The following is a 57,671-nucleotide window of genomic DNA, read 5'->3' as shown; positions in this document are numbered from 1 at the left end:
AGCAGGCTGCCCTTGATCGGGATGCCGAAGACGAACACCGCCAGCAACACCAGGGTGGCGAAGTTGACCATGCCCAGGGCGATGTAGGGCAACTGCTTGCCGAGCAGGAATTCCAGGCGGGTCACCGGGGTGACGTAGAAGTTGGTGATCGAGCCCAGCTCCTTCTCGCGCACCACGCCGAGGGCGGTGAGCATCGCCGGGATCATCATCAGCAGGATCGGGATCATCGCCGGGACCATGGCCGGCAGGCTCTGCACGTCCGGGTTGTAGCGGTAGCGGATGGCGATGTCGGCCAGGGCGGCGCTGCTCACCCCGGCGCTGCGCGCCAGATCCTGCAGGTAGCTGGTATGCAGGCCCTGCACGTAGCCCTTGATGGTATCGGCGCGCATCGGCATGGCGCCGTCGATCCAGAACGCCACCTGCGGGATGGCGCCGCGCTTGAGGTCGCGGCCGAAGTCGGGCGGGATCTCGATGGCCAGGCTGATGTCGCCGCTGCGCAGGCGCCGGTCCAGCTCGCCGGGGCTTGCCAGCGGCGCCTTCTCGATGAAATAGCGCGAGCCGGCGATGTTCAGCGCGTAGGCCTGGCTGGTGGTGGTCTGGTCGTGGTCGAGCACCGCGTAGGTCAGGTCCTCGACGTCCAGGCTGATGCCGTAGCCCATGATGAACATCAGCAGCACGGTGCCGAGCATGGCCAGGGTGGCGCGGATCGGGTCGCGGCGCAGTTCCATGGATTCGCGGCGGGTGTAGCTGAGCAGGCGGCGCAGGCTGAAGCGCGCGCGCAGCTCGGCGCTGCTGGCGACCTTGGCCGGGCGCTCGCGCTCGGTGGCCGTCGCGGTGTCCTGCGGGCCGCTGGCGGCACCTTCGGCCACGGCATCCTCGAGGTAGGCGATGAAGGTCTCTTCGAGGGTCGCCAGGCCGCGCTTGTCCATCAGCGCCTGCGGCGTGTCGCTGTCCAGCACGCGGCCGGCGTGCATCAGCGAGATGCGGTCGCAGCGCAGCGCCTCGTTCATGAAGTGGGTGGAGATGAAGATGGTCACGCCGTCCTCGCGCGACAGCTGCACCAGCAGTTCCCAGAAACCGTCGCGCGCCACCGGGTCGACGCCGGAGGTGGGCTCGTCGAGGATCAGCATTTCCGGCGCGTGGATCACCGCCACCGCCAGCGACAGGCGCTGGCGCACGCCCAATGGCAGCGCTTCGGGCAGGCTGTCGGCCTCGTCGACCAGCCCGAAGCGTTCGAGCATCTCGCGGATGCGCGGTTCGCGGCGCTCGGCCGGCAGGTGGAACAGCCGGGCGTGCAGGTCGAGGTTCTGCCGCACGGTCAGTTCGCTGTACAGCGAGAAGGCCTGGGACATGTAGCCGACCCGCTGGCGGGTCTGCAGGTCGTGCGGGTCCACCGGCTTGCCGAACAGCAGGGCGTGGCCCTCGCTGGCCGGCAGCAGCCCGGTGAGCATCTTCATGGTGGTGGTCTTGCCGCAGCCGTTGGAGCCGAGGAAACCGAAGATCTCGCCGCGCTCGATGCGCAGGTTGACCCGGTCCACGGCGACGAAGTCGCCGAAGCGCATGGTCAGGTCGTGGGCCTCGATGGCGATGTCGTCGCTGGCCTGGCGTGGCGGGATTGCCAGGGTGCGGTGGCGGCGGCTCTTCTCCTCCGGCAGCAGGCGGATGAACGCCTCTTCCAGGCTGTCGCTGGCGGTGCGCGCCAGCAGCTCGGCCGGCGTGCCGGTGGCGAGGATGCGCCCGGCGTCCATCGCCACCAGGTGATCGAAGCGCTGCGCCTCGTCCATGTAGGCGGTGGCCACCAGCACGCTCATCTGTGGACGATCCTGGCGGATGCGCTCGATCAGCTCCCAGAACTGGCTGCGCGACAGCGGGTCGACGCCGGTGGTCGGTTCGTCGAGGATCAGCAGGTCCGGATCGTGGATCAGCGCGCAGCACAGCCCGAGCTTCTGCTTCATGCCGCCGGACAGCTTGCCGGCCGGCCGTTCGACGAAGGGCGCCAGGCCGGTGCTGCGGGTCAGCTCGGCGATGCGCCAGTGGCGCTCGTCGGCGGCCTGGCCGAACAGGCGGCCGAAGAATTCGAGGTTCTCGAATACCGTCAGCGTCGGGTAGAGGTTCTTGCCCAGGCCCTGCGGCATGTAGGCGATGCGCGGGCACACCGCGCGGCGGTGGTGGCGGTCGCCCATGTCGCCGTCGAGCACCCGCACCTGGCCCTGCTGCAGCTTGCGCGCGCCGGCGATCAGCGCCAGCAGGCTGGACTTGCCGACGCCGTCCGGGCCGATCAGCCCGACCATGCAGCGTGCCGGCAGGTCGACGCTGAGGTCGTCCAGCGCGCGGGTCTTGCCGTATTGCAGGCTGACGCCCTGGACCTGCGCCACCGGCGCGAGCGGCTGGTTCATGGGCTGACGTTGATCTGCAGGTGGGCGGGCCACTCGGCGTCGGCGTCCAGCTTGAGGTAGGCCATGCCGGGCAGGCCGGTCTTGACCTGTTCCATGTGCTTCTTCAGCAGCTCGGGGTCGATCCGTGCCTTGACCCGGAACATCAGCTTCTCGCGCTCGCTCTCGGTCTCCACGGTCTTCGGCGTGAACTGCGCGACGCTGGCGACGTAGCTGACCCGGGCCGGGATCACGTACTGCGGCGCGGCGTCGATCACCACCCGCACCTCGGCGCCCATGGCCACGCGCCCGGCCTGGCGCTCGGGAAGGAAGAAGGTCATGTAGACGTCGGCCAGGTCGACCAGGTTGAGCAGCTTGCCGCCGGCCGCCAGGACTTCGCCCGGCTGCGCCACGCGGTATTGCACACGCGCCACGCGGTCGGTCTTCAGTTCGCTGTCGCTGATGTCGGCCTGCAGGCGCACGACGCTGGCCTGGGCGGCTTCCAGCGCCGATTGTGCCTCGATCACCTGGGATTTCGCCGCGGCGGTGCCGGCCTCGGCGGACAGCACCTGTGCCCGCGAGGCCGCCAGCGCGGCCTGGGCGCTCTGCATCGCGGCGAGGTCGTCGTCCAGTTGTTGGCGCGGCATGGCGTTGCGCGCGACCAGGGTCTCGGTGCGCTGGTGGCGCTTCTGCGCGGCGGTCAGTTCGGCGCGGCGCTGGTGCACCACGGCCTCGGCGGTGGCCTTCTCGCTCTCGCGCTGGGCGACCAGCGCCTGGGCGGTGAGGATGGCGTTCTCGGCCTGGCGCACCTGGGCGCGGGCCTGGTTGAGCTGCGCCTCCAGCACCTCGGTATCCATGCGCGCGATCACCTGGCCGGGCTGGACGAAGTCGCCCTCGTCGACGGCGATCTCGCGGATGCGCCCGCCGAGCTTGGTCGCCACGTCGATCTCGGTGGCCTCGATGCGCCCGTTACCGCTGGCGAAACCGTCGCCCAGCCCGTCGGTACGCAGCTCCGACCAGGCCAGCAGGCCAATGACGACGAGCGCAACGACCACGAGCAGAATCCGGCGGAGGTTTTTCTGTGCTGGCGCTTTCATGAACGTTCCTTATGCGGGCGCGATAGTTCGCATGCTAAGCGATCAGGCTGAAGAGTGTTTAGCCTGCGTCAATTAAAATCCCGATTTCGCACCCCGTTCGTGAGCGTTCGCCGACATAGGCGCCGCGGATAGGCGATTCGCTGTGGTCATGGCGCCAGGCCAGCCTTGCAGGGCGGGGAACACCTGACCTGTAGGAGCCGGGGGGGACGCCGAGTCCTTGCCGGCGATCCACCGTAGCGCCAATGATCGCCGGCAAGCCGGCTCCTACATGATCCCCGCGCCCCGTAACGCCCCGGTAGGAGCGAGCCATGCTCGCGGACGCGGCACTTAGCGGGGCTCGGCTATGCGGACGGCCTGCCGCGTCCAGGCCAGCAGTTGCCGGCTCAGTTCGTCGCTGGCCTGGCCGAAGGCGCTGACCACGTTTTCCAGCTGCGCGTCGCTGCTGGGCTGGCGAATCTCGAAGCGGCGGCTGGCGAGGCTGCGCTGATCGGCGGTGGACACCAGTTGGGCATCCAGCCGAATCACCACCTGCGGTGCCCCTTCGACATACTCGCTCTGGAATGCGCGCAGGTCGCTGAGCAGCGCCAGGTCGGCCTGCAGGCCGGTCTCTTCGCTGCTCACGGCGCTCAGCTGGCCGCTTTGCCGAAAGGCTTCGATCAGCCGATCGCGCAGCAGGGTCGGCGCCGCATCGCCCCAGCGCGCACCTTGGTAGGCGCTGATCTGGTTGCCCGCCGGCACCACGGCGATGCGCGGCCCGGCGAGGATGCGGCTGGCCTGCGGGGTGTGGATGCGCAGCGTCCGCTCCAGCCGGGTCGCGTCGTCGGCGGCCGGCATGTCCCCGGCCGGCAGCAGGAACACGCGGATCGGCTCGACATCGGGCAGCAGGGTGCAGGCCGAGAGCAGGCCCAGCAGGAGCGAAAGGGCGAAAGGACGGATCGGCACACGGCGGCTCATGGGGTGAACTCCTGGATCTTCTCGCGGCCGAGCAGGAAGCCGCTGGGGTTGTCTTCGAGGCGCTGGGTCATGCGGCGCAGGGCACCGAGGGTGCCGCGCAGTTCGTTGATCGCCGGGCCGAGGTCGTTGAAGCCCTGCAGGCCATTGGTCAGTGCACCCTGGTTGTCGGCGAGCAGGTCGTCCAGGCGCGAGGTGGCGCGCTCCAGGCCGGCCATCGACTGGCCGGCGCGGGCCAGCAGCTGGCGGCCTTCGTCGTCGAGCAGGCCGTTGGCGTTGCGCGTCAGGCGGGTGATTTCCTCCAGTGCGGCGTTGGTCTGCCGGCCCAGCTGGGCGAGCTGGGTCAGCGCCTGGCTGAGGTCGCCGCGCTGCTCGGCGAGCACGCTGGTGGCTTGCTCGAGGTTGGCCAGGGTGCGGCCGATGTGCCCGGCGTTGTCTTCGGAAAGCATCAGGTTGGCGCTGCGCAGCAGGTTGTTGATGTTGCTCAGCAGGTCCTCGCCGTTTTCCAGCAGCGCGCTCAGGGGCGAGGGGTCGGCGATGATCAGCGGCAGCTCGCCGTGCTTGCCCACCAGCGGCGGGCTTTGCGGCGTGCCGCTGTGCAGCTGGATGATCATGCTGCCGGTGATGTTGGCCAACGCCAGGCGCGCCCGGGTGTCCTGCTTGATCGGGGTGCCGGTGTACACGCGGATGCGCGCGCGCACCTTGCGCGGGTCGTCCGGCTCGAGCCACAGCTGCTCGACGTCGCCGACCCGGATGCCGCTGTATTCCACCGCACTGCCGCTGGACAGGCCGCTGACCGCGCGGCTGAAGCTGATCTCGTAGTAGTTGTACTCGCGGTCCATGCTGGACTTGCCCAGCCAGAGGGCGAACAGCAGGGCGCCGCCGACCGCGAGTACGGTGAACAGGCCGATCAGCACGTGATGGGCGCGGGTTTCCATGTCAATCCTCCAGCAAGTCGGCGGCCTGTTGCGCCGCCCGGCCGCGCGGGCCGTGGAAATACGCGCGAATCCAGGCGTCGTCGGTGGCTTCCACCACCTCCAGGCGGTCGGCCACCAGCACGTGCCGGCGGGCCAGCACCGCGACCCGGTCGCAGATGGTGTAGAGCGTATCCAGATCGTGGGTGACCAGGAACACGCTGAGGCCCAGCGCGTCGCGCAGGGTCAGGATCAGCTGGTCGAAGGCCGCAGCGCCGATGGGGTCGAGGCCGGCGGTGGGCTCGTCGAGAAACAGCACTTCCGGGTCCAGCGCCAGCGCGCGGGCCAGCGCGGCACGCTTGACCATGCCGCCGGACAGTTCGTCGGGGTACTTGCAGACGGCGTCGGCCGGCAGGCCGGCCAGCGCCAGCTTCAGCCGCGCCAGGTGCTCGGCATCCTTGCGTTCGAGCCCGGCGTGTTCGATCAGCGGCAGGGCGACGTTCTCCTGCAGGTTCAGCGAGGTGAACAGCGCGCCGCGCTGGAACAGCACGCCGAAGCGCCGTTCCACCTGCGAACGGCGCTCGGGCGGCAGCTCCAGCAGGTTCTCGCCGAACACCCGGACGCTGCCGGCGTTGGGCCGGCGCAGGCCGACGATACTGCGCAGCAGCACCGACTTGCCGGTGCCGGAGCCGCCGACCACGCCGAGGATCTCGCCGCGGCGGATATCCAGGTCGAGGTTTTCGTGCACGCTCTGCTGGCCGAAGCGGTTGACCAGCCCGCGCACCTGGATCAGCGCGTCGTCCGTCACCAGCCCATCTCCATGAAGAACAGCGCGGCGATGGCGTCCAGCAGGATCACCATGAAGATCGCCTGCACCACGCTGGAGGTGGTGTGTTCGCCCACCGATTGCGCGCTGCCGCTGACCTTGAAGCCTTCCAGGCAGCCGATCACCGCGATCAGGAAGGCAAACACCGGGGCCTTGCCGAGGCCGACCAGGAAGTGGTTGATGGCAATGTCGCGCTGCATGATGGTGAAGAACATGATCGGCGAGATGTCCAGCGTCAGCGCGCAGACCGCCAGCCCGCCGGCGATGCCGCTGAGCATGCCGATGAAGGTCAGGATCGGCAGGGTGATCAGCATCGCCAGTACCCGCGGCAGCACCAGCAGTTCGATGGGGCTCAGGCCGAGGGTGCGGATCGCATCGATCTCCTCGTTGGACTTCATCGAGCCGATCTGCGCGGCGAAGGCGCTGGCGCTGCGCCCGGCCAGCAGGATCGCCGCCAGCAGCACGCCGAATTCGCGCAGGAAGGAAAAGCCCACCAGGTTGACCGTGTAGATGGTCGCGCCGAAGTCCGCCAGCACCGTGGCGCCGAGGAAGGCCACCACCGCGCCGACCAGGAAGGTCAGCAGGGCGACGATGGGGATCGCGTCGAGACCGGTCTGCTCGATGTGTACGGTCAGCGAGGTCAGCCGCCAGCGTCGTGGGCGCGGTAGCGAAAGCGCGAGGGTCTCCAGGGTCAGGCCAATGAAGCCGAGCAGGGTGCGCTGTTGCCGCCAGAGCGTGGAAACCGCCTGGCCGATATGCGCCAGCACGTCGCAGAAGGCGTAACCCTGTACCGGCTGCGGCGCCTCGGGCCGATTCAGCGCGGCGGCGACGCTACGCAACAGCGCCAGGCGCTCGGCGGGCAACCGTGGCCCCCAGGCCTCGATCGCGGCGATGCGTTCCTGGCCCAGCAGTTCGACCAGCAGCCCGGCGCCTGCGGTATCCAGCGCACCGAGCCGGTCCAGTTCGACCTGGCTGTGCGCGTCGAGCTGCGGCAACAGGCGTTCCACCTCGCGCCGCAACGCGCCGTAGTGGGCAAGCGTCCAGTCGCCGGCGATGCGCACCAGCGGCTGCCGGGCGCTTCGGTCGAGCGTCAGGGAACCGGGAGACGTTGAGGTCATAGCGCTCATTTTCCGCAAACGGTCGCCTTGTTCCGGCAATTGGGATAGTGATTGATGCTAGCAGGGCCCCGCCTGGCTAGACAGCGCACGGAAGATTTCGCCTGTGGCGCAATGATGGCAAGGCGCGCTGCCGATTACGCTGGGGCCTATCCCGATTACGTGCGCGAAGTGCGGAAGTCTGTAGGAGCGGGCCATGCCCGCGAACATTCAGTAAAAGCTTCGCGGGCATGGGCTCGGCTTCTGCACGTATCGTCTTGCCTGTGCGCCTTACAGCGCGCCGTTGCGTTCGAGCCGGTAGCTGCTGATCGCCTCGTACACGGCCTTGCGCAGGCGGTTGATGCCGCCGATGGGGCGATGTGCCGGCAGCGCGTGCCAGGGGTTGAAGGAAAGGTTGTCGCAGGCCAGGTTCTGCTCGGGGCTGTCGAAATCCTGCGGCGGCAGGCGGATGTCGGCGACCGTCTCGAAGGGTGAGATGGCTTCGTCCCACTCGATGCTGGTGTCCTCGATCGGCATGTAGTCCGCGGCGTTCTGCCGCTGCACCTGCAGGGCGAAGCAGGCCGGCGCGCGGTCCAGCGACAGTTGCTGGTAGAGCGCGCTGCGCAGGAAGTTCGGCAGGTCGCGGTTCTGCTCGGGTAGCCGGTAGTCCGGGCACTGTTCCGGCGTCGGGATCACCCGGTACTTGATGTTGTGCGGGCCGAGCTTGTAGGGCGCCACCGAGCTGTAGGTGGTGGCCACCGGGCTCGCAGGGGCCGGGGCCAGTGTCTGCAGCGCGATGAACAGGTGGCGCAGCTCCCAGCTGCGCGGGTCGGCGCTCGGGAAGAACGCCAGCGCCTTCTTGCCCTGCGCCTGGGCGGCGAAGTTGCTGCGGTATTCGGCGACGTCGCGGACGAAGAACACCGGGTGGTTGAACATCACGAAGTCCTGCTCGCCGGCGTGGCGCGGGTCGTGGGTGAGCTTCTCGCCCGGCACGTCGAGCAGCTTGATGGCCATGCCGCGGGCATCGCGGATGCGGTCGAACTGCGGGTAGGCGTTGCCGTTGGACAGGCGTACCCAGGCCTGCCAGGTCTTACCCGGCTCGCCGAACACGCCATGGCGCAGCTCGGGGTCCAGGTCGGCGCGCACGCTGACTTCGGCGCGCACGCAGCCGTGCGCCTTGGCATGGGCGTCGCGCAGCACGCGGGTGTTCTCGCTGTGCTGCTCCACCACGGCGATGGCGTCGGCGATGATCGCCTGGGTGTCGGCCGCCTCGGTCGGTGCGATCTCCTCCTCGGTGGACACCGGGCCGCTGTATTTCGACTGGTAATACAGCGCGCCGATGGCCCAGCCGGCCAGGCCGAGGGCGACGGTGGTGAGCAGCAGGCGGCCCAGCAGCCGACCGAGCCAGAGCCAGATTCTCTTGAGCATGTCGCGATCCTTGTTCAGTTACCGGTCAGGGGCAGGTCGGGCCGGGGTTGTACGGTTGTGTCGGGACGTCTTCCAGGCGCGATTCGAAACGCGGATCGCCCAGCACCTTGAGGTACTCGACCAGCGCCCAGCGCTCGTGCGGCGCCAGCGCCCGGCCGATCACGCCGTTGCCGCGGCAACCGGCGCGGAATTCGTGGCCGCGGTTGCTGTTGCCGGTGATCGTGGTATCGAGCAGGAAGCCGCCGGCGAAGCGTTCGGTGCGGATGCCGGCACGGCGCGGATCGTATTCGCGGCTGCCGACCCAGAACTGCGCCTGGCGCTCGGCGACCGGCGACAGCAGTTCGAACAGATTCGCCACCGAGCCGTTGTGCAGGAACGGCGGCGTTGCCCAGATGCCATCGAGCGGGCGCGCCTTGTAGCCGCGCAGTTCCTGCACGCCGATCGGCAGGCCGAAGCCGTCGAATGCGGCGCGCTCGGCCTGGCCGATACCCGCCTCGCGATAGGCGCGCTCCTCGACGTAGGCGGTGATGTAGGCCAGGCCCTTGGCGCTGGACAGGCGGCTCAGGTCCAGCAGGCCGGCCGGTGCGCCGTAGAGCTGCACGTCCAGCCGGTCGAGCTCGTCCTGGGTCCAGCCCAGGCGGGTCAGGTCGAAACGGTGATCGGCGATATTGTCGGCGGTGGTCGGGTCGGTGCCGACCACCGCGGTGGGGATCACCTTCATCCGCCATTCGGGATCGCGCTCCGGTGCGAAGCGCTGGTCGACCGGCTTCGGATCGGGGGCGTGGCAGCGGGCACAGTTCTCCCGGTACAGCGCGCGGCCGAGGCTCGCCTGTTCCAGGTCGATCCGGCCCAGGACTTCCTCCGGCCAGCGGGGCGGCGCCAGCTGCATCAGCGTGGTTTCCAGCGTGTGCAGGTCGCGCACCCGCACGCCGGAGGCGTAGCGCTCGGCCTCGGCAACCGGCTGGCCATTCTCGTGCAGCAACTGCAGCGTCGCCCCGACGCCCAGTGCCTCGCCGATATTGCGCGCCATCGGCTGCATGGCCGAGCCGTTCCACTGCACCCAGTCGAATTTCCAGATGTCCCACAGGTGCGGATAGCTCACCGGACCGTTGGCCACGCGATAGTTGGCCGGATCGATGGCATCGCCGAATACGCCGTTGGCGATGCGCCCGAAGGCATCGGTGCGGCCGAATCCCTCTTCGGTCGGGTACAACCCGCGGTGCCAGTCGTTGTAGGCGGTGGCGAGCAGGCGGTCGAGCACCTGCTTGAAGTCATGGCGCAACTGGTCGCGGCCCTGCTCGTAGTCGTCGCCCAGCACCTCGTGGGCGAAGCGGCGGAACTTGAACGGGTTGTAGTAGGTGAAGGCCATGCTCATGCCGAGCGCCTGGCCGAACGCGCCACCGCGCAGGGTCGGCACGGTCGAGGCCAGCGAATGCATGGCCGCGCCGCCATCGATACGCACCGCCTGGCCGTTGTAGCGCAGCTCGCCGGTATGGCAGGCCGCGCAAGTCACGTCCAGATAGGTGCGGCCGGTTTCGTCGTCTTCGTGGCGGGCGAAGCCGACCGGCAGGTTGCCCGGGTTCAGCGCGGTAGGTTGCTGGCCGGGATTGACCAGGAAGCCGAAACGCGCCAGGTACTCGGGCGTGGCGAACCTGTCGCGGCCGAAGGGCAGCTCCAGCGCGAGGAACCAGTCGTATTCCAGCCCTTTTACCTGCGTACCCTGCGGCGTGTAGTAGTAGGCCTGCCGCTGCGCATCGTCCCACTGCTCCAGATAATGCAGCGCCTCGGGTGCCTCGTAGTCCGGCAGGTTCGGATAGGCCACGAAATAAAGCCCCACACCCACCGCCAGCACGGCCAGCAGCAAGAGCCCCCGCAGAGCCTTTTTCAGCAGTCGCATCGGTACATCCTTGTAGCGTTATGGCAGATGCGGCTTTATGGCAGGGTCGAGGGTTAATGGCAATACGCCGCCTTGGGGTGGGAGGCAGGAGCAAGGGCGTCGTCTTCGTTGCAGGTGCCTGGGGCGGTGGGTTGCCTGCCGGAAAGAATTCAGCTCATTCAGATTCGATCCCTGTAAAACTCGGCCTTCTCCTTGTATCGCTTTATAAGACATTACAGGTTGTTTGCTGGCTCCACTCTAGTTCCAATGCTCTCAGCTACCTCAAGAAGGCACGTTTTGAAAATAAAATCATCCCATGCCTTGTCAGCTTCTTTCAGTCTATCAAGTTGTTCGCTACGATGAGTGACGGCACTATCCATAAAGCCTAAAAGAACATTGTATGCTTCTTGAGCATGGGTTTTCTCATGCGCTAATTTAGCCTCTAATGATAATTCAGTATGTTAAGCTCGTGCCCTAATTCCGCTTGAGCAAAGGAAATGGGAAGAGAAAGAAGCATCAAAACCATTCGTTTGCTAATCATTACATACCCCCGATACCGATTGAATCCATTTAGGGGCTATGTTTTTACCAAAAAACTGTCATGCAAACCGCCACAGTGACCAAGCCTTTAGTATTTCAGATGTGATGAGTAGTGCCAGAAATATCAAGCCATAGCCTGGTAGTAGCTGTGCAACAGGCAACAGTATTGAGAAAGAAGGTATAAGAAAAAAAAGACGAAAAGGAGCCTGTATGTAAGCAAGGTATTTCACCCAGCCCTTTTGTAACAGGAGTATCAGGCATGAAAGAATGATCGAAAACTGTAACAGCCACGATAGCAGGGCCGTGACTAGATTAACTCCACCCTGCTGTTCCAGTAGTGCGATACTCGAATTGAGATCGCTGAAATAAGGTATACGCTCACCCAGCCAACTATTGGCGCAATACCAAACAATATAAAAGGCGTCCAGTATACCCCAAAAGAGAAAGATAGCGTTACGTTTGCCGGTTGTAGCTTTTATGTCCATGGGCTTTTTCATAAGGCAACGGCTATGGTTGTTTTTTATCGTTGGCGCCGATGCCTATAAGCTTTAGATAGTTTTGCTCAAAGTAATACTTATTTATCGGCTTGCTTGATTTTTCTTTTGTTTCTAGGTTCTCTATCTGCTCATGACCAGATTTTGAATCATAGTCGTATTCAGCCAAACGATATTCGTTTGGCTGAATCTTTTGAGCTTGATACAAGCAACATCCATCTCTAGAAATGGATAGTATGGTTTTTTCGTGATGCAAAATTCTTGGGCTCACTAAGTTGGATATTTCTGGCGATGCACTAATGAATCTCTTGCGCTCTGATTTATATTCAAAATAGGAAAATGAGCTATTGCCTGATGTCTCTAATTCAAGTATGCGCATATCTGGTTGTCCGTCGAAAGTAAAGTCCTCGAATATTATTAATGGCCGGCTAGTGAGTGGATCAATGCTAAAATATTGTATGATGCCGTTCTTGAAGATTACCTTCAGTTCTCTATTGGTTTCTCCCCCGATAATGATATCGGTGACTAAATCCTTATACGAGTTGCTCAGGGCTTGAGCATGGATTTCATAAGACTTATTCTTGTTTTTCCATTCGCCTTCAATTTTATTTCCTGATATGTTTGCCTTGATGTACGCTTTGCCCCTATCCGTGCTCTCGGTTAAGGATAAAGTCGAGTCTATTATGCTTCCTTGAAAACTAATAGGGGTTTTATATTTCCTGTAAAAATACTCCCCATTTATTTTCTCTCCATCGTTTACCAAGGTCATATGGATTTCTTGATTGGCTAGACTTCCTTTGTACGCTCTTATTTCATGTATTTCGGGGGAAGCCGCTTGGCAGATCAACGGTGTGGCGAGTAGCAAGGAAAATATCGTCTTTTTCATTTCATCGATTCTAATGCAGTGTTGGCTATTTCCAGCATAAGCGAACGATGGCTCATGTTGTTTGGTCCTCGAATGTATGAGCTAGATATCCGGCGCGATTTGATCTAAGTAATCCGAGCGCTGATTGCTCATGCGCGCCACACGCTGATTCAGCGTTACCTCATAAGGAGTCTCGTTTCAGTTAGCCTCGATGGCTAGCAATAGCTCAGCAGATGTCAGGCGTTTCAGCTCATGAGTGACGGGATCCATTTCCACATCTAGTGCCAGTGGCGTAGTGCCATCCGCGTCATGCACAAAATAGGCGTTGCCACTGCTTACTTCATGGCTTTTCACACCTGCGCCAGAAGCGTTCTTCGTAGGGAATCTGTTCCATCAGTTGACCAACGCTTCCTTGATGCTTTCGCTCAGTTTCCTGAAGCGCGGGATGACCTCCTCCGGCGGAGGCGTCAGTTCGGTCAGGTCGTCGGTGCCTTTCTGGAAGGTGAACATCTGCACGGCCAGCAGCGGCGAGCCTGTGCCGCCCCGATGGGCCAGGGCGAACCAGGCGCGTTCCTGTTCTCCCGAGCCGGGTTTGGGGTCGAGGCGCCAGCCCTCCAGGCCGGCCAGGCGCTTGCCCAGGTACAGGCGCTCGATGAACGAGGTTTTCTTCCATCTGCTGGCGTCGTAGCCCGGGCGATAGTCGGTGTCGTAGGTGCCTTCGGTGGGTCTGGTCTGCCAGGGATCGTTGGCGGAGGCGGCGATCAGGGTGAAGATGACGTTGGGCGTGCGGGTGAAGCGCAGGCTGTTCTTGATGCTGTAGGCGGTTTGGCCATCGTCGGCGATAAAGCCGTAGGGAAAGCAGAAGCCGGGGCCTTTGGGCACCTCGTAGAGGTCGCGGGGCTGGAAGCGTTCGACCAGCGCCTTGATGCGCGCGGCGGAGTCGGGGCCGGCCTGGCTGAAGGCGAAGGAGTACACGCGGTTATTGCGCCAGAGTATGGCCCGGCCCGGTGACACATGGTCGCCCAAGAAGTAGGCGTCGGGAATGCCGAGGTCGTATTCATGGACTTGAGTCAATGGAATGCTTCTTTCCACTTCTTCTATGTTTTTTGTAAATCTCTCAACAGCCTCTCTTGTGATTTTTGTGTTCTCTTTTCTGTCCAGCTCTTTTAGTTCTTCAAGTGTTTTTCTTTTTCTGGTTGCTTCTTTTATTAGCTCATCTCTATAAAGCTTGACAGAACCCTTGATATACCTTGCTGCGCCATCGAAGGTGTCACGCTCGACAATATCGCTGACATAGATGGTCAGGCCATCATAGTCATAGTGGGAGTTGTCGCCTTTGGCTCCTACCTTCAAACCAAAGCCATGCCCCCCCCCTTTTGAAATACGATTGGTGTAATCAGAGTGAAACGTGGCCCATTGCATTTCTTCCGGCACTTCGAAGGTCATGCGGCCAAGGCATTCTTGGCGTGGGGCATCGGCCAGCGCCATGCTGGCAGGAACAAGCAAGCCAACGCTCAGGTATTGAAACAAGGTTTTCATGTGCGGCGGCTCTCTTTCTGCTGTTCGCTCTCCACTTGCGCGATGGCCCGGTTGTTGTCTGACTGCTCCAGTATCTGGGCCAGGATGCTCAGGTTGATGCCGGAGTCGTTGTTCTCCCCACGGGTCCAGTGGGTGGGCAGCGCGCAGATAAAGCCCTGCACACCGACCGGCGGGGCGAAGGACTTGACCTCCGCCAGGGTATTGGAGCGCCAGAAGCGTTCTTCGTAGGGCATTGGCTCCATCAGTTCGCCGCCCAGCTCCAGCGCCTCCAGGTCACGATAGGCCCAGGTCGGCCAGGTCGAGGCAGGAAAGCCGGTCTTTTCATATTTCCCCATATTCGGTGTTTTGCGGGGCTGAACCTGGCTGATGTTTTGGGGAATGTAGTCAAAGGAGTCGTTGTAAAGGTCTGTATTAGCTTGTGCACGCTCCTGTATCCCCCGCCAGGTTTCCTCTGCCGCCGGCTGTTCCAGATATTGCGCCAGCCCGGTCGCCGGGCTGACGCCTGACGATCCTGTCATGGCCAGGCCGAAGTGCTTTTTCCAGAGATCGACCCGCAGCTGGTGCACGGCCTGGCCGACGAGCTGCTGCCGCTTGCCGTCGAGCATGACCGGCAGCGGCGTGCTGTCGCGCACGATCACCGCCAGCTCCGAATCGCGTTCGCCCTGCAGGCTGCGGTCGTTGATATTGGCGCTGCCGAGAATGGCCACGCGGTCGTCGGCGATCAGCAGCTTGCTGTGCACGTAGATCTGCTCGGTAACGACGCGCCCCTTGAGGGTTTCCCAGGTGCGCAGGTTGAGTAGGGTCAGATAGCGAGTCCAGTCCTGCTGTTCATAGACGGGGCGATCATTCGAGTCCCGTCGTTCGATGATCTGCAGGGCTTCTTCACGGCTGATATCGCGATCCAGCAATTCGCGCAACGCCATGCGCCGCTGGATGCGGCGGATCAGGCTGTGCTCGCCGAAGACCAGGCTCTGCATGGTCAGGCTGACCTGGTGCATGATGTTCGGGACGTTCAGCGCGCCTTCCGGGTGTACCGGCAGGACCATGTACACATGGAAGGGGCGCTTCTCGTCGATGGCACGGCCGATGCGGTTGGCCAGCGCCTCGCCGATGTCGTTGAGCAGACCGTCCTGCGCCTCTCCCAGTCTGTGGGTGAGCCAGCCCTGGGCGTTGACGCCCCACATAGCCAGCATGTCTTTCAGGAATGCGCGGGCTTCCAGGCCGGGCTCGCGGGCGATGGCGTCGATTTCCTGCCAGTCCAGTTGCCAGATGTCCTCGGCCACCAGGGCTTCACGCATCCGTACGCGGGCAACGAAGTCCTGGCGCAGGCTGGCCGGGTCGCGCAGGCTGGCCATCGGGCCAGAGAGCGGAAGCAAAGGGTTCAGCTCACCGTCACGACCATAGGCACTCTGAAAAAACTGGTTCTCGATATAGATGAAGTGCTGGGCGCTGGAGATGGCCTGGCGCATGGCCTCTTTGCAGTTGGCCTGTACGCGGGTGTCGTCGATGCCGGGCGGCAGCGGCAGGCGGATACCGGCCCGCTGGCGGCCTGCCTGTTCCTGCTGGATCATCCGGCTGGAGGCGCTGCGCAGCACCTGGACACTCATCCCGCCCCGCTGGGCCGCCGGTGCGCTGGGCAGCAGGTCGGGCGAGTCGATCCAGACGGGCCGTGGCGTTGGAAAGCTCAGCCGTGGGCTGTCGCTGACTTTAAGACCGAAGCCAAGCCGGTCAAGGCCAGTAGTGCGCGACAGTTCATCGAGCCAGCGCACCACTGCCTCCAGCAGGTTGCGGACCAGCGTCGTGTCTTGCAGCGGCGGCGTGTCGGCGAGGTAGGCCTGTTGGCCGTTCCAGCGATCGACGAAATTGCGCGCCACATCGTAGACGGAAGGGCCTTCGATACGGCAATGCACGTCTTGCCAGGGCATCCTCGGCTGATAGTCGGCGAGTCGTCCGTTGTCCGGCGATGCCAGTGGCTGGGGCGTTTCGTGCAGATAAGGGTAGGGTGCCAGATGCCGCCCCGAACGCTCCTGCAGCAGATGATAGATGAACCAGAGCATCGAGCCGGCCAGTTGGCTGGTGTCCGCCCGATACTCGCTGGGGATGTCATCGAAGCCCTTACCGCTGAGTACCGATATGACCCTGCCCAGCTCGGTCTGGGTCATCCATTGGCTGATCAGCTCGGTGCTCTTGATGCGCAACGACTCGTACAGCTCCCCCGTCGTGGCCTGAAGCTCTTGCAGCCACGCCTGCAGCCGCTGCCTGAGTTCTTCGGCCATGGGCATGCGGTCGAGGTTTTCGTTTATCAGCAAGGCCAGCGCCCGAATGCTTTGGCCGACCATCCGCCGCTGAGCGACGTCGAGACGCTCGAAACCCTCGTCCAGATTCCCCATGGCACTGTTCTTTGCTCGAATCAGCCATTGCAGAGCCGGAATGGGCGGGCTCCTGAAGAAGTCCGATACGCGGTTCAGGGCGTTCGCCGCCTCGGCTCTGCTGACTGAGGCGGACAGCGTGCCCCCCAGAGGCACCGACGTTTCTGCGATGGGCCTGGACAGATCGAACAATGTCGCCATCATCAGCCCCATCGAGCTGACATGCTTGTCCAGATCCATCCAGCCGAGCTTCGGCAGCCCCGGGTTGTAGGCGTCGTTGCCCTGCCTGGCGCTCGTATCGAGGCTGAAGTCGTTGTCGTCACGCCGACCGTAGGCGAGGTCGATGCCGCCGACGTAGGCAATGCGGTTGTCGATCACCACGGATTTCTGATGGTGGGAGAAGGCGACGCCCAGGCCCTTCATGTCGCTTTGCTGGATGGCTGGCGTGCAGAAGGCACGCGGGCCATCGGTCAAACCGGCATTGAGCTGGAAGATGGCCAGCATGGTCTCGAAGTCATAGGTCCCTAGGCTGGCGGAAGGACTCAGCCAGGGCAGGACGTGAATGCTCAATGCCGGCTGGCGTTCGAGCGCCTGGCGCAGGCATTGCCAGAGGCTGCGCTTGCCGTCGAGCAACACGTCGTAGTTGACCTGCCAGCCGGTGATGAAAATGCACCTTTCGGCTTTGTCTATCGAGGCGGCAACATCCTTGAAATAGTCCACGCCGGTGGTGAAGAAGCGAACCTGATTGCCCGTGCGCTTGGGGGCGAACAGATTGCTTTCATTGAGAAAGAAATCTGGCGCGGAATAGGCCACATAAGCCCGGCCATCCTGGGTGTTGATCTGGTTGAGTTCCTTTGCACGGACGCCGTTGTAGGCAGGGTCGGTTGCCATAGACAATCATTCCTTGGTTTGCAGATGGGTATAGAGGTCGGCGCTGAGCTGGCAGTCTTGCTGGCTACGTTCTTTTTCCAGCGGTGCATTACCGGGGCGGTTGACACAGCTGCTGAAGTCCAGTGCGCTCAGTGCGTACGGCTCGGCGTTCCAGCCCTGTTGCTCCAAATGGATACGCAAGGCTATCCGCTGACCGGGGTAGGTGAGCCAGAGGCTCTGGGGAGTGCTGCCGTAGGTTTTCGACAGCGTTTGCCGTTGGCCTTCATCCAGCGGCACTCGCCCATCGGCATCGGTTTCACCCTGCAGCAGGACATCGCCCTCGTCGCCCATCTCGATGGTCCAGGGCGCATGAGCCAAGGGGAAACCTTCCTCACCCGGCACATCCTGCAAACGAATGTTGAACTGATAATCGCGTTGAAGTATGGGTGCCCCAGACAACGTCCCCACTTGTATCTGCTCCAACACATTCCCCGCCTTGTCGCTATCCGCCGCGCCCGGCAGCACCGGTGGCTTGATGCCGATGCCCGAACCCGTGCCCGGCGAGCCGCCGGCATCGATCCGCGCCAGCGGGCCGCCGAGGGTGATGCCGCCGGCGTCGAGCTTGATAAAGCTGCCGCCCGCCGCGAGGGTGAGTTCGTTGCCGGCCTCGATGACCATCTTTTGGCCGGCCTTGAGATGAATCTCGCGGCCGGCTTTGATCGCCTGGCTATGGCCGAGCCTGATGTGTTGTGCCTGGCCGATGCTGAGGTGATCGTCGGGCTTGATCTCCACCTTGCGATCGGCGGCGACGGTCAGGTGTTCCTCGGCCTGGAATTCGCTGTAGCTGTTGGCTTCCACGCGGTCGTGGCGTTCGTGGCCGACGCGGATCTTCTGGTCGTGCTCGATGTTCTGGTCCCAGTCGCGCTGGGCATGGAGGTAGATCTGCTCGGCGCCTTTGCGGTCCTCGATGCGCAGTTCGTTATAGCCGTCGCCGCCCGGCGAGCTGAGGGTCTTGAACACCGATCGGGTCTTGTGCGCCGGCAGCTCATAGGGTGCGACGTGCTCGGCGTGGTAGAGGCAGCCGGTGACCAGTGGCTGGTCGGGGTCGCCTTCGAGGAAGGTGACCAGCACTTCCATGCCCACCCGCGGGATGGCGACGCCGCCGTAGCGGTCGCCGGCCCAGCTGCTGGAGACGCGCAGCCAGCAGCTGCTCTTGTCGTCGCGTGCGCCTTCGCGATCCCAGTGGAATTGGACCTTCACGCGGCCGTGCGGGTCGCAGTGGATTTCCTCGCCGGCCGGGCCGGTGACCACGGCGGTCTGGCTGCCGAGGATTTTCGGTTTCGGGTGTTTCAGGGGCGGGCGGTAGGGGATGTCCCAGGGTGTGGCGAGGAAGCGGTTGCGGTAGCCCTGCTGGAAGCCGTCGTCTGGCTGGGTATCGCTGGTCGCCGACTCTTCCAGTACCTGCGGCTGGCGGCCCTGGTGGTGGATTTCGGTCAACAACCAGAGGTCGTTCCACTCCCGCCGCGGATGTTCGGAGATTTCCAGTAGATGACCGCTGACCAGCAAAGGCTGGTCGCTGTGGCCTTCGGCCCGTTGGTAGTCGTGACGGTGGCGCTCCAGGCTGCGCTGCGCCAGGTGCCTGCCACGGCTGCGCTCGGTGAAGCGACCGGGGTAGTCGTAGTCTTCCAGGTCCGGCAGCGGGCTGGCATCCGCCGCCTGCTCGCCGCGGTAGGCGGCTTGCATGCGCAGGCGCGGTTGCTCGAAGTCGTAGTCGCGGCGGCTGACGTGGCTGGTGCGGGTTTCCAGGCGCAGGCCGAAGCGCCTGATCACCGGCTCGTCGGCGCTCATGCCGCTGTCCTGCAGGTAGGCGGTGGGCCGGCCGAGCCTGGCGAAGCTGGTCTGGTCGTCGCCGAAGACCAGCACATGACCTTGGCGGTCATGCTCGAAGTGGTAGTGGATGCCTTCTTCCTCGCACAGGCGCTGAAGGAAGTGCAGGTCGCTCTCGTCGTACTGCACGCAGTAGTCGCGCGCCGGATAGAGCACCGGGCCGAGCTGGAAGCGGTGGCCGGTGTCGGCGAGGATGCCGTGCGCCTCGAGGATCCGGGCGATGATCTGCGGCACGCTGAGCTGCTGGAAGATGCGCTGGTTGCTGCGGTGGGCGAGGTAGGCCAGTTGCGGCACCAGGGTCAGGCTGTAGCGGGTCAGGCGCTTGCCGGATTCGCCCTGGGCAGCGCGGTGGATCAGGCCGTGGATGCCGCAGCCGTCGGGGTCGAAGGCGAGAAAGGCCGGCCGGTGCAACAGGGCTTCGAGGTCCAGGTCGGAGCGTTCGCTGACCAGTTCGAGGTCGAAGCGATAGGGCTGGGCGATGGCTTCGTGGCCGTCGAAGGCCAGCACCTGCAGGTCGTGCTCGATGCCCTCGATGGTCAGGCTGAAGCGGGTTTCATTGGCCGCAGTGAACATGGCGATTTCCTTGTGTGCGTGTCATCCGTGGGTGCATCCGAACCAGCGCCGCAGGCGATTCGTGGGGTGACGGCGAAAGGCTTGCAGCAGCCCCGCGACGTCGATCTGCCGTTGCGTTTCGTCGAACGCCAGGGCGGTGCGTAGCGCCGGCCAGCAGTGCGCCGGCAAATGCCGCGGGCACTGAAGCGAGCGGTCCAGCTCCATGGCCTTGGCCTGCCTGGCGCTGAGACGGCGAAACGGATGGCTGCCGCTGGCCAGTTCGTAGAGCACGCAGGCCACTGCGAAGAGGTCGGCGGCGGCCGTCAGCTCGCCGCCGTCGAGCAGCTCCAGCGCCGCATAGCGTGGCGTCCAGGCGGAGAAGCGATTGCGGCACAGGCGCGGCAGGCCGGGCAACAGCCCTTCCATTGGCTGGCCGAGGCCGTAATCGAACAAGCGCAGGCCGTCGTCGGCGAGCATCACGTTGCTCGGCTTGAGGTCGCCGTGCAGCACGCCGAGGCCGTGGGAATAGGCCAGGGCTTCCAGCAGCGCCAGGGCGATCTCGCGCAGTTCGTCCCAGGGCAGGCCCCCGGGGCGTTCGGCGAGCAGTTCGTCGAGCGTCGGCCCCTTGAGCAGTTCCAGGGTGATGAAGGCGCGCTGGCTGGTCGGGTCGACGTCGAACTGGTACAGGCGTACCACGTGGCGATGGCTGAGCCGCGTGGTCAGGGCATATTCGCTGTAGAGCAGGGCGCTGGCGTCGGGGTATTCGGCGAAGTCCTCGCTGAGGGTCTTCAGCGCCACGTGCGGCTGTGGATCGCCGTACTGCTCGCGCAGCAGGTCGCGGGCGCGATAGACCGCGCCCATGCCGCCGACGCCGAGCAGGCGTTCGATCCGGTAGCGGCCGGCGAACACCTCCGGCAGCGCGCCGGGTGCTGCCCGCGGTTCGGCCGGTGGCGGCGCGGCGGCGGTGGCCGCCAGGGCGAAGTAGGTGAGGTCGGAGGCTGGCTGTTGTGGGCTCATCGGCGGATCACCACCGCGCTGAGGTTGTCCCGCGCCGGCCCTTTCAGGGCCTGGCGAAACAGCTGCTCCAGTGTCAGGGAAATGGACGGCAGGCTCAGCGCGGCGCCGAGGGCGTCGGCGGCCATGCTCTGGTACAGGCCGTCGCTGCACAGCAGCAGGGTATCGCCGGGGTAGACCGCGAATTCGAGGATATCCAGCTCCAGGCTGTCGCTGGCGCCGATGGCGCGGGTCAGCGCATGGGCGGCTGGGTGTCGGGCGGCCAGTTCGGGGCTCAGTTGCTGCTGGTCGATCAGCTGCTGCAGCAGCGAATGGTCGCGCGACAGTTGATAGAGCCGGCCGCCGCGCCACAGGTAGCAGCGGCTGTCGCCGGCCCAGACGCAGGCCGCGCGCTCATCGTCCATCAGCAGGGCGACCACGGTGCTGCCGATCACCGGGTCGGGACGCGCGGCGGTCACCGTGAGTTCCTGGCTGAGCCGGCGATTCAGCTCGTGCAGGCAGCGGCGCAGCGCCAGCAGCCGCTGCGGCAGATCGCCCGCGGGGAGCTCGGCCAGTTGCTCGACGATCAGCCGGCTGGCCAGGGCGCCGTTCTGATGCCCGCCCATGCCGTCGGCCACCGCCCACAGGCCGGCCTGCGGCAGGTCGAGAAAGGCATCCTCGTTGCGTGCGCGAACCTTGCCGGTGTCGGTGCGCGCCGTGCTGCGCCAGCGGCTGGCCATGGCGGTCATCACAGCGTCGCCGGCAGCTTGAAGCCGCGCAGCAGCGCGAGATCGAACGGGTTCGGCGAGCGCTGGGCGTGCAGCAGGTAGTTGGCGCGCAGGCCGCCGAGGTCGGCCTTGAGCATCAGCACGTCGCGGCCGCTGTGGTAGTCGACCTGCATCAGGTCGATCAGGCGGAACAGCGACCAGGGGCCGGTATTCTTCTCGATGCCGACGCGGCGACCGCCGAGCTCCTCCACCACCAGGCTGGTACGACCGTCGTCGGCCTCGGCGGGCCAGCGGAAGGCGGTCTGCACGATGGGGCCGTGGCGGTATTCCAGCTGCTGGTTGCCGAAGCGGAAGTCGGCGCGGCCGAGGCTCGAATCCAGCGAATAGGGCTCGAGCTTGAACAGGATCAGCGGCTCGTTGGGGTTCTCGGCGAAGAAGCTGCGGCGAATGGTCTGCGCCCGGCTCATCTGCGCGAGGAACTGCTCCGACAGCGGCAGGCCGCGGCCATCGACGCGGCGCAGCTGGTACTGGCCGGCGCTGCCGCTGACGAAGGGCCTGAGGTAGCGCTCGAAGAAGCTGTCCGCCAGGCCCTGGGCCTTGAAGAACTCGCGGAAGTCGGCAAGGGCGACGTCGCTGGTGCTGTGGGCGCTGAACGGATAGCGTTCGCGCAGCGCGCCGCGGTAGCTGGCATAGAGCTCGTTGCGGTAGCGCTGGTTGAGGTAGTGATAGGCGTCGTTGAGCACCAGCGACCAGCTGTCCTCGGCCAGCAGGCCGAGCCATTGGCCCAGCGGCTGCGGCAGGCGTGCGGCGCTGTTGCGCAGCTGGTTGATGGCATCGCGCTGGCCGCTCATGCGTGCCTTGGCCAGTTCGAAGGCGGCCTGCTCCGGTGCGCTGGCATGGGCGAGCGCGGCCAGTTGCAGCTGCAGGGCATCGAGCGCCTGCAGGCTGGCGGCCAGTTCGGGACCCGCCGCGCCGTTGTCGTCGAGCAACTGGTGCAGCGGTGCGAAGCGCCGCTCCAGGGTCTTGCGCGCGGTGTCCGGCAGGTTCTTGAGCAGCGCCGCCTGGGCTTGCTCGGCCGCGGCGCTGGCCAGCTTGGCTACCTTGCCGAGCTTGCTGCCGGCTGCCTGGGCCGCTTCGGCGGCGTCACCGGCCTGCTCGGAGGCCTCGGCCAGCCCGGCGAAACGCGTGTTCTCGCGCACTTCCAGCAGCAACTGCAGCAGCGGCGAGTTGGCGGCGGTCAGCCCGGCGAGCTGGGCTGCGCCCTGGGCGGCGCTACCCGCCGGGAGGATGTTCAGCTGGGCGATCGCCTCGCTCCAGTGGGCGGCGTAATCGCGGAAGTACAGCTGTTCCATTTCCACCAGCAGACGGCTGAGGTCCTTGGCGCTGAGGCTGTCGCCTTCGCCGAGCACCCAGTTGTCGCGCAGGATTTCGCTGACCAGGTCGGCGCCCTGGGCGACGAACAGCGTCTGGTAGCCGCGCTGGGTATAGAAGCCGGGAATCGCCTGGTCGCCGCCGACGAACAGCCCGGCCTGTGGGCCGAGCCGCTGGTTCAGGCGGTAGTCGGGCAGGTTGCGCGCCTGGTCGCGCAGCATGCGGTACACCACGTTGGCCAGCGATTCGCTGCGCAGCTGGGCGCGCGCCTTGGCCACCAGATTATCGTTCAGCCGGTACGGGGCGAAGGATTCCTCCAGCAGACGCGCGAAGTGGGTGTTCAGCCCCTGCTGGGCGACGGCGTTGCCGCCATGGCGCAGCGACCAGTCGGCGGCCAGCCAGTCCTTGAGGAAGGCCGCATCGCGGCGTTCGGCGAGGTTCAGCATGAGGTAGGCGCGCAGGCTGCCGAGCAGCCGCTCGCGGTCGTTCAGGTTGGCGCGGATCTGTGCCTCCAGCTGGCGGCCGACGCGCGGCAGCAGCAGGGTCTCCAGGTCGCGGCGGTAGGCCTGGTGCAGCGTCGGGTCGACCGCTTCGCCCTGGTACAGACCGCCGCGGCGTAGCCAGGACACCTCATCGCGGGGCGGGAAGACCTGGGTTGCCGCATAGCTGCCATCCAGCACCGCGAGGGTGCGCAGGGCTTCGTCTGCGGCGGCGATGGCCTGGCGCTCGCCGCCGAGGGTCTGGGCGATGTCGCGCAGCCGTTCGAGGCGCTCGTGGTTGCCGGAGAAATTCAGCGCCCAGGCCGCGCCGAACAGCAGCAGGCAGCCAAAGGCACCGGCATAGAGCGCGCGCTGGCCCCAGTCGATGCGGCGTACCTCGCGTCGGTCGAGGCCCGCCAGCTCGGCTTCGGGGAAGATCACCCGGCTGAGCAGCTGGTTGATGAAGCGGGCACGGCCGCTGCGCAAGGTCGGCAGGGCGCCGCTGGCCAGGCCGAGCTGGCGGCCGATGCCGGCGGTGAGCGGGTCGAGTTCCTGCTGCAAGCGTGGTGCGCTGGTCAGGTAGAAGCCGCGCAGCTGGCTGGCGCGCTGGTAGCGGTTGCCGGCGAAGGCCAGTTCGATGAACAGGCTCAGGCGCTCGCCGATCCGTCCCAGTTGATGGGGAAAGTCGAGGATGCGACCGCGGCGCCGGGCATCGCGTTCCTGATGCATGCGCATGATCACCTGGCTGTTCAGGCGGCGCAGCAGTTCCTCGAATTCCTGGCGCACGACCTGCGCGTCGCTGCCGTTCTGTTCCTTGCGGAAGCTGGCGCCGAGCACCTGGTCGCTTTCCTCGCGCGACAGCTGGTCGAAGAATTCGTCGAAGCCGAGCACCTTGTCGGCCTTGCTCAGCACCAGGTAGACCGGCACATCGGCGTTCAGCCGCTGGTGGAGCTCCTGCAGGCGCTGGCGAGTCTGGCGGGCGAGGTTTTCCAGCTCCAGCTCGCTGCCGCCCTGCAGCTGGTCCACTGGCAGGTTCACCAGTACGCCGTTGAGCGGCCGCGCGCGGCGCTTGCGCAGCAGGCCGAGCAGGGTGTTCCAGGCGCTGCCGTCCACCGGTGCGTCGGGCTGGGTCAGGTAGCGGCCGGCGGTGTCGATGAGCACCGCATGGTCGGCGAAATACCAGTCGGCATAACGGGTGCCGGAGACGTCCTTGGTCAGGCGCTGCTGCTCGCTGCGGTTGAGCGGGAAATCCAGCCCGGAGAAATCCAGCAGGCTGGTCTTGCCGCTGCCCTGTGGGCCGAGTAGCAGGTACCAGGGCAGCTCGCTGCGCCATTTCTCGCTGCGCCCGCGGTAGAGACTGGAGGTTCTCAGTGTGCGCAACGCCTGCTTGAAGCGATGGCGCAGCTCCTGCTGCTCCTCGCCGATCAGGCCGTCGCGGCGCAGTTGTTCCTGTACGTCCTGGTCCTGCTCGTCACGCTTCTTGCGGACGCTGGCGCGCCAGCTGACGAAGACCATGGCCAGGCCCCAGCCGAGGAACAGCACGCTGATGCTCAGCAGGCGACTGCTGGGCGTTTCCCAGAACTTGTAGTCGTCGACCGCCAGCAGCGGCCCGGCGAACCACACCAGCACCGCGAGCAGCAACACCAGCAGCAGGCTCCAGACCCAGGTCCGGCGCAGAAAGGCGCCGAGTTTGGCGAAGAAGTTCTTCATTTCATTCCATCCCTGAAAGCGTTGAATCCACGGCGTTCGTCCCCAACGCCCGATAAGGCTGCAGCACCGCCTCCCGTTGCTCGCCCAGCACCCAGGCGAAGCCGCCATAGATCACCCCGAGGCAGGCCAGGGTGAACAGCGCCACCAGCCACCACGGCACGATGCGCACCAGGCGCCGGCGGCTGTCCTTGAGGCCCTCCCAGTGCGGTGACAGCTCGCGCGGGATGTCGCCGCGCATCTGCCGGATCTGCCGGTAGAGGCTGTCGCGTACCGCTTCCAGCTCGAGCATGCCGCGCGGCAGCACGCGGTACTTGCCCTCGAAGCCGAGGGACAGGCAGAGGTACATCAGCTCCAGCATCGGCAGGTGCTTGACCGGGTTGCGCGACAGCCGCTCGAGCAGCTGGAAGAACTTCTCGCCGCCGAAGGTTTCGTTGTGGAAGGAGGACAGCAGGCTCATCTGCGACCATTCGCTCTCGTTGCCCCAGGGCGTGGTCACCACGGCCTCGTCGAGCACGGTGCAGAGCACGTAGCGCGCCGCCATCACCTGGCTGCTCTCGGCGCCGTCGTGCAGGGCGCGGTGCTCGAACAGTTTGATCGCGCTGCCGAGCTGGTTGTGCAGCGCCTGCAGGTCTTCGCTCTCCTGGCTGTGCTTGAAGCGCACCACTTCCGACAGCAGCGGCGAGGCGGCGGCCACCAGCGGGTTGAGGCTGATGTTGAAGGTTTCCGCCGGGCGCAGGCGCGCAGCGTAGATCATCCGCTCTTCCAGCTGCTCGAAACGCGGCGGCGTGTCGAAGTCGGTCAGCGGGCTCTGCGCCGGCGCTTCGCCGGTGCGGTTGACGATGACCGTGCGGTCGTTCTGTTCCATTTCCCTGATCATGTCGCTAGTCCCTGACCGCCCAGAATTTCAGTTCGAGCCCGGCGAAGTCGCCGGACACATGGAAGGCGAAGCCGCCGGAGCGCTCCAGCTGCGCCTGGTCCTCGGAGCTGAGTTCCAGGGCGAAATAGGTCTTGCCGGCGTGGAAGGGAATCTGCCGCGGCGCCACCGGCAGCGGCTTGAGGCGGATGCCCGGCAGGTGCAGGTTGACCAGCTGGCGGATGCGCTCCACCGGGCCGATCTTCAGGTGCGCCGGCAGGCGCGTGCGCAGGGTCTCCGAGTCGCACTGGGCGCTGGCGGCGAGGACGAAGGCGGCCGAGCCGAGCAGCTTGTGGTCGTGCAGCGGCGAGACCTGGATGCCGTACTGACGCTGCTGCAGCAGCAGCTCGATGGCATGCTGCTCGAGCACCATCGACAGCACCTGGCGAATCGCGTCCATCAGCTTGCGGAAGCTCGCGCCCTGGTCGCTGTGCTGGTAGCGGCCGTCCAGGCGCGGGCGCTTGCTCTCGCCGGAGAAGGTCGCCAGTTCGCCGAGCAGGCCGAGCAGGTCGCGATAGATCTGCTCCGGATGCACCTGCTCGACGCCCAGGTAGTGGCGCAGCACCGGTTCGTGGCGGTTGATCAGCTGCAGCATCATGAAGTCGCCGACCTCGGCGCCGCCGACCTTGCCGGTGGCGCTGATGCGCTCGGCGAGGGTGTCGCCGCGGTGGGCGAGCATGCTGATCACTTCCTTCAGGCAGGACAGCAGGTAGCCGGAGGCCTGGAAGTTGACGTAGGTGGGGATGAATTCCGGATCGAGGCTGATCACCCCGTCCGGCGTGGTATCCAGCACCTCGCACAGTTGCAGCTTCACGTAGGCCTGGTCGCTCTGCTGCTCGCCCAGCAGCAGGCGGAAATCCGGCAGCCCGGTGCCGACCTGGCTGGTGCTGCTGTCGCCGGCATTGGAATCGGCGACGTCCAGTTCATGGGCGGTATAGCGCGCCAGCACGTCCTTCTGCTCGGGGCGGCGGGTCTCGATGTGGTTGCCGGTGACCAGCGGCAGCGCCAGGTACACCGGCGTGCTGCCGGTGTTCGGCGGGATGTCCAGCGCCAGTGGCTCGCGCTCGCTGCCCAGCTCGAACAGCGTGCCGTCCGGGAGGATGCCGCTGGCCTGGCTGAGCACCAGCTTGCCCATGTTGAGGAACTGGCGGTCGATCTCCAGGTTGAAGAAACCCCAGGCATAGCTGGCCAGCTTCTGGGTGCGCGCCTTGAGTTGATGATCGTAGTAGCGATCGTTCTGCTGGAAGTGCTGCGGGCGCAGCAGCATGCCTTCCTGCCAGACAACTTTGTGCAGGCTCATGCTCATTTACCTTCTTCGGCGAGCGGATCGAACGGGGCGATGCCGCGTTCGTCGAGTGTCAGTGCGACGCGGGTGTGCTCCTGCGGCGGCAGGGCGATGACGTAGCGCCAGTTGGCTTCCGGCAGGTCGCGATAGGCGGCGAGCACGCCGACGTAGCGGCTGCCGTCGCGTACCGAGAGCTTGAGCGCGCGGCTTTCGCCCGGACGCAATTCCAGTTCCTCGAAGGTCACCAGGTCCGGGGCCAGGGCTTCCTTGGGGCGCTGGTAGAGGGCGAAGAAATCACCGTTCTCGAACGCCACCGGGTGCTGGAGCTCCAGCAGGCGCAGCACGATCGGCGAGGGCCGGCCATTGAGGTCGGGGTTGAGGCGGTCACTGCCGTGCAGTTCGAGGTCCAGCTTGGTCAGCCTGGAATAGGGCGACAGCGTCGAGCAGCCGCCCAGCACGAGCAGCGCGGCCAGCATGGCCAGGGTGATGCGACGGGGCATGGGGATCATCCTTGATGGGTGGAATCGAGCGTAGCGATCAGGCGCACCTGCTCCTCGTAGGTCTTGGCGAAATCGCGGGCGAACAGCCGTTCGCGCCAGTCGCCGTCCTGGCCGAGGCGGTGGTGCAGGCGGCGATAGGCGCGCCAGCGGCTGCCGGCGGTGGCGAGCAGTGGCTTGCGGCCGTCGCGCTCGAAGCGCAGTGCCAGCTGCTCCGGGGCGAACTGCTCGAACATGGCCTGCACTGCCGCGCGGCTGGCCGCCAGCAGCGCGACCTGATGTGCCTGCAGGTCGCGGAAGGCGCGGCCGATCGCCTGTTCGGCCGGCAGTTGCCCTGGTTTGCCGCCGCGCAGCAGGGCGGTCATCGCCTCGCCGCTGTCGGCGCCGAGCTTGAGCGGATTGTTGCCGGCGCTCTGCACGGTGGTCAGCGCCAGGCGCAGCTCGTTCTTCAGCTCGCTGCGGGTGCGCAGGCTCTGCTGCAGGCCGGCGACGCTCTGCCGGAGCAGGCGGGCGGCGTGCAGCGCCAGTACCTGGCGCTGCTCCTCGTCGAGATCGTCGAGATCGACGCCGAGTGCGTCGCCGAAACGCTCCCAGAAACCCTGCGGCAGGCGCTCGGGCTGGGCCTCGGGCCTGGGTTCGGGCGCGGCCTGCGGTATGACCAGTTCGGGCAGCGGCAGGCTTTCCATGTCGATGCGCGCATAGTCGCGCTGCTGGGCCTGGCGCTGTGGCGCGCCGAGGGCCAGGTCGAGGTCGTCGACCTCGGCGTAGACGCGCTCCTGCTGGTCCATGGCGACCAGCGGGTCGAGGTCGAGGAAGGCGTCGTCGGGGATGATGCTGCCGGCCGGCTGCGGCCGGCCGATGTCACCTTCGAACAGCGCCGGGTCCTGGACCAGCCGTGCGCGGATTTCGAAGTCGCCCAGGCAGTAGACGTTGCCGTGTTCGACCCGCTGCGGCTGGCCCTTGACCAGGCTGGCGCCGCTGTCCTTGAGCTGGATGCCGTTGCTGCTGGTATCGGTGAGGAAGAAGGCGCCGTCGCGGTAGCTGATCACCGCATGACGCCCGGAGAGCACGCGCTTGCGGTCGGGAATCACCCAGTCGCAGCCCTCGGCCCGGCCGATCACGCCGCCGGCCTGCTTGAAGGTTTTGGTGGTCAGCAGCCCGGGCACGAATTGCTGGGCGCCGACCATATCGAAGACCAGTTCCATGGTGGTGTCGCTCCTTGCGGTCACTTGCCGCGGTTCAGGGCCTGCGGATCGCCCAGCGGGCGGTATTGGTCGTCGCTGAATTTGTAGTTGCCGGTGCAGCCGGCGAGCGCCAGCGCCAGGACAAGCAGCGCGGTGGACCCAGAGATGGTTTTCACGAATGTCTCCATTTTTCGTAGTTGTGCGGGCAGGCTTCAGTGGGCGGCAGGCCCGGTTGGCGCCTTCGCGTAGCAAGCATCCAGTGCCTCCACCACCAGGCAATCGGGGCGGATCTGCAGCTCCATGCCGTCGATGAGCTGGCCGAGGTCCATGTCCGGGGCGAACACGTTGTGCCGGGGGCGCTCGCGGTGCAGGGTCAGCCGGTCGCCGGACTGGCTCCAGCGACCGCGGGTATACACATCGAGAATCCCGTACGACATGGCGGCTTCGAAACTGCCATCCTCGTTCAGCAGCAGTTCCGAGCCCATCTCCATGGCCCCCTGCAGGAGGTAATGGCCAGCCAGGGTTCGATCGATCGGCGCGCTGCTGGCACAGGCGGCCAACAGCAGGCTTGAAGCAAGGGCGGCGATTCCTTTCATCGGCGTAGTCCTTGGATACGGGGTACGGGAAGGCGCTCAGTCGCTGTGCGCCGTGCTACGGAGCGCCTGCAGCGCCGGGCGATGCCTTCGGCGGGCGAATGCTGGGAGGTGTCTGATCGGTGGCATGGCGTCTTTCCTTCCTTAGAGATCGGCCGGGCTGATATTCAGCCGTTCCATTCGGTAGAGCAGGGTGCGGCGCGGCAGGCCGAGTTCGCGGGCGGCCTGGCTCTGGTTGCCGCGGTTCTTGCGCAGGCAGTCCATCAGCAGGCTCCGTTCGACGCGCTCCATGCGCTCGCGCAGGTTCAGGCCGCGCTCGGGGTCTGCTGCCACCCGTAGATCGAAGTGCTCCGGCAGCAGCTCGCCGCCCTCGCAGAGCAGCACGGCGCGCTCCACCAGGCTCTTCAGTTCCCGTACGTTGCCGGGGAAGGCATAGCCTGCCAGAAGCGCCAGCGTGGTATCGGACCAGCGGCACAAATCGCGTTGCAGGAAGGCGCAGGCCTTGTCGGCAAAATGTCGCGCCAGGCGCAGAATGTCCTCGTCGCGCTCGCGCAGCGGCGGCAGGGCGATGGGGAAGTTGGAGAGGCGGTAGAACAGATCCTCGCGGAATTGCCCGTCCTCCACCTGGGCGCGCAGGTCGCGATGGGTGGCGGCGACGATGCGCACGTCGACCTTGTGCGTCTCGCTGCTGCCCAGCGGACGCACCTCGCCTTCCTGCAGCACGCGCAAGAGCTTGGCCTGCAGCAGCAGCGGCATGTCGCCGATCTCGTCGAGGAACAGGGTGCCGCCATCGGCGGCGTCGAGCAGGCCGGCCCGGTCGCGGTCGGCGCCGGTGAAGGCGCCCTTGCGATAGCCGAACAGTTCGCTTTCCAGCAGGTGTTCCGGCAGCGAGGCGCAGTTCTGTGCAACGAAGGCCTTGCTGCGCCGGCTGCCGCAATCATGAATGGCGCGTGCCACCAGTTCCTTGCCGGTGCCGGTTTCGCCGGTGACCAGCACGCTGACCGGGCTGTGCAGCACCCGGCCGATCAGCTGGTAGACCGCGCGCATGCCCGAGCTGTCGCCGATCAGGCCGTAGCCGCTGGCGCAGGGGGACGCGGCCGCGGGCTGCGGGGCGTCGTGGCCGGGCGTACGCAGGCGCTGCAACAGGTGCAGCTGGGCGATGCCGAAGGCGCCGAGCTGCGCCAGCGGGCCGCTGGCCGACTGCAGGTCACGGGGCTGCGTGCTGGCGACGAGCAGCAGGCCGGCGACGTGCCCATCCTCGTCCGGCAGCGGCAGGCAGAGCAGGCTGCGCCAGGGGCGCAGGCTCTCCGGCAGGAAGCCGGTGGCATGCACGCTGTGGTCCAGTTCGAGGAAGCAGAGCGTCTGGTTCTGGCACAGGCAGTACTGCAGTAGCTGCTCGCCGTCATAGTCGCTGGGCAGGCTCGCCGCGGCCCGTGGTTGCAGCTGGCCGTCATGCCATTCGGCCGAGAGGGTCAGGCGGGTGTGGGTCGCATCCAGCAGATAGAGCTGGCTCAGCGGGCAATCGCTCAGCTGCGCCGCGGTTTCCACCAGCCCGCCGAGCAACTGCTCGACGCTGGCGGCGCGCGCCAGCCTGGCGAAGCGTTGCAGCAGGGCTTCGGCGTAGCGCAGCGGCTGGGCCATCGGGCCGAGCTGGGATACCTCAAGCGAACTCACAGGTCAGCGCTCCGTCGGCATCCAGCGTGGCATGCACGCGCTGCAGGGTTTCGCCGCCGGCCATGGCCGCGAGCAGGCGATCGACCACGCGCGGCTGCAGGTGCTGGTCGATCAGGCGGTCGATCAGCCGTGCGCCGCTGTCGTTGCCGCTGCAGCGCTCGGCCAGGTGTGCGACCAGCGCCGGGCAGTGGCTGAAGTGCAGCTGGCGACGTTGCAGGCGCTCGCCGAAGCGCGCCAGCTTGAGGGCGACCAGTTCGTGCAGCACCTCGCCCTCGACCGGGTAGTAGGGCACCACGCGCATGCGCGCCAGCAGGGCCGGCTTGAAATGCTGGCTCAGCGCCGGGCGGATGGCCTGTTCCAGATCCTCCGCCGCAGGGTGGTCGCCGCCCTGGCAGAGCTCGGCGATGCGCTCGCTGGCGAGGTTGGAGGTCATCAGGATCAGGGTGTTGCGAAAATCGATCTCGCGCCCTTCGCCGTCGTTGGCCACACCCTTGTCGAAGATCTGGTAGAAGACGTTCATCACGTCCGGATCGGCCTTCTCCACTTCGTCGAGCAGCACCACCGAATAGGGCTTCTGGCGCACCGCCTCGGTGAGCATGCCGCCCTCGCCATAGCCGACGTAGCCCGGCGGCGCGCCGATCAGCCGGGAAACGCTGTGCCTCTCCTGGAATTCGGACATGTTGATGGTGGTGAGGAAGCGCTCGCCGCCATACAGCAGGTCGGCCAGCGCCAGCGCGGTCTCGGTCTTGCCGACGCCGCTGGGACCGACCAGCAGGAACACCCCCACCGGTGCGTCGGGGCGGTTCAGCCCGGCGGCGGTGGCGCGCATGGCGCGATCCAGCGCGGCGACCGCCTGCTCCTGGCCGCGCACGCGCTGGCGCAGGTCGGCGGCGAAGGTGACGACCTTGGCGTTGTGCTCGCGGGCCAGTTGCGACAGCGGTACGCCGGTCCAGTGGCTGATCACCTCGGCGACCAGGCGCGGACAGACCTCGTGGCTGACCAGGCGCTGTTCCGCCTGGGCGCTGGCCAATTCGCCCTGCACGCTGCGCAGTTCGGCCTCCAGTGCGGCCAGGTCGGGCTGCGCGGCGCTGGCTTCGCCCGGTGCTTCCCGCTGCGCCGTCGGACGTGCGGCGGCGCATTGCTTGCGCAACTCCAGCAGGCGCTCGGCCAGTGCGCGCTGGGCGGTCCAGCGGCCGGTCAGCTGTTGCAGTTCGGTGCGTGCGGTCGTCAGGCGGTTATCCAGGGCGTCCAGGATCGCGTCGTCGAGCGGCAGGCCGGCGTCCAGGTCACGGCGCATGGCCTCGCGCTGACGTTCGCTTTCGGCGATCTCGCCGCGCAGCCGCTCCAGCGCCTCGGGCGCGGCGGCGAGGCTGATGCGCACCCGCGCGCAGGCGGTATCCAGCACGTCCACTGCCTTGTCCGGCAACTGGCGGCCGGCGAGATAGCGCGCCGACAGTTCGGCGGCCGCGGCCACCGCGTCGTCGCGCAGGTAGATGCCGTGGCTCTGCTCGTAGACCGGCGCCAGCCCGCGCAGGATGGTGGTGGCCTCGGCGACGGTCGGCTCGTGCAGCTGCACCGGCTGGAAGCGCCGCGCCAGCGCCGGGTCCTTCTCGAAGTACTTCTTGTATTCGCTCCAGGTGGTGGCGGCGATGGTGCGCAGCTCGCCACGGGCCAGGGCGGGTTTCAGCAGGTTGGCCGCATCGCCGCTGCCGGCCTGGCCGCCGGCGCCGATCAGCGTGTGCGCCTCATCGATGAACAGGATGATCGGCTTGGGCGAGCCTTTTACTTCGTCGATCACCCCCTGCAGGCGGCGCTCGAACTCGCCCTTGACGCTGGCGCCGGCCTGCAGCAGGCCGAGGTCGAGGCACAGCAGGCGCACGCCCTTGAGCGCCTCCGGCACCTCGCCGGCAGCGATGCGCAGGGCCAGGCCTTCGACGATGGCGGTCTTGCCGACACCGGCCTCGCCGACCACGATCGGGTTGTTCTTGCGGCGCCGGGCGAGGATGTCGATCATCTGGCGAATCGCCGCGTCGCGGCAGAGTACCGGGTCGAGCTTGCCGTCGCGGGCGCGCTGGGTGAAGTCGTGGGTGAAGCGCGCCAGGTTCGACGCCTCGCCTGCGGCCGGCTGGGCGCCACTCGGCTGCCCTTGCTGGCTGAGGGCGAACTCGCGCAGGCGCTCGGCATTCAATTGGCCCAGCAGCCGCTGGTAATGGCTGCCGGCATGGCGCAGCGGGTTGCGCAGCAGGGCGAGGATCAGCGCGGCCGGGTCGATCTGGCTCGCGCCCAGCTCCAGATTGGCGACCAGCAGGGCATCCTGCAGCCATTGCACCAGTTCGCCGGAGAACACCGGGTTGCGCGATTCGCTGGATTCGCCGCGCGGCTGCAGGGCCTGGGCCAGTTCGCCGGGCTCCACCGCGGCATCCTGCAGGGCCCGTTGCAGCAGGCCGTCGGGGCGCTCGAGCAGGCCGAGCAGCAGGTCCTCGACGAGGATCTTGCTGCCACCGCGCGCTACGCAGCGCTCGGCGGCATTTTCCAGGTCGCGCCTGGTTTCGGCATCCAGTGCCTGCACCAGCTGTTGTAGGTCGATATTGATCATCTTTCAGTCCTTAATGATCGGTTGATGGCGCCGCGACCGTCGCGGCCGTGGCGCTCGCCATGCTGCTGCCCAGGGTGACCAGCCCGTCGGCGCGGGCCTGGCCGAGCCAGCTGGTCCAGCCGAGGCGGCAGGGGTTATCCGCACCGATCCGCAGCTCGCGAATCTCCTCGGGACGCAGTTCCAGGCGCAGGTCGTAGTCGAGCGGATCGCGCAGGGTGAAGCGCACCAGGGCGCAGAGCGGCTGGTAACCGCTGCCGATGGGCAGGAATTCGTGGAAGCGCGTCCAGTCGAGGCGGCGGATATGGATGCGGAACTTGCCGCCGCGGTCGCGCACCCGCTCGCCGAGCACCAGGCTTTCGCCTAGCTGGCTGTTGGCCAGGCCCAGGCGATTGCGCTGTTCGGCGAGGATCTCCACCTGGCGCTCCAGGCACTGCTCGATGTTCAGTTCGGCGTGCTTGAAGTAGTAGCGCAGCACCGACTCGATCAGCGCCGCCGAATGGGCGCGCAGGCTGAGCAGGCCGAGGTAGGGCAGCAGGCGCTTCCAGTTCAGTTCCGGCGCGCTGCGGATAGCCTCGCCGCTGAGCCCGACGAGCGCGAACAACTGCTCGGAGAACGGGTCGTGGGCGCCGCTGGCGAAGCGCGCGCGGTAGCGGTACTTGCGCCAGATCGGCAGGATCAGCCGCTGCAGGCGATCGTTGAACAGGTCGAGGAAATCCCGCGTCGGGTTGCCTTCCTCGCTGTCGCCCAGGGCCTGCTCGCCATAGAACGCCGGCAGCGGCGAACCGGCGCCGAACAGGCCGACCAGGTTGATGCGCAGGCGCGCGCGCCATTCGCCGTGCTCCTGGAAGAATTGCACCCGGTCGATGTCGCTGCCGGGAAAGCCCAGGCTCGGGTTGGCCTGGAACTCCAGGCGCTCGTAGAGCATCTCGTCGTTCAGACCTTCATCCGGCTCGCCATTCAGCTCGCGCAGCCGGTCGAGCACCAGCAGCACGCCCTGGAACAGGCTGTACTCGCGGATACCGTGGTAGAGCGGCTTCAGAGCAGCGGTTGCTGCCCCATGCGCGGTGTCCATTGATAGATCTCTCCCTGTTCGCTGCGTACGCACAGCTCGTGATACGAGTTGAGGCTGGCGTAGAGGGCGAAGAATTCGTTGAGCACCGAGGCGAAGAGGAACAGGTCGCCCTCGCCGAGGAACCCGTCCTGGTCCATGGTCAGTTCGGTGCGTACGCCGCGCACCGGCAGCCCGCGATGCAGGCGGTCGACGCGCTCGTGACCGATGCGCTTCAGGCCGGCGAGGCGGCGCCGGCTGACGCTCGCGGCGTGCTTGTCGTAGTAGCGCGGCAGGTCGTAGGTCTCGAGGATCACCTTGAGCGCCTCGACGTTGGCCAGCGACAGGTAGTTCAGCGACATGTTGCTGATCAGCTTCCACAGGTAGTCGCGCTGCAGCGGTGGTGCATAGCTGGGGGTCACCGCGCCGATGTTGCGGAAACTGAGGAATTCGGGGGTGTCCTCGCTGGGCAGGCAGATATCGCCGGGCTTGAGCTGGCGCGGCAGGTTCTGGTTGGTGCAGGTCAGCTCGATGGACAGCGTTTCATGCTGGTCGTGATCGCGCAGGCCGAAGCTCAGCCAGGTGTCCTGGCCTTCGCCGAGCAGCGAGGGCTGCTGGCGCACGCTGTAGTGCGGCCGCGCCACCGGCACGTCGAAGCTGGGATCGTGCTCGAAGGATTCGAATGGCACGTAGTCCTCGTAGCCCATGCCGCCGGGCTTCCAGCCGGTCACCCGGTCCACCGAGAACACCCCGCACTGCTGGCTGTCGTATTCGGCCGGTAGCAGCAGGTACTGGTCCTGCTTGCCGTCCAGGCGGATCGGGATGGCGTCGTGCGGGAACAGGTTGACCACCGGCGTGCAGTACAGCCGTACGTTGTCCAGCGTCGGGCGGATGCGCTGCACGCCGGCCTTCTGGATGTTGAACCGCAACTCCAGGCCCCGGGCCTGCTTGAGCTGCTCCGGCGACAGGCGCTGCAGGACGTCCAGGCCCTTGAGCTCGACGAACAGGAACTTGTCGGGGAAGACGAAATATTCCTGCAGGTAGCGGTAGCCGCGGAAGGTATTGAGCGGATAGGGAATCAGCGCCTCGTCCTCGGCGAAGCCCACCGGTTCGAGCTGTGCGGTGGCCAGCGGCAGCGGCTTCAGCGGTTTGTCGTCCGGGCCGCTCAGTGGTTTGCCCTGGGCGTCCAGCACGACTATTTCGATGCTGCCGAGATGGCGCAGCAGGCTGAGGTAGAGCAACTGGCTGATATACGGTTCGCCGGCCAGGTGCAGGCGCAGGCGCTGCAGTCCCACCTCGCCGAGATGCCCTTCGGCGCTCATCTGCAGGTGCAGGCTGAGCAGCGCGCCGTTGCCCTTGACCGAGTAGTCCAGCGCCTGCAGCGCCAGCGGCAGCACTTCGGTGGCATAGGCGGTGCGGAAACGGCAGGTGACGCCCTGTACCGGGCGGGACTCCACCGGTGTGTTGCGCGGCACCGTCAGCGCCGGGCCGGGGCGTTTCAGCGGGTCGAACTGCAGCATGCTGAAGGCCGGCAGCGGACGCATGTAGTTCGGCCACAGCAGGTGCATCAGCGAGTGGGTCAGCTCCGGCAACTCGTCGTCGAGCTTCTGCCGCAGGCGCCCGGTGAGGAAGGCGAAGCCTTCGAGCAGGCGCTCGACGTCCGGGTCGCGCCCGCTCTGGCCGAGGAACGGCGCCAGCGCCGGGCTGCGCTCGGCGAAACGCTTGCCGAGCTGGCGCAGGGCGGTGAGTTCGCTCTGGTAGTAATGGTTGAAAGACATCTTTAACGGTTCATCCCTGTCGTTCTGTGGCCGGTGCGTTCAGGCGCCGGAGGCCGTGCCGGGGTAAAACTTCGTGCTACAAATCTTCTGGAATTTTTATTTTGGCCTTCGGATCCCACATATTGGGGAGATTACTGCCAGCTTTCATAAGGTATCCCGTTCGCCCTGATGTAGTTTCTCATGGGGGCTGGGTCGTAATTCTCGAATGCGTCGTAAGGTATATAAATTCCCTCTTGGGGAATTAAATGCCCTTGTGTAGTTGCAATTTCTATTGCATCTAAACAAACTCCGCTAAGCCAGGATTTCACTCTCCCTCCGGGAGTTATTTCTAATGTGATGATGTTTCTCCTTCCTAGCATGGGCTTTCCGGATCGTATGCATGTGGTTTCTACTTTTTTATGGATATTTATACGGGAACCAAGATGAAGCTTGATAGATGCTCTGTATGCTTTGTTCTCAGCCAGCGAGGTCCATTCCACTGTCAGTTTGTTTGGTAGTTCATCCAGGCCCCTGAACTTCAGGATATCGGGCATACTCTGCAATAGCTCGGGAGGTGTCCATCCATCCGCTGCCTTTCCAGAGGCGCGCGTTTTTAATATTGAGTTTGAATAACTGATTTCGCGTCCATAGGTGAAATCTTGTTCGATCGTATGCAGATGCGCGTCCATGTAATTGGGCGTTGTTACCTGAACATGGGCAATGTATGGGCTTACAGGGGGGGGTGCCGAGTGGGTCAAAGCAGTTGATCATCGTGCTACACATAATTAGCTGGCAGCCGCTGAGCAAGGTGAGAGGGGATAAAAAAATTAGCTTTGCCATTATAGGCATTGGTTTTCTTCGCAACAGCATGGATTGGGCCTGTCTGTTGGCGTAGCCATTGAAAAGAGGAACTCTGCGGATTAGGGGCACTTTACCAAGAGTCATAGGGCACCCCATGTTGCTCGATATAGGCCTTGGCTTTTCCCGAAAGAGGACGATGTTTTCCGTTGGATGTGCCGCCGTATGGTCCGACCTTGCTGATGGCCGCTTCGAAGCGGCCGATTTCGATGGACTCCAGGCAGGGGCCACCGATCCAGGCCTTGGCGATACCACCGGGGGCCAGGACAATAGTGATGTCGTGTCGGTAGAGGCCGTCGATTACCCGCTTGTTCGCTTGGCAATAGGAGGAGTGCTGCTCGAGCATTTTTTCGCGCACCCATTCGGGAATATTGATGCGCACGTTGTAGGTCTGCGGCTCGACCAGCGATTGCCAGCGCACGAAGATGATTTCCGGCAGGTTGATACCGGGCAGGTTCTTGCCCTTGCCTCCGGACACTCGATCGGGCCAGCCGGAAGAGCTGCCGGTATAGGACACGATGCCGCTATAGACTTCGCTGTAGGCCAGCCCGCGGCGATCGATCACGTCCACGCTTTCGACCCAGACCTCCATATGTTCGGGAGCGCCAAGCCCGATGAACCAGGCGCGATAGGGCAATCCGGGCTGGCCCTGGCTGGTGACACAGCCGCCGAGCAGGAACAGTGCGCAGGCGAGAAGGAAGGTTTTACCAGGAGCCATAGGGGACCCCGTGTTGCTCGATATAGGCCTTGGCCTCATCCGAGAGGAAGTAATAGTGCCCATCGGACTTGCCGCCGTATGGTCCGACCTTGCTGATGGCCGCCTCGAAGCGGCCGATTTCGATGGAGTCCAGGCAGGGGCCGCCGACCCAGGCCTTGGCGATACCGCCGGGGGCCAGGCCGATGGTGATGACCTTGCGATACAAACCGTCGATCACCTTGCCGTCCCACCGACAATAGGCCGAATGTGGCTTGAGCATTTCCTGGCGCACCCACTCGGGGATATTGATGCGCACGTTATAGGTCTGCGGCTCGACCAGCGATTGCCAGCGCACGAAGATGATTTCCGGCAGGTCGATACCGGGCAGGTTCTTGCCGGCACCACCCGAGGGGTTGGGCGGCCAGCCGGCCACGCTGCTGGCATAGGAAGGCACCCCACCGCTGACCCGTTCGTAGGCCAGTCCGCGGCGATCGATCACGTCCACGCTTTCGACCCAGACCTCCATATGGTCGGGAGCGAATACACCGGCGAACCAGGCGCGATAGGGCAATCCGGGCTGGCCCTGGCTGGTGGCACAGCCGCCAAGCAGGAACAGCGCGCAGGCAAGCAGGAAGGCTCTCATTCGGGATAACCCTGTTGCGGTTTGTTGTTGTAGGCCAGGCGGACGTTGGGGGCGGGCTTGCTGATCAGCAGGCCCCTGCTGGGCGTCCAGTGGGCGGAGAGATGGATATAGCGTGACCAGAGCAGGCGCTCGTCTTCTTCGTCCAGACCGTAGCGGCCTCCTTGGGCATAGGCCATCAACTTTTCCGCAATGTCTTGCAGCTCGGTGGGGAGCGCCAAAACGGGGTCTTTATCCTGGATAGGTCGTAACGGTACGTTGTTCTGCACAGCCAGCTCCCGCATCACTCGCAGATAGACCAGCGACAACTCGCCACGCACCCGGCGTTCGATGGACAGCAGGCCGTAGACCACGTCCTCCGGCGGCCGCTTGAAGCCGCGCTCGTGAAATACAGGTTTACGGCTGGGCCAGACCTTGGGTTCTTTCAGCGCTTCGTCGGGCAGGCCGAGGGCTTTCCAATGGTGATATTGCCGCCAGGTTTCGCGCGAGGCATGGGTCTGTTCGGGCGGCGTATTGGCCGGCACTTTGGAGCTGAGTGGGCGACTCAGCAGCAGCCGCTCGAGCATCAGGGGGCGGTAGCCGCCGCCAATATCCGAGTGCGCGCCGGGCAGGCAGATTTCCTGGTGATCCGGGGCGACCCTGTTGAGGGCGAAGTTCCAGCGCTTCTCGTCGCGGGCGGTCAGTTGCAGCACCTTGCGCGCGCAGCCGGGCGGCAGATAGAGGTTGATGCCGGGGTTGAGGTGGTTGGCTGGATCATAGTCGCCTTTCAGCGGGTCGATAACGGCAGCCACGGTATCGAACAGGCCGATAAAGTTGATACAGGTATGGATGGCCCAGTCGAAACTGTCGGACAAGCCAGGCGAGCCACTAGTAAATGCCTGGGCTAACACACCGCCTTGCGGTTTGAGTAGCTCATTGGCGAAATGCCGGGCCGCCGCCGCGCCGCGGCTGAAACCGAAGATATCGAACTCGATGCCATCGATTTGTAGTTCGGGGTTATTGCGTAGCAATTGACGGAGCTGTTCGGAAATCTCCGTCGGGCTTTGCTCGACCCGCGCCAGTATCCCGGTATCGCCTTGTCCAGTGATCTGGCCGTAAAGCGAGTCGGCTTCGCCACTGCTGGTGCCGATACCTTCCAGATAGGCCTTCAGGCTGGCGGTACTTTCGTCCTTGCGTAGGCTTCGTGTTGCGTCGTCCTGATACAGATCGAACAACCGCGCCACATTGCTTGGCGCATTGCCGTAGCTGCCGTCGGGCGCCTCGGTGAAATAGCCGTCGTCGTTGCTGTCGCTGAAACCATGGCGCTGGCAGTAGTCGATGACTTCCTGCAGGGTGCGCTCGCCCAGCTGTTGCAGGTCGTCGTCGCGGCATTGCTCGGTGACGGCGGCATTGGCCAGGTTGTTGCCGGTGCCGTCGAAGAACACGCCGATACGCAGGGTTATGCCCTGGCGCACCTGCTGTTGCGGCTGCTCGTGCAGTTCTTCTTCTTCGTCCTCCTCTTCCAGCCCCAGCGGGGCGAGATCGCCGGGTTCTTCCTGCCAGGCGCGGGCCATGGGCGTGGCCGGCGGTTGCGGCAACGCGGGGCTGGCCGGCATGGCGCGCGCGGCGCTGGCGATATTCAGCGGTTCGGGTGGAACGAAGGGGGCTGGGGTATGGGAGGTGCCGATGATCACCGTACCCGAGCCGCCGATCACGACATTGCCATGGCTGCCCACGCTACCCACCACCGCCGCCGGTTTGCCATTGATCAGCACGTTGGGGATCACCGCGCTGGCCATGGCGCCGCCACAGGCGGAGGCATCGCCCTGGCGCGCGGCGGGCAGGCCGTCGAACAGTACGTCGGGCGAGCCGCTGGAGATGGGATTGGTGCCATGGCCCGTCTTGGGACAGGCGGTGGGGTCGCCCAGGCGGGCGGCGGGTTTTCCGGACATCCGTGTTCTCCTGTCAGCGAACCTTCACCTGTCCGCTACCGTCCAGGTTGGCGGAAAAGCTGACCGGCCGCCTGATGCCGTCCACTTCCAGCAGCCCCTCGATGGCGAAGGCGAGGCGCAGCAGGTCATGGTCGCGGGGCAGGGAAACCACCCGCACCTGGCTCAAACGGGGTTCGTAGGCTTCGATGAAGCGTTCGATGGCGGCACGCGCCTGTTGCAGCGAGTCGTGCAACGACAGGCGCATGTCGTTCAGATCGGGCAACCCGTAGTCGGGCAGCGTCTGTACGCTGCCCGCCCGGGTGCTGAGCATCTTCGACAGATGGGCAGCCACCGAGGCCATGGCCGCGATCTCGCGGCTCCAGCCGGTGCGCCGGCCGGCTTCGCCGCCGAGACGCTCGAACAGGCTGCCGTATTCCGTCATCCAGCGGTCACTCCTTGTCCAGCTTGCCGACCAGCGACAGGGTGAAATCCGCGCCCATGTACTTGAAGTGCGGACGCACGCTGAGGCTGACGCGGTACCAGCCCGGTTCGCCCTCGACGTCGCTGACGTTGACCTGGGCGGCGCGCAGCGGGCGACGGCTGCGGACTTCGGCGCTGGGGTTCTCCTGGTCGGCGACGAACTGGCGGATCCACTTGTTCAGTTCCAGTTCGAGGTCGGTGCGCTCCTTCCAGGCACCGATCTGCTCGCGCTGCAGCACCTTCAGGTAGTGCGCCAGGCGGTTGACGATGAACAGGTAGGGCAGCTGGGTGCCGAGCTTGTAGTTCAGCTCGGCGGTCTTGCCTTCCTCGCTGTTGCCGAAGAACTTCGGCTTCTGCGCTGAATTGGCGGAGAAGAACGCGGCGTTGTCGCTGCCCTTGCGCATGGTCAGGGCGATAAAGCCTTCCTCGGCCAGCTCGTACTCGCGCCGGTCGGAAACCAGCACTTCGGTCGGGATCTTGGTCTCGATCTCGCCCATGCTTTCGAAATGGTGCAGCGGCAGGTCCTCCACTGCGCCGCCGCTCTGCGGCCCGATGATGTTCGGGCACCAGCGGAACTTGGCGAAGCTGTCGGTCAGGCGGCTGGCGAAGGCGTAGGCGGTGTTGCCCCACAGGTAGTGCTCGTGGCTGCCGGCGACGTTTTCCTTGTAGACGAAGCTTTTAACCGGGTTATCTTCCGGGTCGTAGGGGTTGCGCAGCAGGAAGCGCGGAACGGTCAGGCCGACGTAGCGGGCATCTTCCTGCTCGCGGAAGCTCTGCCACTTGGTGAACTGCGGGCCCTCGAAGTGATCCTTGAGATCCTTCAGGTCCGGCAGGCCGGTGAAGCTTTCCAGGCCGAAGAATTTCGGGCCGGCGGCGGCGATGAAGGGCGCGTGGGACATGCTGGCGACGCTGGCGACATACTGCATGGTCTTCACGTCGGGCGCGCTGGGGTCGAAGAAATAGTTGGCGATCAGCGCACCGACCGGCTGGCCGCCGAACTGGCCGTACTCGGCGGTGTAGATGTGCTTGTACAGGCCGGACTGGACGATCTCCGGGCTGTCCTCGAAGTCGTCCAGCAGGTCCTGCTTGGAGGCGTTGAGCAGCTCGAGCTTGATGTTCTCGCGAAAGTTGGTGCGATCCACCAGCAGCTTCAGGCCGCGCCAGGACGACTCCAGGGCCTGGAACTGCGGGTGGTGAAGGATCTCGTCCATCTGCTGGCTGAGCTTGGCGTCGATCTCCGCGATCATGCGGTCGACCATGGCCTTCTTCACCGGCTCGTTTTCGTTCTGCGGCTTGAGCAGTTCTTCGATGAAGGCCGAGACGCCGCGCTTGGCGATGTCGTAGGCCTCGTCGTCCGGGGTCAGGCGGGTTTCGGCGATGATGCGGTCGAGGATGCCGCCTTCGGCGAGGTGGTTGCCGTGCTCGACGGCGGCTGCGCTAGTGGTCATGTAGATGTGCTTCCTTGTCGGTGATATCAGGCGTCCAGCTTCTCTTTGGCCGCCAGGCCCAGTTCGCCGAGTACGCGGTCGCGCGAATCGTCGTCGGCGAGTACGCTTTCGATGGCCTTGCGGAAGGCCGGGGCGTTGCCCAGCGGGCCCTTCAGGGCGACCAGGGCGTCGCGCAGGTCCATCAGTTTCTTCAGCTCCGGGACCTGCTCGACCAGGTTTGCCGGGTTGAAGTCTTTCATCGAGTTGATGCGCAGCTGCACGGCCAACTCGTCATCGGTCTGCTCGTCCTGCAGGCGGTTCGGCACGCCGAAGGTCAGGTTCAGCTCCTGCTTGGCCAGGACCTCGTCGAAGCTGTTCTTGTCGATGGCGATGGGCTTGCGGTCTTCGATCTTGCGGTCGTCGGCGCGCTGGGTGAAATCGCCCAGCACCATCAGCTTGAGGGGCAGCTCGACCTCTTCCTGAGCGTTGCCGGTGGCCGGCTTGAACGTGACGTTGATGCGTTCCTTGGGTGCAACCGAGCCTTCTTTGGCCATGGTGTTCTCCTTTGCGGTTAGTCCAGCACCACTTCGAGATCGAGGTGGCACAGCCTGCGGTAAATCTCATCCTTGCTTTCACGCACGGCGTGGTTCTGCGGCAGCAGCTCGCAACAGCTGTGCAGCAGGCGCAGTACCTCGAGGGCGAGATCGGGTTCCCAGCTGCCCAGGCCACTGGCCTCGAGCTGCTGGTCGAGTGCTTCGAGCTGGGTTTTGGCCAGCTCGTATTTCTTGGCCTGGTAGCACAGGCGGGCGAGGCTCAGCTGCCAGAAGAAGCGCTCGCGGCCGCCGCGGGCGCGAGCCAGGCCCTGCTTGAGCTGTTGCACGGCAGGCTTGAGGCCTTCTTTGCGCAACAGCGGAACGGCCTCTTGCAGCGCGAGCTCCCAGCTCGGTTGTGCGGTGCCGGTGACAGGCGGTTCTTCCTGTCTGGCGGCCGTGGCCGGCTGTACATGGGGCATGACCTGGCCGCTGATCCAGGCGCGGGTTTCGGCGTCGGCGAACGGGGTGCCGTCGTGAAAGCACAGCTCTTCCAGACGCGGTACGCGTTGCAGGAACAGCGCGAGCTGAATCTCCACTTCGCGCATGGCCTGCGCGGCGTCCAGCTCCTGCAGGCACTCCCAGGCCAGGCGCTGACCGTCCAGCCAGAACGGCGCGCGCGCGGTGCTGTTTTCCAGGTCCACCAGCAGGTCGGCGTACTGCCCCTGAGCGAAGCGTTCGCGGTAGCTGGCCAGCTTGTCGGCGGGTACGCCACGTAGCGCGGTGATCTGCTCGCTGTTGTGCTCGGGCAGGCTGTCGATGCTCAGCCAGAGCAGGGTTCGCGCCAGGCGCAGGGGGCGCAGATCGCTGGTGCGCTGCTTGAGCCACCAGGCGGTCAGCGGGCGGGCCTGTTCCTGTAGGTTGCGCAGGGCCTTGAGCGCTTCCTTGTCGTTCTCTATCGGCGAGCCGGGGGCGAAGACTTGACTGGCGACCTGCTTCACCTGGGCGATGGCTGCGCCCACTGTCCCGGGCTGCGGTTGCCCCGAGCTGGCGCGTTTGACCATGCCGTCGAGTTGGCGGCAAAGCGGCAACAGCAGCGGTGCGTCTTCGCCGAGATGACCGGACAGGCACTGCTCCAGAGCATGCAGTTGCTCGGCCAGGCTGCGGAACAGCGGCAGCTGTTCGCCGACCGGCACGTCTTCGGAAAAGGTCTGTTCCAGGCGCGGCAGCAGCCAGTTAATCGCGGCGGCGCGGGTGCGTGGCTTGCGTGGATGCAGTTCGGCCCAGTGATTGCTGCACAGGTACTGCAGCAAATTCAGCCCGGCCTGTAGTCCAGCGAAAGACTCGCGCTGAAACAGGCTCCAGGTCAACCAGGCGGCGGCGCGCAGGTCCTTGGACAGCGAGGCGAGCAGCATCTCGCTGCCTTCGCGGACCTTCTGCCAGTCGATGCCGGTGGTATGGTGCAGTGCCCCGGCTTTGGCCAGTTCGGCTTCCAGCAGTTCGAATTCGCTGCTGTAGCGAATATCGTCACCGGCAAAATTGCTGTCGTTGACCGGCTTTCGGGCAAGTTCCAGATAATGCTTGCTGAGTGCGCTGGCGTGCATGGTCTTCCGTGACGTTCAAGTTCGGTCCGTGAACTTCTGGAAGCCTGTGTTCATATATTGAAGGCAGGCTTCTGCGAGCGGGCTGTGCAACTTATTGCGCACTTTGATTGCGCAACTAATTGCGCAGGGCCCTTATGGGGTGGGCATCCTAGACCTGGCGGAGGGGGCGTTCAAGGCATGAAGTGTGATCCGTATAACATTGGTAAATATTATACGGATGATCGGGGAACTAATTTCGAAACACTCGCTAGTTGTTTATTGGCGTCAACTAAAGGTGTAAGAAATAATCTCTTCATATGTAGGATAACGCTTACAGGCAAATAGCCATTACAGCGCAAGAGCAGCGTGTTAGTTGCTATAACTCGATAGCAGTTGCCTGGATTTCAACGCCAATAAGATGACGCTGACCGGGTTGAAGCATGATCGCGTCGTCCAATACGTTTGCCGTTTCGATGCAGAGCATCCGCTGCCAGGCATCGTCGGCAAAGCCGGACAGGCGCTGTGCCTTGTCGATCCAGGGGTTCCACAGGATGGCCGAGGCGGAGCCGGTGCTGGTGAGCCGGATGCGCCGGTTCCAGCCCAGGTCGACGAGGCTGAGCGTGTCTGGCAGGTCGAGGTAGATGCGGTCGGTTTCGCCGCTGAAATGCAGGTCGCCCTGTTGCTGGCGCCGCTGCCAGTTCTCCAGGGTGTCGATATAGGGGCGGCCGGCGAGCCCTTCGACGGCGACCCGATGGATGTCGCTGATGGCGAAGTAGCTGTGCAGCGCCTGGCTGATGCCGATCGGCGTGGCGCCGCGATTGTGGCTGCTCAGGGTCAGTTGCAGGTCGTCGGCCAGGCGGATCTGTAGCGTCAGCTCCACGTTGTGGGACCAACCCGGCAGCTTGCCCTGCGCCTGGGGGCAATGAAATACCAGGATGGCCGCGTCGCCCTCGCTGCGTTGTTCCTGCAACTGCCAGTCCAGTGCGCGTACCAGCCCATGGAATGGCGCCGGTTGCTCTCCGTCGTAGCTGGCCTGCACCGCCTGCGGATTGCGCGCCAGGTCGCCGAACCAGGGCCAGCACACCGGCACACCGCCGCGCACTGACTGACCCTGGTGGAACGCCGCTTCCTCGCTGAGCCAGATGATCGGCGGCGCGTCGCCCTGGCGATAGCTGAGCACCTGGGCGCCCTGTTCGGCGACCAACAGTTCGTCATCGCCGCGGCGGATGCGCCAGCAGGCGAGCTGGTCTATTTCGATGTGCTGGATATCAACGGGCATAGGTGGTCTCGTGGATGGCTCAGATGTGTCTCTGACAACAGCTGCAGGACTGGATTTCATCGTAGGGTGGATGTCGCCTTTCACATCCACCACGGCTCCGTTCGGTGGGACGCCCCGGTGGATCGCCACCCGGTGGGACGCCACCCGGTGGATCGCCACCCGGTGGATCGGTGAAGCGCGATCCACCCTCACGCGGTTCAGCGCCCCTGGCAGGCATCCACGCGCAGCCAGCGCTCCAGCAGCTTGAAGCCCTGCATCAGGACGAAGGCGATCAGCAGGTAGATCAGGCCGGCGGTGAGGAACATTTCCTCGTGCAGGTAGGTGCGCGCGGCGATCTTGCGCGCCATGCCGGTCAGTTCCAGCAGGGTGATGGTGCTGGCCAGGGCGCTGGCCTTGAGCATCAGGATCACCTCGTTGCTGTAGGCCGGCAGGCCGATGCGCGCGGCGCGCGGCAGGATGACGTGCAGCAGCGCCTGGCTGCGCGACATGCCCAGCGCGCGCGCGGCTTCTACTTCGCCGGGGGGCACGTTCTGGATCGCGCCGCGGATGATCTCGGCGATGTAGGCGGCGGTGTGCAGCGTCATGGTGATGATGGCGCACCAGTACGGATCACGCAGATAGGGCCAGAGCGCACTCTGGCGCACGATGTCGAACTGCGCCATGCCGTAGTAGACCAGGAACAGCTGCACCAGCAGCGGGGTGCCGCGGAAGAAGAAGATATAGCCGTAGGGCAGCGCGCGTACCGCCAGATGTCGGGACGAGCGGGCGATGCCCAGCGGTAGGGCGAGGATCAGCCCGGCGACGACCGAAACGCCGACCAGCTGCAGGGTCAGCCAGGCGCCGTCGACGAAGCTCGGCAGCCACTTGAGGAAGATTTCCCAGGTCATGCGACGCTCCTGATGAAGCCGCGGCCGGCGCGTTTTTCCAGGAAGTGCATGCCGATCATGGCGACGATGGTCAGGCACAGGTAGATGAAGGCCGCCACCAGGAAGAAGGTGAAGGGTTCCTTGCTGGCGGTCACTGCGATCTGCGAGCGACGCATGATTTCCTCAAGACCGATCACCGAGACCAGCGCGGTGTCCTTCATCAGGATCATGAACAGGTTGCCGAGGCCAGGCAGGGCCAGGCGCCACATCTGCGGCAGGATCAGGCGGGTAAAGATGCGCCGTTTGCCCAGGCCCAGTGCCAGGCCGGCTTCACGGTGGCCCTTGGGAATCGCCAGCAGTGCGCCGCGGAACACTTCGGTAGCGTAGGCGCCAAAGCACAGACCCAGGGCGATGGTGCCGGCGGCGAACGGGCTGAGCGCGAGATTCTCGATGCCGAACAGCTCGCCTATGCCGCGAATCATGCTGATGGTGCCGAAATAGATCAGCAGCACCCAGAGCAATTCGGGTACGCCGCGCACGATGGTCGAGTAGGTGCCGCCCAGCCAGCGCAGCGCGCTGTAGGGTGAGGTCTTGGCGAGTGCGCCGAGCAGGCCGAGCACCAGCCCCAGCGCCAGGGAGGCGAGGGCCAGTTGGATAGTCATCCAGGTGCCGGCGAGCAGGGCCGGACCGAATCCGTGAAGGTCAGGAATCATAGAAGCTCAAACACCGAAGCCCGGTCGGCCAGAAGGCTGGCGACCGGGCTTCGGCTCGGTTGGATCAGTAAATGCTGAACGGGAAGTACTTGTCGTTGATCTGCTTGTAGGTGCCGTCAGCGATGATCTCCGCCAGTGCCTTGTTCAGCCGCTCGCGCAGTTCATCGTTGCCCTTGCGCACGGCGATGGCGATCTTGTCGTCATCGAATACCGGCTCGCCCTTGAACTCGAAGTCCTTGCCGGCATCGCTCTTGAGCCATTCCCACTGCACGAAGGTGTCGGCCAGGATGCCGTCGACGCGACCGGAGGCCAGGTCCAGATAGGCGTTTTCCTGGGTGTCGTAGAGTTTGATGTCGACGACGCGATCCAGGTTGTCTTCCAGCCAGGTGCCGGCGATGGTCGCGCGCTGCGCACCGATCACTTTGCCTTTCAGGTAGCTCTCGTCGGTCTTGAAGTCGACGTTCTTCGGCGCCACGAACTGCAGCTTGTTGGTGTAGTAGTGGTCGGTGAAGTCGACGGCGTTCTTGCGCTCTTCGGTGACCGACATGGAGGCGGCGAGGAAGTCGAACTTGCCGGCGTTCAGCGCCGGAATGATGCCGTCCCAATCAGAGGTAACCACCTCGCACTCGACCTTCATCTTGGCGCACAGTGCGTGGGAGATATCCAGATCGAAGCCGACCACCTTGCCGCTGGCGTCGATCAGGTTGAAGGGCGGGTAGGCGCCTTCGGTACCAATCCGTAGTTTTTCCGCCGCGAATGCCTGGGTGCCGATGATCAGCGAGGCAGCAGCGGTCAGCAGGATCTTCTTATAGCTCTTCATGCGGTGTTGCTCCATTAGCGATGGCTAGACATGAATTGTTTACAGCGCGCCGATTGAGGATTGTCAAATACCTGCTCGGGCGTTCCCTGCTCCTCGACCAGACCCTGGTGGAGGAACACCACTTCGCTGGATACCTGCTTGGCGAAATTCATTTCGTGGGTGACGAGCAGCATAGTCCGGCCTTCCTCGGCGAGCGACCGGATCACTGCAAGCACTTCTTGTACCATTTCCGGATCGAGCGCCGAGGTGGGTTCGTCGAACAGGATTACCTTGGGCTGCATCGCCAGCGTGCGAGCGATCGCCGCGCGCTGCTGCTGACCGCCGGAAAGCTGGTTGGGGTAGACGTGGCGTTTGTCGGCGATGCCGACCTTGGCCAGCAGCGCCTCGGCCACCTCGGTGGCTTCGGCCTTGCTCTGGCCGAGAACCCGGCGCGGCGCCTCGATGATGTTGTCGAGGATGGTCATGTGCGGCCAGAGGTTGAAGTTCTGGAACACGAAGCCCAGCTCGCTGCGCACCCGGTTGAGCTGCCGGCCATCGGCGGCGACCAGGTCGCCCTGCTTGTCGCGCTTGAGCTTGAGCTGCTCGCCGGCGACCAGGATCTCGCCCTCGTTGGGATTCTCGAGCAGGTTGATGCAGCGCAGGAAGGTGGACTTGCCAGAGCCTGAAGAGCCGAGGATGGAAATCACATCGCCATCACGAGCGGTCAGCGAGATGCCTTTGAGAACTTCCAGATCGCCGTAGCGCTTGTGCAGGTTGCGGATTTCCAGTGCGGGTATGGCCTCGGCCATGCGGGGTCCTCTGTGAGACCGGCGAAGGCCGCCAGGTCTGGGTATTGTGTTGATTGCGCTCCGGCCGACTGCTCGCCATCCTGGCGAGGCGCAAACCTAGCATGCACCGGGGCACGCGCCAAGCGCGAAGAAGGCCGAATTTACCGGCTTCGTGGGCTCTAAAAGCGCCCAACGGCCTTCATCGCTCCCGCTCGTCCCGTCTGCGCCGGTGCCTGGCACGGCTGTCCGCGAATGGGCGTGCGGGATCTCGCTACTGCTGAGGCGATTTCGCTTCGTCGGCTTCGCCGCTGAGCATTTCGTCGTGCTCTTCCATTTTCCACGGCAGGCTGCCGGGGGAAATATGCAGGAAGTGCAGGTACTTCTCGAACTGGTCGAGGATGTCGCCGATGATGTCCGCCTGGTCGTAACCATAGATGTCATAGGACTGCCCGCCACGGCGCAGGAAGACTTCCGCGCGGTAGTACTGGTCCTCGTCATCGGGGCTTTCGGAGAGTGCGAACGCCGGCATGGCGTAGCTGAGCAGACGGATTTCGTAGATGAAATCCAGCTGGTCCTCCTTGATCACCTCCAGGTACAGCCGCGAATTCTGTTCGTCGACGTGCACCTCGGCCGGCCAGCCCTGTTCGGCCAGCGCCCGCTGTACCCGACGCATGCCCTTGAGCACGGCGGTCGACATGAAGCCCTCGACCTCCTCGCGGCTGGGGAAGTTGACCAAGCCCGCCAGGCGCTTCTTCCACAGGCCGGGCCCGGCATTGCTGGCCAGCCGGCTGCCCTGCATGTGGCTCTGCAGGCTGACTTCGTGGTGGCCTTCGATCACCAGCGCGCGCCACATGCCCAGTGCCGACAGCAGCATGACGACGGCGAAGGGCAGGGCGCTGGCGATGGTCATGGTCTGCAGCGCGCCGAGGCCGCCGGCGAGCAGCAGGGTGGCGGCCACGGCGCCTTCGCTGCTGGCCCAGAATACCCGTTGCCAGACCGGCGTATGCGTGGCGCCGCCGGCGGCCAGCGAGTCGATCACCAGCGAGCCGGAGTCCGACGAGGTGACGAAGAAGGTGATGATCAGCAACACCGCGATGAACGAGGCGATCGCGGTCAGTGGCAGCCGCTCGAACAGCTTGAACAGCGCGATGGCATGATCGGCCTGCACCTCGCTGATCAGCGAGCTGTAGCCCTCGACCATGATCAGGTGCAGCGCGGTGTCGCCGAAGATGGAGAACCAGAGGAAGGTGAAGATGGTCGGCACGAACATCACGCCGAAGACGAACTGGCGGATGGTGCGGCCGCGGCTGATCTTGGCGATGAACAGGCCGACGAAGGGCGACCAGGCGATGGTCCAGCCGAAGATGAACAGCGTCCAGTTGCCGATCCAGTCGCTGCGGCTGTAGGCCTGCAGGTTGAAGGTGCGCTCGATGATGTTGTTCAGGTAGCTGCCGGTGTTCTGCAGGAATGTCTCGAGGATGAAGATGGTCGGGCCGACGGTGAAGACGAACAGCATCAGCGCGATGGCCAGGATCATGTTCAGCAGCGAGAGGTTCTTCACCCCCTTGTCGAGGCCGGCGACCACCGAGACGATGGCCATCAGGGTGATCAGCGCGATGGCGATGATCTGCACGCCGATATTGACCGGGATCTGCGGCCACAGGTAATTCATCCCGGCGTTGATCTGGGTGACCGACAGGCCGAGGGTGGTGGCGATGCCGAACAGCGTGCCGAGGATGGCGAAGATGTCCACCGTATGGCCGATGGGCCCGTGGATGCGCTCGCCGATGAGCGGGTAGAGCGCCGAGCGCATCGACAGCGGCAGGCCATGGCGGAAGGAGAAGTAGGCCAGCACCAGGCCGGTCAGGCCGTAGATCGCCCAGATGTGGAAGCCCCAGTGGAAGAAGGCGATCTGCATGGCCTGCTTGGCCGCATCGACGGTTTCCGGGGCGCCGACCGGGGGCGTCGAGTAGTGCAGCACCGGTTCGGCCACGCCGAAGAACAGCAGGGCGATGCCGTAGCCGGCGGAAAACAGCATGGCGAACCAGGCCGGGAAACTGTACTGCGGCTCCGCATGGTCCGGCCCGAGCTTGATGCTGCCCCATCTGGTCAGCGCGATGCCGACGATGAAGACCAGGAAGAACGCCACCGCCAGCATGTAGAACCAGCCGAAATTGGTGGTGATGAAGGCCAGGCTCGCGCTGAAGACCTCGCCGGCCAGCTCGGGATTGCTGATGGTGCCGATCACCAGCAGCAGCGTCACGACCACCGCCGGCACGAATACCGGCACGAGGATCACGGCCTTGGGCAGCGTCTTGTCGGGGACCATAGGAGGCGATGTTCTCTGGGTGGAAACTGAAGGGCATCGGAAAATCCGGGCACGCCTCAAGCATAGACGGTCATTTTCGCGAAACGCTCAACGTGCGCCGCTCGCCGGAAGGAACGGCCGCGGGGGACGGGGTCAGAAAGCCGCTTCGAGATGATGCCGTCGCAGGATCGCCGACACCGTACCGTCCGCGATGAGCTCATCGAGCGCCTGCTCGAAGGCGTGGAACTGTGCCGCGCTGATGCGCTTGCGCGACAACCCGATGCCGTAGGACACCGGCTGCAGCTCGCCGACCTCGTGGATCTCGTGCAGCCGTTCGTCTTCGATCAGGTGCCAGGCGACATCCTGGTTGGCTACCGCCATGCCGTCCTCGCCGAAGCGGCCGGCGGCGAGCATGCGCAGCAGCCGGCGGTTGTCCGCCACCAGCTGGATGTCCACGTCGGCGACTTCCCGCAGGCGCTCGCTGAGCACGAACGAAGTGCCCGAGGGACCATAGACGCCGACCGTTCGCCCGGCCATGTCTTGCGGGCGGTGGTAGAGGTCGGGGCTCGGATCGCGGGCATAGACGCTGTAGCGGGAAGTGACCAGCATGCGCGTGATATGGAAGGCGCGGTCGCGCTGCGGTGAGTGGATGACCGTGAAGATTCCGTCCACCTCGCCCTCCTCGGCCAGCGCCAGGGCGCGGCGCCAGGGATGCACGGCGATCGGGCAGTGCCGCTCGAGGCGTTTGCACACGGCGAGCACCACCTCGACCAGTGGCCCGGCAGCGGCGGAGCCGTCGGCGCTGGGGTCGGCACCGGCCCGGACCTCCTGCGCGGCGACGTAGGTGAACGGCGGGAAGTCTTCGGTAACGAAGCGAAGCTCAGTGGCGTGGCTCTCGGCCGCGACGAAGGCCAGGCCCATGCACGCGGCGATCCATCGTATCGGCATGGCGCTAGCTCCAGGGCGGCCGGACACTCACAGACGCGCTCTGCCTCTGCGTTAGGCACAGGCTAGCGCGTTGCCGGTGGTTGCGCGACCTTTCGCCGCCGATCGCGGTTGGGCTGCCGGGCCGGAGCACCGGTTGCCCAATGAGCGTGGCGGCGACCGCGACGGCCGGCCGCCCGGCCCCCTGCCGGCGTCCGGAAGGCGAGACGGCCACGCCAGGTTGTGCGCGGCCGTCTCGCCCAGGGCTCTAGAAGCTGACCTGATAGCCGAGCGTGAAGGTGCGCCCGCGGCCGTTGAACACGCGGCCGTTGCGGGTGACGTCCGAGCCGGTGTTGGCGGCCTGCGAGTAGTAGGTGAGGTAGTCGCGATCGAGCAGGTTCTCGATACCGAGGTTGACTTCGCCGACCGGCAGACGGTAGCCGACGGAGGCGTCCACCAGTGTGTAGCCGTCGAAATCCAGCCCCGGCTGGTCGAAGCTACGGCTGGCGTAGTGGTTGGCCTGCAGCAGGCTGTGCAGTCGTTCGCTCCAGTTGGCTTGCCAGCTGATGCCGTAGCGGTCCGGCGAGATGTTGGCACCATCCAGATCGGTATCCACATCGCCGTCGCCATCGGTATCGGACTGGCCATTGACCTGGGCGTAGGTCAGTTGCAGGCGATGGGCCGCGTTGACCTGCCAGCCGCCGGTGAACTCGACGCCGTCGATCTCGGTGCGTTCGCGGCGAATCTGGTAGACGCCGCCGACGCTGTCGAGGCGCGAGCCGAGGTCGGCATCGGATTCGTAGTAGCTGATTTCCGCATCGAACGGACCGTGCTTCAGGCGCAGGCCGATCTCGCGGTTCTCGGTGACGATCGGTTGCAGGTCGAGGAAATTGTCCACCCGCGTACCCGGCGTGCCGATGCCGCGCAGCACGCGGCCGACGTCGGGCATGCCGAAGCCCTCGGAATAGTTGGCGAACAGCTGCGCCCAGTCGTTCATCTGCCAGACCAGGCCGGCGTTGTAGAGCGTTTCCTCGAACTTCGGCTTGCCGCCCTCGACGGTGACGCCGCCCAGCGCCGGGTTGGTCGAGGCGATGGTGCGGAAGCTGTCGACCTCGAGTTCGGCGAACTCGTGGCGCACGCCGGTGAAGAAGGTCAGCTGCTCCAGGGCGCGGATTTCCGCTTGCAGGAAGGGCGCATAGTTGCGGAATACGGTTTCGGGCACCCACTCGCGATCGGTGAGGATCAGCTGCTGGCTGGTGGTGTCCTGCAACACGTCGAGGCCGCCGGTGAGCTTCAGGTGATTGTCGAGCAGGCCGTCGCGGCTGAGGGTGAACTTGCCGCCGTACTTGTCCGACTCGTTCTGCGACTGGTCGAACAGCGTGCCCACTGGCGCAATGCTGGCATCCTGGAAGGTGCCGTTGTAGCCACCGCCGAAGCGGCCGCGAAAGCGCTGGGAATACAGCTGCACGCCCAGCTCGTTGCCATACAGGTCGGCGTGCTTGTAGGACAGGCTGGTCGCCAGCACCTCGTTCTGCGGCGCCTTGCCCAGCGGGTCGCCCTTGCGCGAGGTGGCCGGGATGCCGGCGTTGGCGTTGCCGGGCACGTTGACGTACTCGTGTTCGCCCTCGACCTGGTAGCGGTTGACCATCAGGCCGATGTTCTGGTTGTCGTCCAGCCAGTAGCCGAGCTTGAGCAGCAGATCGTGGCTGGTCGAATCCATCACGTCGCCCTGGGTATCGTCGACGCCGATCAGGTCGCCGTTGGCATCGTAGAACATACCCTGGGTCTGCCAGCTGGCCGAGGCCAGGTAATCGAAGTTGCCCTGGGTGCCCTCGACCCGGTAATCGAGCTTGTATCCCAGCCCCTCGGACTCGTAGTCGGTGGGCGCGGTGAAGCTCACGCCGGCGTGCTGGCGCAGCGTGCCGCTGGCCGGCCGGCGGGTGACATAGTTGATGATGCCGCCGGTGGCCCCCAGGCCGTGTTCGGCGCTGGCACCATGAATCACTTCGATGCGCTCGACCATCGACAGGTCGATCACGTAGCCATCGCGCTGGCTGTCGCGCAGCGGTGTCGATTGCGGCACGCCGTCGATCAGGATCAGCGCCGAGCGCCCGCGGAAAGTTTCGCCGGCGCTGCTCATCTTCTGCCGGCTCGGCGAATAGGACGGAATCAGGTTGCTCAGCACCGCACCGTGGTCCGAAGTGATCGCCAGCTGCTGCTCGATCTGCTCGCGGCTTATCACCGTGATCTTCTGCGGTGTCTTGCCCGCTTCGCTTCGGGCACGTGTCGCACTAATGGTCACGGCCTCGAGTTCCTTTGCTTGTTCGGCTTCTTTGGCCAGGGCGGGAATGGTTGAAAGGGAAAGGGTTGCGAGCGAAATGGACAGGCACAGCCAGGATTTGCGGAACACGTGACGCTCCCGATGTTGGTGTTGTGGAGGGAAATCGGGGCGGGAATGTAAACTAAATGAAAATAATTTGCATTGTGTTTTATCTTGTGCGCACAGCGCGACCGAGGAAAACGTGCCGGCACCAGCCGGCTCGACCGCTCTGGAGTCGTCGTGCTGGGCAGGCTGGCTGGGAAGGACAGGGAGTGCGTCGGGGAAGAGAGGGTCAGCACGCGTCCGCGAACCGGCCACGGGAAGGGCGGGTATCGTAACGTGGAAACGCAGGGCGCCCGGTGTGGGCCTGTTTCAGGGTGCGGAACGCAGAAAGCAAAAAAGGCCCACCGCAAGGTGAGCCTTTTCGTTCGAATCAGTGGTGCCAGGGACGGAACCGAACCAATCGCTACAGGCGGCGTATTTACTGGGTTTGTGTGGTTCGCTGGTTTTGTGATGCCCCCAAAAATGCCCCCAAAACAAAAAGTGCCCCCCGTTCCGGCTCCAATGGCTCGTTTCGCCTTAGCGTTTCCTTAGCGTGCTGCCGCCTGCTGTCAGGTGTCGCACCTCGCCCTAATCTCGCCCCAGCCCTTGCCGTAATCTTGCCGTCCGCCTCACCCAAACATCACCCTCGATGGCGGCTTGCATGGGGTATTTCCCCAATCGTCCATGGGGTTGGTTTTCGCAACGCCAGCACAGCTCTTTTTAGGGGCTACAGAAACCGTTCATGGGGTTGTTTCCGCAGCGGGCGTTCGTGCGTGAAAAGTGTGCGCGAAAGTGCGTAGTTTCCGTGCGTACCAGGTGCGAACCAATTGCGCGAACCGGCTGCGAACCGGGCCACCCCCCATTAGGTTCTCCCGGAGGGGCGCCGGGGGTGCGGGTGATTCGCGCCGTGACCGTTCGCTATATACGGCGCTGGCTGGTGGGTTGGTTGTTGTTTCGTTGTCTCGCTCCGGGCTTCGCAGGTAGGGCGCTGGTGCTGGGCAATAGGCCAACTGGTGCCGGTCGTTTCCGCCTTGCTGGTGTCCGTTGCGGGCGTGCTGGCTGGGCTTCCAGCGGAAGGCGGAACCGGAAGCGGGGTCAGGCTGGAAAAGTCCGTATGAAGCGAAAAGGCGGGGCGCGAATCACCCGTGATGGGTGCCGGGGTGGGGAAGAACCTAATGGGGTGGGGTAGCGCCGTCCGTGGCGCTGGCGATCAAACCACGCGCAGCACGGGCGGCAGCTTCGGTCCGAAAGGTGCGCCGGGTGCGAACGGATCGGGTAGCGCTCCCTCTGGTGCGTTGCGGATGAAGTCAGCCATAGCCAGCAGGCAGGCCTGATACAGCGGCCCGCCGTCTCCCCAGGCCGTGCCGTGCCCCGTTGCGCTGTCCTCCAGGCAGGCAATAAAAACCAGCTCGTGTAGCCCGGTGTCACCGTCGCGGATCGCTTGTGCTCGATGCGTGGGGTTCACGCTCAGCAGATCGCACAGCCGGTCGAAGCCCAGCGCCGCCGTGGTGCTGGCGCTTTGCAGGATGACGGCACGGCCTATGCCGATCAGCGTCCGGCTCATACCCTCCAGCGATTCGGCTTCGTGCTCCCTGGCTTGCTGCTCCAGGTCGGCAACGGCTGCGGCAGTGAATGGCAAAAAGGCTTTCAGCTTGGCGGCTTTGCGTCTCAATGCGCGGCGCTCTTGGTGGATCGTTGCGCGCTCATGACAAAAAAGGCGACATACCCGGCGCGTGGCGATTAGTTGCGTGCTCACGCTGGCGCCTGGCTTGTCGGCTATGTTGGCGAGCGCTCGAATCTGGCTGGCTTTCATCGGTTCGGCTCCTTTGGTGCGCCGTCTAGTTCGGCATCAGCCCAGCGCCAGCGAGCGGCGGCCAGGGCTTCGGAATAGGTCATTGGCTGGCCGACCATGTAGCCAATCGGCTGGCCTGCTCGGGTGATCCTCCAGGCGGTGCGCTTCGGCTCGCTGGTGGCCTCTGGTGCGGTTGGTCGTGCTGGTGCGCTGGTCGGCTGCTGCGGATCGTTGGCAGCGGGTTGGACGGGTGGGGTAGCTGGTGCTGGTCGCGTATCGCTCGATAACCCCAAGTTGTGGCAAGCTGTGCAAGTGCGCTCATTTCGCTTTCCCTTTAGTGTTTTGCCGTGGGGACAGAGGGGACAAAGGGGGCGGCGAGTAACGGCGCGGGCTGTAGCTGTCCCCTATGCCAGTCAGTGGGTGGGGACAAAGGGGACAAATTGCCCGGCCTGTCCCCACTGTCCCCTTGCCTTTGCAGTGGGTGGGGGCAGCTCTAGCCCTTGCGGCACTAGGGCGCCCCCGCTGTCCCCACTGTCCCCAGCAGCAAATGCAAGGTTCGTTTACTGTTCCGGCTCCAGCCTGGCGGCGTCGATCCAGTACAGTTTTTCCTTGCGCCCGCTGGGCAGTCGCTTGGTGGCTTGAGCGCGGCCCGGTTCACGCTTGGCAATTGCTCCGACCGACTCCAGTGCCAGCACCACGCGCCCCAGGTCGTAACCTTTGGCGGCTTCCTCCAGGCCGGGGCGGTTGAACAGGTACAGGCGCCCGGTCGGGCTGTCCTCCCAATACCCGGCGCGGTCCCTGGCTTCGCCTTCGGGGTCATCGGCGGATGAAAACCGGGTGTCGCCGTGGCGGGCGATGAAGTCAGCGATGGCGCGCAATATCTGCCGATCCTCGCTTGGACCTTGCCCCCGGCCTGCTCGCCATACCTCAAACAGCCCCAACATTGCGTCGCGGGCTGCGCCAGTCGGCAGGGGGAGAATGCCAAAGCTGATAGCCAGTTCCCCCGCCATAGCCACCAGGGCGAAGCGTTCGGCAGCACGGCTTTCCTGCCCGCTGGTGCTGGGGTACTGGTTGCAGAGTTGCGCCGTAACCGTCCGCCGAACCCATCTCCCCGCTTCTTCCAGATAACGGCATGGTGTCCACCTATTTTTGGTGGACACCATTTCAAGCCACTTTCTGGAGGGTTTCGTGTCTCGACAGCGCCGTACATTTC

At 64.9% G+C, this 57,671-nt stretch carries 43 protein-coding genes and 1 pseudogene (1 of these 44 running past the window's edge); all 44 read right to left on the bottom strand.

Annotated features, from left to right (window positions below; translation table 11 throughout):
• A protein-coding gene (gene rbbA, locus CXK94_RS20600) for a ribosome-associated ATPase/putative transporter RbbA (protein WP_102895705.1) crosses the window boundary here: on the bottom strand, window positions 1-2,396 show its 5' portion. The gene continues 349 nt to the left of window position 1, outside the view; only the first 2,396 of its 2,745 coding nucleotides appear in the window; the start codon lies at window positions 2,394-2,396; its stop codon lies off the left edge, out of view.
• Window positions 2,393-3,469, bottom strand: a complete 1,077-nt coding sequence (locus tag CXK94_RS20595; RefSeq protein ID WP_102895704.1) for an HlyD family secretion protein — start codon at window positions 3,467-3,469, stop codon at window positions 2,393-2,395. Before CXK94_RS20595 ends, rbbA begins: the two co-directional genes overlap by 4 nt.
• A gap of 327 nt (window positions 3,470-3,796) precedes the next feature.
• Complete coding sequence (locus CXK94_RS20590) at window positions 3,797-4,423, bottom strand: ABC-type transport auxiliary lipoprotein family protein (protein ID WP_102895703.1); 627 nt, start codon at window positions 4,421-4,423, stop codon at window positions 3,797-3,799.
• Window positions 4,420-5,358, bottom strand: coding sequence for an MlaD family protein (locus CXK94_RS20585; protein WP_102895702.1), 939 nt, complete (start codon window positions 5,356-5,358; stop codon window positions 4,420-4,422). The genes CXK94_RS20590 and CXK94_RS20585 overlap by 4 nt, the downstream gene beginning before the upstream one ends.
• Window position 5,359: 1 nt before the next feature.
• Window positions 5,360-6,145, bottom strand: coding sequence for an ABC transporter ATP-binding protein (locus CXK94_RS20580; protein ID WP_037042444.1), 786 nt, complete (start codon window positions 6,143-6,145; stop codon window positions 5,360-5,362).
• Complete coding sequence (locus CXK94_RS20575; RefSeq protein WP_051497168.1) at window positions 6,139-7,278, bottom strand: MlaE family ABC transporter permease; 1,140 nt, start codon at window positions 7,276-7,278, stop codon at window positions 6,139-6,141. Before CXK94_RS20575 ends, CXK94_RS20580 begins: the two co-directional genes overlap by 7 nt.
• Before the next feature lie 267 nt (window positions 7,279-7,545).
• A complete protein-coding gene (locus tag CXK94_RS20570; protein ID WP_102895701.1) occupies window positions 7,546-8,682 on the bottom strand; it encodes a catalase family protein in 1,137 nt (378 codons plus the stop codon).
• A gap of 25 nt (window positions 8,683-8,707) precedes the next feature.
• A complete protein-coding gene (locus CXK94_RS20565) occupies window positions 8,708-10,579 on the bottom strand; it encodes a c-type cytochrome (protein ID WP_102895700.1) in 1,872 nt (623 codons plus the stop codon).
• 578 nt (window positions 10,580-11,157) lie between these two features.
• Window positions 11,158-11,583 carry a hypothetical protein gene (locus CXK94_RS22330; RefSeq protein WP_146032322.1) on the bottom strand — a complete coding sequence of 142 codons (426 nt, stop codon included), beginning with the start codon at window positions 11,581-11,583 and terminating at the stop codon, window positions 11,158-11,160.
• Between the two features lie 22 nt (window positions 11,584-11,605).
• The gene (locus tag CXK94_RS22325) at window positions 11,606-12,478 is read right to left on the bottom strand and encodes an XAC2610-related protein (protein ID WP_146032321.1); all 873 of its coding nucleotides are present in this window, start codon (window positions 12,476-12,478) and stop codon (window positions 11,606-11,608) included.
• A 372-nt stretch (window positions 12,479-12,850) separates the two neighbouring features.
• Entirely contained in the window at window positions 12,851-13,996 is a 1,146-nt protein-coding gene (locus CXK94_RS22745) for a T6SS immunity protein Tli4 family protein (protein WP_256046236.1), read from the bottom strand.
• Window positions 13,993-17,256 (bottom strand): phospholipase D-like domain-containing protein, encoded by a 3,264-nt coding sequence (locus tag CXK94_RS20555; RefSeq protein WP_102895698.1) that lies wholly within the window; start codon window positions 17,254-17,256, stop codon window positions 13,993-13,995. The genes CXK94_RS22745 and CXK94_RS20555 overlap by 4 nt, the downstream gene beginning before the upstream one ends.
• 6 nt (window positions 17,257-17,262) lie before the next feature.
• Entirely contained in the window at window positions 17,263-19,695 is a 2,433-nt protein-coding gene (gene tssI / locus CXK94_RS20550) for a type VI secretion system tip protein TssI/VgrG (protein ID WP_102895697.1), read from the bottom strand.
• A 21-nt stretch (window positions 19,696-19,716) separates the two neighbouring features.
• Window positions 19,717-20,691, bottom strand: coding sequence for a serine/threonine-protein kinase (locus CXK94_RS20545; RefSeq protein ID WP_102895696.1), 975 nt, complete (start codon window positions 20,689-20,691; stop codon window positions 19,717-19,719).
• Window positions 20,688-21,416, bottom strand: a complete 729-nt coding sequence (locus CXK94_RS20540; protein ID WP_102895695.1) for a PP2C family protein-serine/threonine phosphatase — start codon at window positions 21,414-21,416, stop codon at window positions 20,688-20,690. Before CXK94_RS20540 ends, CXK94_RS20545 begins: the two co-directional genes overlap by 4 nt.
• The gene (gene tssM, locus CXK94_RS20535) at window positions 21,416-24,955 is read right to left on the bottom strand and encodes a type VI secretion system membrane subunit TssM (RefSeq protein WP_102895694.1); all 3,540 of its coding nucleotides are present in this window, start codon (window positions 24,953-24,955) and stop codon (window positions 21,416-21,418) included. The genes CXK94_RS20540 and tssM overlap by 1 nt, the downstream gene beginning before the upstream one ends.
• Window position 24,956: 1 nt before the next feature.
• On the bottom strand, window positions 24,957-25,832 hold the full coding sequence (icmH, locus tag CXK94_RS20530) for a type IVB secretion system protein IcmH/DotU (protein ID WP_102895693.1): 876 nt from the start codon (window positions 25,830-25,832) through the stop codon (window positions 24,957-24,959).
• A 4-nt stretch (window positions 25,833-25,836) separates the two neighbouring features.
• Complete coding sequence (tssK, locus tag CXK94_RS20525) at window positions 25,837-27,168, bottom strand: type VI secretion system baseplate subunit TssK (protein ID WP_102895712.1); 1,332 nt, start codon at window positions 27,166-27,168, stop codon at window positions 25,837-25,839.
• Window positions 27,169-27,170: 2 nt separating this feature from the next.
• Window positions 27,171-27,653: a type VI secretion system lipoprotein TssJ gene (gene tssJ / locus CXK94_RS20520; RefSeq protein ID WP_102895692.1), complete on the bottom strand. Its 483-nt coding sequence runs from the start codon at window positions 27,651-27,653 to the stop codon at window positions 27,171-27,173.
• 5 nt (window positions 27,654-27,658) lie between these two features.
• On the bottom strand, window positions 27,659-28,855 hold the full coding sequence (gene tagH / locus CXK94_RS20515; RefSeq protein WP_102895691.1) for a type VI secretion system-associated FHA domain protein TagH: 1,197 nt from the start codon (window positions 28,853-28,855) through the stop codon (window positions 27,659-27,661).
• A gap of 20 nt (window positions 28,856-28,875) precedes the next feature.
• Window positions 28,876-29,010: a type VI secretion protein gene (locus CXK94_RS20510; RefSeq protein WP_256046222.1), complete on the bottom strand. Its 135-nt coding sequence runs from the start codon at window positions 29,008-29,010 to the stop codon at window positions 28,876-28,878.
• Between the two features lie 36 nt (window positions 29,011-29,046).
• Window positions 29,047-29,430, bottom strand: coding sequence for a hypothetical protein (locus tag CXK94_RS20505; protein ID WP_051497196.1), 384 nt, complete (start codon window positions 29,428-29,430; stop codon window positions 29,047-29,049).
• Between the two features lie 141 nt (window positions 29,431-29,571).
• Window positions 29,572-31,068, bottom strand: coding sequence for a sigma-54 interaction domain-containing protein (locus tag CXK94_RS20500; RefSeq protein ID WP_102895689.1), 1,497 nt, complete (start codon window positions 31,066-31,068; stop codon window positions 29,572-29,574).
• 19 nt (window positions 31,069-31,087) lie between these two features.
• A complete protein-coding gene (tssH, locus tag CXK94_RS20495; protein ID WP_102895688.1) occupies window positions 31,088-33,697 on the bottom strand; it encodes a type VI secretion system ATPase TssH in 2,610 nt (869 codons plus the stop codon).
• A gap of 10 nt (window positions 33,698-33,707) precedes the next feature.
• Window positions 33,708-34,769 carry a type VI secretion system baseplate subunit TssG gene (gene tssG / locus CXK94_RS20490; protein ID WP_102895687.1) on the bottom strand — a complete coding sequence of 354 codons (1,062 nt, stop codon included), beginning with the start codon at window positions 34,767-34,769 and terminating at the stop codon, window positions 33,708-33,710.
• The gene (gene tssF, locus CXK94_RS20485) at window positions 34,733-36,523 is read right to left on the bottom strand and encodes a type VI secretion system baseplate subunit TssF (protein WP_102895686.1); all 1,791 of its coding nucleotides are present in this window, start codon (window positions 36,521-36,523) and stop codon (window positions 34,733-34,735) included. Before tssF ends, tssG begins: the two co-directional genes overlap by 37 nt.
• Before the next feature lie 131 nt (window positions 36,524-36,654).
• Entirely contained in the window at window positions 36,655-37,260 is a 606-nt protein-coding gene (locus CXK94_RS20480) for a DUF2931 family protein (RefSeq protein WP_256046221.1), read from the bottom strand.
• Window positions 37,261-37,433: 173 nt separating this feature from the next.
• Entirely contained in the window at window positions 37,434-38,078 is a 645-nt protein-coding gene (locus tag CXK94_RS20475; protein ID WP_102895684.1) for a DUF2931 family protein, read from the bottom strand.
• A complete protein-coding gene (locus tag CXK94_RS20470; protein WP_102895683.1) occupies window positions 38,065-38,700 on the bottom strand; it encodes a DUF2931 family protein in 636 nt (211 codons plus the stop codon). The genes CXK94_RS20475 and CXK94_RS20470 overlap by 14 nt, the downstream gene beginning before the upstream one ends.
• Window positions 38,697-40,628: a PAAR domain-containing protein gene (locus CXK94_RS20465; RefSeq protein ID WP_102895682.1), complete on the bottom strand. Its 1,932-nt coding sequence runs from the start codon at window positions 40,626-40,628 to the stop codon at window positions 38,697-38,699. Before CXK94_RS20465 ends, CXK94_RS20470 begins: the two co-directional genes overlap by 4 nt.
• A 13-nt stretch (window positions 40,629-40,641) precedes the next feature.
• Complete coding sequence (tssE, locus tag CXK94_RS20460; RefSeq protein WP_102895681.1) at window positions 40,642-41,049, bottom strand: type VI secretion system baseplate subunit TssE; 408 nt, start codon at window positions 41,047-41,049, stop codon at window positions 40,642-40,644.
• A gap of 7 nt (window positions 41,050-41,056) precedes the next feature.
• The gene (gene tssC / locus CXK94_RS20455) at window positions 41,057-42,535 is read right to left on the bottom strand and encodes a type VI secretion system contractile sheath large subunit (RefSeq protein WP_003303357.1); all 1,479 of its coding nucleotides are present in this window, start codon (window positions 42,533-42,535) and stop codon (window positions 41,057-41,059) included.
• Between the two features lie 26 nt (window positions 42,536-42,561).
• A complete protein-coding gene (gene tssB / locus CXK94_RS20450; RefSeq protein ID WP_102895680.1) occupies window positions 42,562-43,068 on the bottom strand; it encodes a type VI secretion system contractile sheath small subunit in 507 nt (168 codons plus the stop codon).
• 17 nt (window positions 43,069-43,085) lie between these two features.
• Window positions 43,086-44,648, bottom strand: a complete 1,563-nt coding sequence (tssA, locus tag CXK94_RS20445; protein WP_102895679.1) for a type VI secretion system protein TssA — start codon at window positions 44,646-44,648, stop codon at window positions 43,086-43,088.
• 355 nt (window positions 44,649-45,003) lie between these two features.
• Window positions 45,004-45,906 (bottom strand): D-hexose-6-phosphate mutarotase, encoded by a 903-nt coding sequence (locus tag CXK94_RS20440; RefSeq protein ID WP_102895678.1) that lies wholly within the window; start codon window positions 45,904-45,906, stop codon window positions 45,004-45,006.
• Between the two features lie 197 nt (window positions 45,907-46,103).
• Window positions 46,104-46,793 (bottom strand): ABC transporter permease, encoded by a 690-nt coding sequence (locus CXK94_RS20435; RefSeq protein ID WP_037041499.1) that lies wholly within the window; start codon window positions 46,791-46,793, stop codon window positions 46,104-46,106.
• Window positions 46,790-47,485, bottom strand: coding sequence for an ABC transporter permease (locus tag CXK94_RS20430; protein WP_102895677.1), 696 nt, complete (start codon window positions 47,483-47,485; stop codon window positions 46,790-46,792). Before CXK94_RS20430 ends, CXK94_RS20435 begins: the two co-directional genes overlap by 4 nt.
• A gap of 64 nt (window positions 47,486-47,549) precedes the next feature.
• Entirely contained in the window at window positions 47,550-48,305 is a 756-nt protein-coding gene (locus CXK94_RS20425) for an ABC transporter substrate-binding protein (RefSeq protein ID WP_102895676.1), read from the bottom strand.
• A gap of 14 nt (window positions 48,306-48,319) precedes the next feature.
• Complete coding sequence (locus CXK94_RS20420) at window positions 48,320-49,093, bottom strand: ABC transporter ATP-binding protein (protein ID WP_102895675.1); 774 nt, start codon at window positions 49,091-49,093, stop codon at window positions 48,320-48,322.
• 250 nt (window positions 49,094-49,343) lie between these two features.
• Entirely contained in the window at window positions 49,344-51,401 is a 2,058-nt protein-coding gene (locus CXK94_RS20415; protein WP_102895674.1) for a BCCT family transporter, read from the bottom strand.
• 132 nt (window positions 51,402-51,533) lie between these two features.
• Window positions 51,534-52,301, bottom strand: a complete 768-nt coding sequence (locus CXK94_RS20410; protein ID WP_037041507.1) for a substrate-binding periplasmic protein — start codon at window positions 52,299-52,301, stop codon at window positions 51,534-51,536.
• Between the two features lie 271 nt (window positions 52,302-52,572).
• Window positions 52,573-54,606, bottom strand: coding sequence for a TonB-dependent receptor (locus CXK94_RS20405; protein WP_258005970.1), 2,034 nt, complete (start codon window positions 54,604-54,606; stop codon window positions 52,573-52,575).
• A 1,270-nt stretch (window positions 54,607-55,876) separates the two neighbouring features.
• Window positions 55,877-56,479 carry a hypothetical protein gene (locus tag CXK94_RS20400; protein ID WP_037041509.1) on the bottom strand — a complete coding sequence of 201 codons (603 nt, stop codon included), beginning with the start codon at window positions 56,477-56,479 and terminating at the stop codon, window positions 55,877-55,879.
• Between the two features lie 539 nt (window positions 56,480-57,018).
• Window positions 57,019-57,671: pseudogene (locus CXK94_RS20395) on the bottom strand (hypothetical protein); the annotation flags it as partial.

Source organism: Stutzerimonas stutzeri (assembly GCF_002890915.1).
GTDB classification, from domain to species: Bacteria; Pseudomonadota; Gammaproteobacteria; order Pseudomonadales; family Pseudomonadaceae; genus Stutzerimonas; species Stutzerimonas stutzeri_AF.
Note: the sequence above shows the minus strand (reverse complement) of the source record. Positions and strands in the feature narration are given on the sequence as shown.

Coding starts and splice junctions, on each gene's coding strand:
- CXK94_RS20595 (WP_102895704.1), bottom strand. CDS start 3,469: ATGAAAGCGCCAGCACAGAAAAACCTCCGCCGGATTCTGCTCGTGGTC.
- CXK94_RS20590 (WP_102895703.1), bottom strand. CDS start 4,423: ATGAGCCGCCGTGTGCCGATCCGTCCTTTCGCCCTTTCGCTCCTGCTG.
- CXK94_RS20585 (WP_102895702.1), bottom strand. CDS start 5,358: ATGGAAACCCGCGCCCATCACGTGCTGATCGGCCTGTTCACCGTACTC.
- CXK94_RS20575 (WP_051497168.1), bottom strand. CDS start 7,278: ATGACCTCAACGTCTCCCGGTTCCCTGACGCTCGACCGAAGCGCCCGG.
- CXK94_RS20570 (WP_102895701.1), bottom strand. CDS start 8,682: ATGCTCAAGAGAATCTGGCTCTGGCTCGGTCGGCTGCTGGGCCGCCTG.
- CXK94_RS20565 (WP_102895700.1), bottom strand. CDS start 10,579: ATGCGACTGCTGAAAAAGGCTCTGCGGGGGCTCTTGCTGCTGGCCGTG.
- CXK94_RS22330 (WP_146032322.1), bottom strand. CDS start 11,583: ATGGACATAAAAGCTACAACCGGCAAACGTAACGCTATCTTTCTCTTT.
- CXK94_RS22325 (WP_146032321.1), bottom strand. CDS start 12,478: ATGAAAAAGACGATATTTTCCTTGCTACTCGCCACACCGTTGATCTGC.
- CXK94_RS22745 (WP_256046236.1), bottom strand. CDS start 13,996: ATGAAAACCTTGTTTCAATACCTGAGCGTTGGCTTGCTTGTTCCTGCC.
- CXK94_RS20555 (WP_102895698.1), bottom strand. CDS start 17,256: ATGGCAACCGACCCTGCCTACAACGGCGTCCGTGCAAAGGAACTCAAC.
- tssI (WP_102895697.1), bottom strand. CDS start 19,695: ATGTTCACTGCGGCCAATGAAACCCGCTTCAGCCTGACCATCGAGGGC.
- CXK94_RS20545 (WP_102895696.1), bottom strand. CDS start 20,691: ATGAGCCCACAACAGCCAGCCTCCGACCTCACCTACTTCGCCCTGGCG.
- CXK94_RS20540 (WP_102895695.1), bottom strand. CDS start 21,416: ATGACCGCCATGGCCAGCCGCTGGCGCAGCACGGCGCGCACCGACACC.
- tssM (WP_102895694.1), bottom strand. CDS start 24,955: ATGAAGAACTTCTTCGCCAAACTCGGCGCCTTTCTGCGCCGGACCTGG.
- icmH (WP_102895693.1), bottom strand. CDS start 25,832: ATGATCAGGGAAATGGAACAGAACGACCGCACGGTCATCGTCAACCGC.
- tssK (WP_102895712.1), bottom strand. CDS start 27,168: ATGAGCCTGCACAAAGTTGTCTGGCAGGAAGGCATGCTGCTGCGCCCG.
- tssJ (WP_102895692.1), bottom strand. CDS start 27,653: ATGCCCCGTCGCATCACCCTGGCCATGCTGGCCGCGCTGCTCGTGCTG.
- tagH (WP_102895691.1), bottom strand. CDS start 28,855: ATGGAACTGGTCTTCGATATGGTCGGCGCCCAGCAATTCGTGCCCGGG.
- CXK94_RS20505 (WP_051497196.1), bottom strand. CDS start 29,430: ATGAAAGGAATCGCCGCCCTTGCTTCAAGCCTGCTGTTGGCCGCCTGT.
- CXK94_RS20500 (WP_102895689.1), bottom strand. CDS start 31,068: ATGGCCCAGCCGCTGCGCTACGCCGAAGCCCTGCTGCAACGCTTCGCC.
- tssH (WP_102895688.1), bottom strand. CDS start 33,697: ATGATCAATATCGACCTACAACAGCTGGTGCAGGCACTGGATGCCGAA.
- tssG (WP_102895687.1), bottom strand. CDS start 34,769: ATGGACACCGCGCATGGGGCAGCAACCGCTGCTCTGAAGCCGCTCTAC.
- tssF (WP_102895686.1), bottom strand. CDS start 36,523: ATGTCTTTCAACCATTACTACCAGAGCGAACTCACCGCCCTGCGCCAG.
- CXK94_RS20475 (WP_102895684.1), bottom strand. CDS start 38,078: ATGGCTCCTGGTAAAACCTTCCTTCTCGCCTGCGCACTGTTCCTGCTC.
- CXK94_RS20470 (WP_102895683.1), bottom strand. CDS start 38,700: ATGAGAGCCTTCCTGCTTGCCTGCGCGCTGTTCCTGCTTGGCGGCTGT.
- CXK94_RS20465 (WP_102895682.1), bottom strand. CDS start 40,628: ATGTCCGGAAAACCCGCCGCCCGCCTGGGCGACCCCACCGCCTGTCCC.
- tssE (WP_102895681.1), bottom strand. CDS start 41,049: ATGACGGAATACGGCAGCCTGTTCGAGCGTCTCGGCGGCGAAGCCGGC.
- tssC (WP_003303357.1), bottom strand. CDS start 42,535: ATGACCACTAGCGCAGCCGCCGTCGAGCACGGCAACCACCTCGCCGAA.
- tssB (WP_102895680.1), bottom strand. CDS start 43,068: ATGGCCAAAGAAGGCTCGGTTGCACCCAAGGAACGCATCAACGTCACG.
- tssA (WP_102895679.1), bottom strand. CDS start 44,648: ATGCACGCCAGCGCACTCAGCAAGCATTATCTGGAACTTGCCCGAAAG.
- CXK94_RS20440 (WP_102895678.1), bottom strand. CDS start 45,906: ATGCCCGTTGATATCCAGCACATCGAAATAGACCAGCTCGCCTGCTGG.
- CXK94_RS20435 (WP_037041499.1), bottom strand. CDS start 46,793: ATGACCTGGGAAATCTTCCTCAAGTGGCTGCCGAGCTTCGTCGACGGC.
- CXK94_RS20430 (WP_102895677.1), bottom strand. CDS start 47,485: ATGATTCCTGACCTTCACGGATTCGGTCCGGCCCTGCTCGCCGGCACC.
- CXK94_RS20425 (WP_102895676.1), bottom strand. CDS start 48,305: ATGAAGAGCTATAAGAAGATCCTGCTGACCGCTGCTGCCTCGCTGATC.
- CXK94_RS20420 (WP_102895675.1), bottom strand. CDS start 49,093: ATGGCCGAGGCCATACCCGCACTGGAAATCCGCAACCTGCACAAGCGC.
- CXK94_RS20415 (WP_102895674.1), bottom strand. CDS start 51,401: ATGGTCCCCGACAAGACGCTGCCCAAGGCCGTGATCCTCGTGCCGGTA.
- CXK94_RS20410 (WP_037041507.1), bottom strand. CDS start 52,301: ATGGGCCTGGCCTTCGTCGCGGCCGAGAGCCACGCCACTGAGCTTCGC.
- CXK94_RS20400 (WP_037041509.1), bottom strand. CDS start 56,479: ATGAAAGCCAGCCAGATTCGAGCGCTCGCCAACATAGCCGACAAGCCA.